This is a genomic window from Chitinophaga polysaccharea (assembly GCF_007829335.1).
Taxonomy (GTDB): Bacteria; Bacteroidota; Bacteroidia; order Chitinophagales; family Chitinophagaceae; genus Chitinophaga; species Chitinophaga polysaccharea_B.
In genome coordinates this window covers 173,015-226,099 of record NZ_VIWO01000009.1, presented here as the reverse complement: position 1 = coordinate 226,099, position 53,085 = coordinate 173,015, and the positions used below count along the sequence as shown (strand labels likewise).

Genomic DNA, 53,085 nt, shown 5'->3' with positions numbered 1-53,085 from the left:
ACACCCTTGCAGGCGCTGCGACCTGAACACAGTGCGTCTACCAATTTCGCCATCTGGGCAACTGATATTGTGTCAGGGGTTGCAAAGATAAGCAGCGATTTCTTTTTTTCAAAAATTTTCACTGAAATATTTTTTCAGTCACGCAGCACCATAAACAATCTATGCCAGGAGTTGTTAATCCAGGTAACAACTATGCTGATTATGATTTCCATCCTCATCATCGTCCTCCTCATTGCACTCAATTTTTATTTCTCTATTGCGGAGATCGGGCTGATATCGGTAGATAAAGCGATCTTGCAACAACAGGCCGATAGCGGCAATGCAAGAGCCGCCAGCGTATTAAAGCTGGTGAAAGACCCCGATGAATACCTCAGTGCGGTACAGGTAGGTATAACGTTGGTGGGTATACTGGAAGGACTCTATGGAGGCGACCTTATGGCCGCCTGGCTGGAGCCCGTTTTTAGGGACTGGGGTATGCATAAGGCGGTGGCCCACCTCACAGCGCTGGTCACAGGTGTGGGAACAATTACTTACCTCACTATTGTAATAGGTGAGCTCATCCCCAAAACCCTGGCGTTGGTTAACCCTACGAAAATATCCTATCTCATTACCCCCTCTATGATCTTCTTCTCCCGGATAACCTGGCCTTTTATCAAACTCCTCACCGCCGGTACCAAGTCTATACTGGGACTGTTTAATATCAATACTATCCAACAGGAAAAGCTGACGGAGAATGACCTGCGCAGTATGCTCACCACCGCCTATAAACAGGGACTGATCGACAAAGGCGAATTTACCCTGCATAAAAACCTCTTCTCCGCTTATGACCTGACAGCCGAAAACATCATGACACCCGCCAGTATGATTACGTATATCAATAACCATATGAACCGGGAAGAAATAACGGAAACCATTAAACGCAGTATCCACCGCACCTTTCCAGTAGCCAGCGAAAGAGAAGTGCTGGGCGCACTTGGCGCGAAAGAATTTTTCCTGTACCCGGAGAAACCACTGTCGGAGCTGATGACGCCTGTCTCCTTCCTGGCCATCAACCAGGCGGTGTATGATATTTTCCAGCAACTACGCCGCGAAAATACCAATATGGGCGTAGTGATCAACGCATATGGTGAATGTGAAGGCGTCATTTCCTATCACGATATTGTATCCGGCCTGCTGGGCGGTAGCCTCCCCGGTTATAACGCCCGGGAACGATATCTTGTACAACAACCTGATAAAAGCTGGCTCACATATGGCTATACGAGACTAAGCTACATCCGCGAAACCCTCAACTACGAATGGCTGCGGGAATATGAAAAAGAAGATATCACGATAGCGGGCCTCCTTATCGATAAACTGGCACATATTCCTGCCCCCGGCGAAAAAGTGCTGCTGAACCAGGTAAGCTTCGAAGTTAAAAAAATGGACCACCACCGGATCGATGAAGTCATCATCCGTACGCAAACACTTGCGCAATAAAATCGTAGTATTTTCGCCACCCGCAGCTTATCTTGACGCAAAAACACGTTATAATGAGAGCTGCTTTCTTATTTGTTGCTACGCTGTTGTATAACCTGGCAACGACAGCCCAATCGCGGCAACAGCCCAATATCATCTTCATTTATGCGGACGATCTGGGCTATGCGGAAACAGGCCCCTACGGGCAACAAAAAATAAAAACACCTCATCTCGATCGCTTATCAGCCGAAGGCATCCACTTCAACCAGTTTTATACCAGCACGCCAGTATGCGCACCCGCGCGGTGTATGCTGCTCACCGGCCGCCATGGCGGACATTCCTACATACGCGGCAACTACGAAATGGGTGGTTTTACCGACTCGCTCGAAGGCGGACAAATGCCGCTGCCGGAAGGTACCGTTACCATTGGCCATATGCTCCAACAAGCCGGCTACACCACCGCCGCTATCGGCAAATGGGGTCTGGGCATGCCCTTTACCACCGGCGATCCGAATAAACAGGGCTTTAACTATTTCTACGGCTACCTCGATCAAAAACAGGCGCACAACTACTACCCTACCCATCTCTGGGAAAATGGGAAAGCCGATAGCCTGCACAATACCTTTATCGACGTACACCGCCATGTAGATCCACAAACCGCTACCGACCAGGATTTCGACTACTTCAAAGGAAAAGATTATGCGGTAGATGAGCTGACAAAAAAAGCCACACAGTTTATCAGCGGTCATCGCAACGGGCCTTTTTTCCTGTACCTGCCCTATACCATCCCGCATGTGTCGCTACAGGTGCCCGATAGCGCCGTGCAACGCTATATCGGACAGTTCGACGAAAAACCCTACTATGGCCAGCAGGGATATGCGGCACATAAATACCCATTGTCGGCCTACGCCGCCATGATCACTTACCTCGACACGCAGGTGGGTATCATTATGCAGCTGGTAGCTAGATTGGGACTGGACAACAATACCATCATTCTGTTTTCGAGCGATAACGGCACCACGTTTAACGGTGGGGTAAATCCACAGTTCTTCAACAGCACCGGCGGTCTGAGGGGACTAAAAATGGACCTGTATGAAGGAGGTATCCGCGAACCACTCATTGCCCGTTGGCCAGGCAAAATACCCGCAGGCAAAACATCCGAGCTCCCAGGTGTGCAATATGACATGATGGCTACTTTGGCAGCAATTGCCGGCGTTACGGCACCCGCAAATGATGGCATCTCCCTGTTGCCGGAAATGACAGGAAAACATGCGCAACAAGCCAACAGGAAATATATCTACTTCGAATACCCGGAAAAAGGCGGGGCTATTGCCATTCGCATGGGTCAGTGGAAAGGCATTAAGAATGGATTGAAGAAAAATCCCGGCGCCGACTGGGAACTGTACGACCTCAGTAAAGATAAGGCAGAAGCACACGATGTAGCCGGCGCTCACGCCGACCTGCTAAAAGAATTTGACGCGATCGTGAAAAAAGAACACCGGAATACTCACCTCAATGAATGGGAATTTATCAACTCGAAAATGAAAGCAGCCAAATAATCATTGTATTTTACGGGGAGATGGATAACTGTCCATCTCCCCGTAAAATTTGATCCCCGTTACTTACTCTCCCACTTAAACCATTTCACACCCAATACAATAAATACGGCGGCATATCCCACCGATGCCAGCAACGCGTAGGTATTTTCCATGGTCCAGGTCGCCGGCGCCAGGCTGGAAGCCAATACCCTCCTCACTACACCGTAGGGCGACCAAACCACTATCTTTCCCAATATCTCCCCCAGCATACCAAACTCGCCAAACATGCCAATCATGATAAATACGAAATACACCAGGCGGGTGGTAGAATTAACGGTATCCGGATTTTTAATACGTCCTACAATAGCCTGTCCCATGCCTAGGTACACGGCTCCTCCCAACATGGCCAGTAACAATCCGGCTACATATCCGGCAGGTGATAATTGAATATGATCTACGAAATAACCACCAATAAATATCAATATCGTCATGAGCAGGATCATGGCCACCTGTACCAGTAAGCGGCTGGTCATAATGGTCCATGCCGATACAGGACCTACCCTTAACCGCTGGAAAATGCCCCGGTCGCGGTCCCGTGCAATGGAGTTGGTATAGCCCATCAGTCCTATACTGGTAAGACCAATCGTGATACAGGAAGAAAGTACAAATACGCCGCCCAGCTTATCTACCAGGCCTTTCCAGGAAAACAGGATAATCAGCGGTAGCAGTAATACCAGTCGTAAAGAACGGCGGTTGCGCCACAGGATGGTAAAATCAGCTCTCAGCAAAGCCGCCAGCACCGTACTATTTTTAGGTATGCTTGTTTCCAACATAACAGGTATATTTTTAAGAACGTACAGCCGTTCCCGTTAAGCCAATAAAAACATCTTCCAGGGTTACCTTCCCTTTCCTCACCGCTTTCTGCACTTCCGGATCGTGCCGGTGCTTGTCGATCAGCGCTTCTGGCGTATCGATGGCAATAATCCGTCCATGATCAATGATAGCGATCCGGTCGCAAACAGCTTCGGCTTCTTCCATGGAATGGGTAGTGAGTAATACGGCGTGCCCGTTGTTGCGGAAGTGTTCCATCCGCTCCCACAGCTGCCGCCGCGACTGTGGGTCGAGCCCTGTGGTGGGTTCGTCCAGCAGCACCAGCTGGGGATTATGTATGGTGGAAATGATCAGGGATACCCGTTGTTGTTGTCCGCCTGATAGTTCGGCTATTTTCTTGCCGGCGGCAGCCTCCAGGTTGATCGCGGCCAGCTTTTCCTTAACGGAAGCTTCGTCCAGGTTAACGCCATAGATGCTGGCAAAGAGGCGGATAATTTCTGCGATGGTCAGCTCCGGCTGGAAACTGGTAGCCTGTAATTGTACGCCCATGTTGGCGCGGGCATGCAGGGGCTTTTGCCGGGTGTCATAACCTGCTACCGTGATGGTGCCGGTATCGGGTTTTAACAGGCCTTCCACCGCGCTGAGGGTACTGGTTTTGCCGGCGCCGTTGGGCCCCAGTAAACCGAAAATTTCGCCGCCATATACGCTGAAAGACACCTCTCTTACCGCCTGGAATGCGCCATAGCTGACATTGAGGTGCTGCACATCCAGGATGGGTGATGCGTCCGCAGATAATTGTTCATTCATTGGAAGCGGGTTTTAAACGCAGGTCGAAAGTACAACAATCACCTGTTTGCCAGGAGCTAAAAAGGCGAAGACCGCCGAAATACCGGTAAACGGCGGCAGCACGGCGGTGAAAACTATAACGACACCAGCTGCCGGCGCAGCGCCTCCAGCACCATGCCGGTACGGCTTTGCACATTTAGTTTATTGAACAGTATTTCCCGGTATCCGTCTACCGTCCTTTCGGTAACATTCATTTTAGCGGCAATCGCTTTATAGGTAAGATCGCTGCAGGCCAGGGTGAGGAACTCATGTTCCCGCTCAGTGAGGGTTTGCTTTTGTTCGGATTGGAGTAACAGGCGACGGTAGTTCACGTTGGCCGCATCATTGTAATACGTGCCGGTGCTGTATATTTCCCGTAGTGCTTTTTCCAGTTCTGTGGGGTGGATATCTTTCAGGAGATAAGCACAGCAGCCTGCTTTCAGCATTTCAACAATGGTAGCGTCGTTATCTTTCATGGACAGGGCTATCACCTTTACGCCGGGGTAAAGTTTTAAAACGGCTTCTGTGGTTTTAGCTCCGTCCATTACCGGCATATTTACATCCAGTAACAACATATCAGGAGGGGTGGGCAACAATTGTAATTTGTCCAGCATTTCTTTTCCGTTCATTGCTTCCGCTACAATCTGGAAGCCGTCAAAACCACCAATCAGTAAGCTAAGTGATTTGAGGAAGAGTTGGTGGTCATCTGCAATGCCAATATGGATCTTCATAGATTAAATTATTCTAACGGTAATGTAATTAAAACAGCCGTACCTCCGGATGTAGTCACTTCCCAACGGATATCCCCGCCCAGCAGCCGGGTACGGTGCTGCATATTACGGATTCCCATGCCAATGGAAGCCATGCCGGCTTTATCAAACCCGGCGCCATCATCCGCAATAATGACGATCAGCTCACTGGCATCTTTCCGGATACTGATATCAATCACCTGTGGACGGGCATGCTTGATACAGTTTTGAATAGCTTCCTGGATAATACGAAACAGGATGATCTGTGGTTCCGCCTGCAGAGGTAAAACCATCAGTTCATGGGTAAACTTTACTGCAATGGCCCTGCTGGAGTTAATCCGGTCTACTTCTGCTTTCAGGTTATCTATCATACTGAACTGGTCGAGCCATTGGCGGCTGAATGATTTTGACAGCGCCCGAAGATGCTGAATGGCTAACACCAACGTATCTTCCGCTGCCTGCAAAGTATCTGGAATAGCCTCCATACTCCGTTGGGTTACATTAATCAGGAGTTTGGTGCTGCTCAGTAACTGGCCTATATCATCATGCAGTTCCTGCCCCAGGTGGGCAAAAGCTTCTTCCTGCATTTCAATCTGGGACCACATAAGCTGTTTGTCGTAATCTTCTTTCATAAGCTTCAGCTGGTGTAAATAAGCATCCTGCTTTTTCTTATAACTAATCACTGCAGATACTACCACCAGTCCCATGATGGTAACCAACAATGAAATAAAAACCACTGCTACAAAGAGATCCTGTTTGACCGGAAGCATACGATGCCTTTTATCAGCATAATATACAACAGGTAATTGGATAATGAGTTCAAAACCGCGAAAAAGTGCCGGGCCCTGTTGGTATCGTTCTCCAGCAAAAGGTTATAGAAAGCATTTACACTTACCGAAGCGGCGAAGTAAATAAAAAAAGCAAGGGTTAACCAAAAAATCGGGTGCTGAAATATAGACGCTTCACTATCCGGGGTTATTGAAAAAAAGGATAAAAGGCACCAGCAGATGACCAAAAAGCTTTCTATCGTGATGTTAATGCCGGGAAAGGCATGCCATCCTCCCAATACAAAGCTGTAAAACAGGGAAACTATACTGAATACAAAAATAGATACTCCCATTAATAGTCTCCAGCGATAGTCCCTGATCCCTGATCGAAGAATAATTGTTATCAGACTATATTCCAGCACCACAAAGAAATGGTATACTATAAAAAAGCCTAACCCCTTTGTACCAATCAACTCCACGATCACTTCTGTGATAATGGATACTGCCAGCAACACCGTCAATATCTTTACTTCCCGGTATTCCAGGTGAAACAAACTGATAATAAAACAGGCTACCAGCAGTACATAATAAGCATATACCCATCCGTTCATTGGCACAAAGGTTTAGATTCATGTTGATATTAAAGTATGGTACCCAGGTCAACTGTCGCAAGTGGGGACCCTTGCGCCCTGAGTAAATCGAACAAGGCTTTCAACGGTGGCGGATAAGGCGCGCCGTTGCCCCTTTCTTCAATCTTAGGATCAATGGCATCATGCACCATTGTATTAGTCGTAGCTTTTGCCAGCAACTGCGGATATCCCACCTGGTCCTGGCTAAGGGTAAGCCCCTCTGCTACAAGGCTGATCTTGTTGTTCGCTTCCGGAATAGCAAAATGGAAGCGGACAAACTCGCAGCCTTCCTGGCTCAGGATACGTAGCAACGATGCTTTACTGAAATCTACGAAGAAAGTACCGTTAAAAAATTGAAGTAATTCAGGATTCGCGATCAACTGCTTATAGAAGTTGTTCAGCATCCCAAAATAGGCCGCCACGGTTATCGGCATTCCAAAGGTTTGCACCGCATCGGTAAATGGCATCCGGTAATCCAGTTGCTCGGTGCTGGGATTCAGGTGGCCCTGGTCATCACAACCATAGCCTGCAAAGGACATTTGATCACTCATAGTAGGTCAGTTTAATGGAAACAAATATTTAACTTTTCAGTCATGCTTAATACCGGGAAAATACCCGGTAAGCAAAAAATCGATCGTTTCCACCGACCACCTATAATTTTAACAACCCTACCCGGTGCAATCCATTCACCGGCTTATTATCCCAGAACAGCTCAAAATCCTCCAGTCCTGCCGCTTCATAGCTGTCCTTCACTTCCTGGAGGGTATGCGTTTTAGGATTGGATACGGCCAGCTGTTGCAGCATACCCGCTAACCAGGTCCCTTGCTCCGGTTGCACGCTGATGTTTATCTTCTCTCTTTTACCCTGGAAGGTAAAGGAAGACATCTCCCAGGTACTACCCTTCTTTGATTTGGTAATGATTTCCATAGCCGGCGGCTTGCCCAGGTATACCACTTTCGAAGTAGGCTTGATTACCCCTGCTTCCTCCTCCAGTAAGGCTTTCACGATAAAATCGGGCGCCACGGAGGTTTTGGGCACTTTAAACTCAAACCATTTCGACAAAGGATAGTCCAGGCAGGCCCCATGCATATAATTCAATAGCGACTTCTTCAGGCCATAGCTAAAGCTTTCATGGTCTGCTCCCGTAGGATCGATATGCAGGATATCGTTGTTGGCAAAGGCGCCTATAGCGTTTGTTTCTTTTTCTACTTTGAATTTTGCGGGCTCCAGTCCCACCGGGCTGTGCGCCGTCATGGTAAACTGGTGCCAGAAGGCCGATTGCAGTATACCTGCGGCAAACATTTGCCGCACCATTTCCAGGGCATCAATGGTTTCCTGGGCGGTTTGCGTAGGAAAACCGTACATCAGGTAGGCATGCACCATGATACCTGCTTCTGTAAAATGGCGGTTTACACGGGCCACCTGGGCTACCGTAATGCCTTTCTGTATAAGTCCCAGCAAACGGTCGGATGCTACCTCCAATCCGCCGGAAACAGCAATACAACCGGATGCTTTCAATAGCAGGCACAGGTCGCGGGTAAAGCTTTTCTCAAAACGGATATTGGTCCACCAGCTTACGGTGAGCTTACGGCGGATGATTTCCAGTGCCAGCGCCCGCATCAGTGCCGGCGGCGCAGCCTCGTCAACAAAGTGGAAACCGTTTTGCCCCGTTTGCGCAATGATTTCTTCCATACGGTCGCACAACAGCGACGCCGTAATGGGCTCATAAATCTTTATATAGTCCAGCGAAATATCGCAGAACGTACACTTTCCCCAGTAGCAGCCATGCGCCATGGTAAGCTTATTCCAGCGGCCATCGCTCCAAAGGCTGTGCATGGGATTTACCACCTCGATAGCCGAAATATATTTATCCAGCAGCAGGTCGGTATAATCCGGGGTGCCCAGCTGCGATTGCTTGTAGTCATGCGTGGCCTTATCGTTTACATAGGTCACCTGGTCGTTGGCTAACAGGAAGGTACGTTTCAGCTCTGCAGCGGTTTTCCGTCCTTCGAGGAACTGCAACAGGTTTTCCAGTGGCGCCTCTCCATCATCCAGGGTGATGAAATCCACGAATTCAAATACCCGGGCATCGGCCAGTGAACGCAGCTCCGTATTAGGAAAACCGCCTCCCATGGCTACTTTCACGTCCGGATAATGTTGTTTGATCCATTGCCCGCAGCGCAACCCGGCATAGAGGTTTCCGGGAAAGGGCACAGAAATAGCCACTATGGCTGGTTGTACCCGCTCCATATGCGCAGCGAATATTTCGGTTAAAATCTGGTCGATATAGGTATACTCCGCCTGCAAGGCATCATAGAGTTCATCAAAGCTGTTGGCAGAGCGGCTCAGGCGTTCGGCATAGCGACTAAATCCAAAATGCGGGTCTACACATGCCATGATCAGGTCCGACAAATCTTCCAGGTACATGGTGGCCAGGTGCTTGGCCCGGTCTTGCGTACCCATGGAACCAAAAGCCCAGTTCAGGTCATCCAGCTGTGCAAAGCGGGCTGCCTCCGGCAAATAATCCCGTTTACAGATGAGATGCGCCAGCGTTGGATTCTTTCCCTGCAAGAACAAAATCACCGCATCTATCGTGTCTATATAATCTTCCCGTAATACCAGTATCCGGGCTATGTTCTCCGTCATTTCCTGCGGCGGATGCGCGGCAATATGCGCAAACAGCTGCTGCAATCCCGCTTTGGAAAATAAACGCAAGGTCACCTCAATACCCAGGTCGGCCTGGAAGGATGTAATATTTTTGGTATTCAAAAATCCTTTCAGGTAAGCAGTGGCCGGATATGGCGTGTTCAACTGGGTAAATGGCGGCGTTATTAAAAAAACAGTACTACTCAAGTCGGGAATTGTTTAAGGCGCAAAAATACCTTTTTTTGGGCAGAAAGCTTTATCCTTTCAGCTTTCCATAATAGTCTACTAAATTAATAGACTTTTATTTGGAAATAACAAAAGTCCCTTTTATCTTTGCTTTACCACCACTGATAAAAGCCACCACTCCATCAGTTTTATTTACATCAACATTTAATCACCTTATTCTTTTTACTGCTGGATCGCCCCACCAGGACCGGCATCGGCATGTATTACTCAACCAACAATTATACAACCATGAAAACGCATCGGCAATTATTTTTCACCGGCCTGATGGTGGCAGGATTATTCGGCGGTTCTTCCTCCGCCGCTCCCAAAAAACCATTTGTAAAAGAAGGTATCTGGAGAGGCGTATTTACCCTCAGCGAATCACAGGTACCCTTCAATTTTGAACTGAAAGGCAAAGATCCTGAACACGCCACCTTTTCATTGATCAACGGCAGCCGCCGCGATCATTTCCATGTAGAACGCCTGGGCAATGACTCCCTGTTCATCAAAATGAACACTTACGACGCTGCACTGGTAGCCCATATAGAATCCGACGGCAAAATCTCCGGCGAATACAGAAGCCTGGTGCCCAACTTCCGCGGCAACGCCCTCCCCTTCACCGCCGAATACGGCCAGGAATACCGTTTTGCCAAACCATGCACAGAAGCGGCTCCCAGCTTCGATATCAGCGGCAAATGGGACCTGAAAATATATAGCAAGGAACCTACCCCCAACCGTATTGGCCTGCTCAAACAAAATGGTAATAAACTCACCGGCGTAGTAATGTCGGTAGTAGGCGACAGCCGGGAACTGGAAGGCACCGTACACGGCAACGAATTTGAGCTATCGGGCTTTACAGGTCCAAGTCCCATATACATCAAAGGTACCATCAGCGACGACAAATCGCTGACCGGTGAAATCAGCCTGGGCATCTATAACAACATCAAATTTGATGGAGAAAAAAATGCGGCTGCAGCACTACCAGACCCCTACAAGCTGACTTACCTGAAGGAAGGATATAAAAAATTAGACTTCACCCTCCCCGATCTGCAGGGCCACAACGTATCCCTGAGCGATGAAAAGTATAAAGGTAAAGTGGTGATCGTGGAAATCATCGGCACCTGGTGCCCCAACTGTACCGACCAGACTTCTTTCTTATCTCCCTGGTTCAATAAAAATAAAGACCGCGGCGTAGAAGCCATCGCTATTGGCTTTGAACAGAAAGATGATCTGGAATATGCGAAGTACACCCTGGGTAAATTAAAAGAAAAATACAACATACAATATGATATTCTTTTTGGTGGCATTGCTGATAAGAAAGTGGCGTCAGAGAAGCTTCCGGCGCTCAACCGCATGATGGCATTCCCTACCACCATCATCATCGACCGTAAAGGCGAAGTAAGACAAATACATACCGGCTATACCTGCGAAGTTACCGGGCAGTATTACCAGGACTATGTGGCCAAATGGAATCGTGACCTGGATGAGCTGATCGCGGAAAAATAATTTTAACATTATTTTCCGGATCCCGTAACCGCTAATCCGTCTGTCCCGCTTAAATTGCACCAAATTAAACACACACTATATGCAACGATTAGCGTCTCTGTTCTTTATTGGAGGATCTGTTTTCCTCATGTCCTTCACTACACCTGCTGCTGTCAACAAAGGAGAAAAACCAACCAAAACTGCTACCGCCAGGAAGACCGTTGTTTTCCAGGTAGACAGTAAAGAGAGTAAACTGAACTGGACAGGTAAAAAAGTAACCGGCCAACACCAGGGCACTATCAACATCGCTGATGGTAAACTGGACGTTGAAAATAACGTGCTGAAAGGAGGAAGTTTTTCACTGGATACCCGCAGCATTGCCGTAACCGACATTAAAGATGAAGGCAGCAATGCCAAACTGCTGGGACACCTGAAAAGCGAAGATTTCTTCTCTGTAGAAAAATTCCCTTCCGCCAGCTTCACCACTACCAGCGTTACTGCTAAAGGTGGCGGTAGTTATGAAGTAAGCGGTAAGTTAACTATTAAAGGCATTACCAACCCGATCACCTTCCCCGCTACGGTGACTGTAGATGGCGGCAAGCTGACGGCCAAAGCAGCCATCAAAGTAGATCGTACCAAATACAACATTAAATATGGCTCTAAAAGCTTCTTTGAAGGCATCGGGGATAAAGCCATCTATGATGACTTCGACCTGGATGTAGTACTGGTAGCTAACGCCAAATAACGCATTCATTTTTTACTACCCCATTCAATAATTCCTGGGGAGCAGGAGCAATATCGCACCTGCTCCCGGGAATGCCAATCACCACCGCCCTTTTTACAGCCTCTTTACAGCCTGCAACATTCTTTTAATCAACCAGTTATTTCCGGCAACCTCCGTTGCTGACGGGCATTGCATGCCATTCTTAATTTTTACCACCATGAAGCTGAGAAAAATGATATTCATTTTAACGGGTATATCGTGCGCTGCCATCATCATGGCAGGATTTAATACCAGCACTCCCAGCGCCGACCCGCCGACCCGGGCGCAACTGGGTGAAAAATTATTCTTTGAAACACTGTTGTCGAAAGACCGCAGCATCAGCTGCGCGTCCTGCCATATCCCGCAATTTGGTTTTGCAGACACCATCGCTTTCAGCCGTGGTATTCATCATACACCCACCAAAAGGAATACGCCGGGCCTGACCAACCTCTCCGGCCGGCCCAATTTTTTCTGGGATGGCAGGGCCGCCACCCTGGAAGACCAGGCCCTGCAACCGATTATTAATCCCGATGAAATGGGATTGCCCATTGCAGAAGCCGTACAGCGGCTCAACGACAACGAAGCCTACCTGCACTATTTCCAGCAGGTATTTAACAGCGCACCCAACAACAAAAATATACTACAGGCATTAGCCGCCTTCGAACGTACGCTGGAAACGGCCAATAGTCCCTATGACCGCTACATTGCCGGGGATGACAACGCCCTAACGGCGCCGGCTATACGTGGTCGTCTGTTGTTTATTGGTAAAGCCAACTGCAATAATTGTCATTCGGGAGAAGATTTTACGGCCGACCGCTTTAAAAACATCGGTCTCTATAACGGGACTACCCTCACCGATGCCGGCCGCTATGAAGTAACGAAAGACAGCAGCCATATGGGTTTATTCAAGGTACCCAGTCTGCGCAACGTAGCCGTTACCGCTCCGTATATGCATAACGGTATGTTTAAAACCCTGCGGGAAGTGATTGCTTATTACAACACGCCCAACGCAGTAGTACCCGGCGGTATTCACCGCGACTTATCGCTCAACAAACCACTGAACCTGACACCTGAAGAAATGAACGACCTGGAAGCCTTCCTGGAAGCGTTGACAGACGATCGTTTCCGCATTGCCAGGCACTAACCATAAAAAATCAACCATCGGATGAAAAAAAATATACTCTCCCTCGTATCACCACTGCTGCTCTTAACGCAAGCCCTCAATGTTACCCTGCAACAAGGCAGCAACAGCAGTACACTTTATACCGCTATCCCCTATGGAAGCGCCGGTGGCAGCAACTTGCAGGGCGCTGCGTACGACAGTGCACCGTTTACTAACATAAACGCGGGTACGATTTCATTGGTATTGCGCACCGGGGAAGAGTCCGCGCCACTGGTAGTAAATCAACAGGCGCTGACCAATATTACACTGGAAGCAGGCGCTATCTATACACTGTTCATATGGAGCGATAACAAAGGAACGATCTATGGCACTACCATAAAAGCAACAGGCGTCTGAGTATCCAGACGCCTGTTGCTGTATGCTTTTATTTGATAGTTCGTCAGAATCTATATCCGCCTCCCAGTGTGATCCATCTGCCTGGCATCGGCACTGCGGCTGCTTCAATATAGGTAACGTCCAGCAGGTTGTTGGCATCTACATACACCTGGTAACGGGAACGCTTATACGCCACGCGGGTGTCGATCACCGTATAGTCCTTGTAGTTAATACGCATGTTGTAACGCGCGGCTGCAGAGATATTGAAATACTGGCACACGGTGGTTTGTACATTGGCGCTAAACTGATGACGCAGGCTTTCAATAACATACCGCGATATTTTGGTAGAGAGCGCGTCGCCTTTGAAGGATGGCGAAAGGTAGTTATAACCGGCGTTGATGCCCAGGCTATTGAATACGCCATGGGCTTGTAAGGTGGTATTATAACCCGCATTTAACCGGAATCCTTTCATATCCGCCCGCTGGAAGTTCTGCGGCTGCCAGTTGAGGGTAGCCGGATTGCTCACGCCGGCGGTATCTTTTACATAGTCGATGAAGTTATTCACCTGGCGGTAAAATGCAGAAGCGCCATAAGAGAATTGGCCGGTAAACTTACGCAGCCCAAGTTCTGCATATTTAGCTTTTTCCGGCCCCAGGTTTTCGTTACCGATAATACCTTTCCCTTTGTAATAAAGATCGGTATAGGTAGGCAGTCGCTGGGCCGTACCCGCGTTGGCATAGAGCTTCAGCGTTGGCGTCACATTAAATCCAACATCTGCGCCCGGGAAAAACTGCCAGCCATAGAAGGAGTTGTAGTTTAGGTATCCCCCGACGGTAAACGTAAAACGGCGGTCGGCAATGGATTTATATTCTCCAAACAGTCCCAGGTTGGTTCTGTCGTGGTTACCGAGACTTGTACTCTTTATATGTTCATAGCGACCTTCCACGCCGGCACCGAAGGTACCGATGTGGGTGTTAAAGGTATTATTCAGCTCTGCGTCTACCACATGGGTATTATGGAGATTGCGGTACTGGTCGGGCTTAATGTAAACGTAATCGTCTTTCGTATACCGATAGCTAACGCGGGGCGTCATCACCCAGTTGGGATTGATCCGGGAAGTGTTGCTAACGGCGGCCAGCACGGTTTTTACCGTTTCCTTGGAGTTGAGGTCGCCCGGAGCAGCATAGAAACCATTGGCGCCGTAATCGTTGCTCACAAATCCCGCCATGACGTTGTATTTGTGGAGGGAATCGTTTTCAAAGGCCGCCTGGTAAAAGGCCCGGTAGTTATCGAAATCGGTATTATAGCGGTATCCATTGCCCTGGTTACGGCTATAAGAAAGAGACTGGCTATTGCCTTTCTTTACCAGGGAGCCATTGGCGCCGAATCCCACAGCCCCATACAAGTTATTTTTCTCATTCTTTTTAAAGCTGCTGCCCAGGCTTGCATTTATGCCTATACCACTTTCCGTAGCTTTGCGTGTCACGATATTGATAGCGCCGTTCAATGCGTTGATGCCATAAATACGGGCAGCGGCGCCTTTCAGCACCTCTATATGGTCCACATCATTTAAAGATACCGGCAGGTTCATCACGTTGTGCCCGGTTTGCGGGTCGGTAATTTTCACCCCATTGATCAGTATCAGGGTCTGGTCAAAAGTACCGCCATCAATGCCTATATCGGCCTGGATACCGGCCGGCCCCCGCTGTCTTACATCTAGTCCCGGTACATAGCTCAGTACTTCCGTGATAGAAGTAACCGGCATGGCCTCAATTTGCTTACGGGTAATAATGGTAATATTCCGGTTGATCGCCTTTACCGGCGCTGCCAGCCTGTTTTCCTGAACAATCACCTCATCGAGGTGATAAACAGGCAGGGAAGAATCTGTCCGCTGCTGTGCCGTGGCGCTGCCACAGAGGCCCAGGAATAAAGACAATAGTAGTTTGTTATTCGGTATTGCTACGCGCATTTGTTGAAATCGTTGCTAAAAGTGCGCAAAAGTACGCATTTAATCATTGTTTCCAAGGCGGGTATTTTCGGGATGCTATCGTCTATCAAGATACATTTTCTCTATTCAAAAAAACTGTAATTTTGATATACTATGAACACCGATAACACCAGGAAAGCAAAAATCATTAAATGGATAAAAAGAGTGGGCTTCTGGGGCTTTCTTTTTTTCCTGCTGAAAGGGCTGCTATGGCTTGCTTTGGGCTACTGGGTATTAAAATAGATCCAGCTGCTTATATATTGGCGAATGACCCCTGTTCTACGATTTTCCCGATCACATTTTTCAAGCAGTTATTGGCTGCGCGGTAAGCGCTGCCGCCCATACTGATTCTTTTGACGCCCGCTTCCTGTAACGCATCGAAAGACGGTAACCCAGACATAGATAATACATTTACCGGCAACGTAGTGGCAGCAGTTACCTCGCATATTTCGGCCAGATCGTGTATAAACGGAACAAAGATACCGTCGGCGCCCGCATTTTCAATGGCTTTCATCCGCAACAACGTTTCCTGCAATCGGTTGGGTACATTCAGTAAATAAGTGTCTGTCCGGGCATTGATAAACAGGTCGATATTTTTCCGGGAAAGCTCATTCCGGATAAATTCCAATCTGCGGCAAAATACGTCCAGTGGCTCTAATATGCGGCTATCGCCCACTACAGAGTCTTCCAGGTTAATACCCACTACGCCGATATCATGCAGCCGTTCGAGATGCTTTACCACCTGCACCTGGTCGGCGCTGTAGCCCCGTTCTATATCAGCCGACAATGGCACACGCACGTGGCGGGCTATTCTTTCTATGACAAAAAATAACTCATCAAAGGATATCTGTTCCCCATCTTCATATCCCAGCGTATCCGCAATCGCGGAGCTGGAGGTACCAATGGCCGTAATACCGCTGTCCTGTAAAATACGGGCGCTGGATACGTTCCAGGCATTGCCGAGTAATAGCGGGGTGTCTTGCCCGTGCAGCGACTTAAATAATGCATACTGATTCATGATATGGAAATTATAGATTATCAAATACTGAACTGGCCGTTCATCACGGTAACGGCTTCTCCTTTCAACAGCACCCGGTCGCCCTTGAGGGTTACTTTCAGCTCGCCGCCCCGCTTTGAAGCCTGCCAGGCCAGGAATTCATTTTTATGCAGCCGTTCCGCCCAGTAAGGCGCCAGACTGCAATGGGCCGACCCGGTGACCGGGTCTTCATCCACCCCAATGGGTCCGGCAAAATAGCGGGAAATAAAATCGTAGGGACTGTCCGCATCTGCCTTACCCGTAATGATACAGCGGTAAGCCCGCAATATGGCAGCATCCGGCACAAAGGCAGCTACTGCCTCTCCGGAAGGCAATTCTACGATATAACGGTCAAAGCTATACGTTACCTGCACCACGTCTTTAAATAAAGGCTGCAAGGCATCCGGCAGGGTAACCGGTTCGTGGCCCCTGGCAGGGAAATCAAGTACTATCCATCCATTTTCCTGGTATGCCGTAAGCGTGCCGCTCAACGTATAAAAGGAAATGGGCGCTCCCTCCGGCGCCAGCCCATTTTCCCAGAGCATATGCGCGCTGGCCAGCGTAGCATGCCCGCAAAGCGGAATTTCCAACAGCGGCGAAAACCAGCGCAGCCGGTAACCGGCGCCTTCCGGCAACAGGAAGGCGGTTTCCGATAGATTATTTTCTGCGGCGATGGCCGTTAGCAACGTATCATCCGGCATGTTTTCCAGCAGACAGATACCAGCAGGATTACCTTTGAAAGGCACACGGGTAAAAGCATCCACCTGGAAATAAGGTATATTCATGGCACTTGTAAAATTGAGGTACAAAAGTGCAATTAATTATGGTACAAAAACAGGTACAATTCTGTCAATTTAGACCATATCAGATGGAGCGGCGGGAAATAAAAAGGCACCATATCTGTTGTGATATGATGCCCCTGAAAATGAGTTGATATTATTGTTTTTTAGGAGGAAGCGCGAAAGCCACCGCTTCGTGCTCAAAGTGTCCTTTATGCGAACCATCGCAGAAAGGCTTGTTGGCAGAACGTCCACAGCGGCAGATACTCACTACCTCGCGACCTCCCAGGTCATACGCATTGCCGTCTTTATCTACAATCTGAAAATCTCCCTCTACTTTCAGGGAGCCGTTGTTGTTAACCGTAATCTTGGTAGCCATAAATATTTTCCTTATTTAGCCGGCAAAAATAGGAAAAACTATACAAGGTAGTACTGCCGCTTTCAAAAGATAAAAAATGGCTTAGTTGAGCGGCTGTATCTGGTAAATACTGTTTTCTCCCTTGGTAATGGTTTTAGCGAGATCTTCATACGTTTTATTATTCTCCTGATCACCACCCCATGCCTTGCGGCCTTCCAGCCAGTCGGCGAAATAATCGTCCCAGGTTTTGAAATCTTTACGCGCCAGCGGCAAAGTAGCCGCGATATATTTTTCCGCTTCTCCCTGGGTAATATAACCGGCGGCGTAGCCCATGCAGGCGTTGTTTACCAGGCGGGCATAGTCCCAGGCGCGGTGGGTATTTTTAGGATCGCCCTTGGTTAACTCATCCAGCGTTTTTACCAGGCTTTCTTTATCGCTGATATTCCATGCATTCCTGAGCATGCCCTGTGCGCCGGTGGCATCATCAGGTTTGAAGGGAAACTCCAGTATCTGTTTATAGCTGTCTACAATTTCTGCCTTATCTGTACTGTTAATCATTTTATTTACTGCATCTACGCCACCATAGCCATTGATGAAATAGATACCTCCCAGCATAAATCCACTCAGTTTCTCATCTTTAACGGATGCGGATACAGGTGCGGCCGACTGGGCTGTGGTGCTATCGCTACCTGTTTTTTTACCTTCCGAACCACAAGCGGTAAATGCCAGCGCAGCTGCAATGGTGGCAGCAAACAAAACGGTCTTTTTCATTTTTTGTCTTTTGTTGTTTTTTTAAAAATGGATTATAAAAGCAAAAGATAGGTGACGGATAACAATCTGGCGGCATGTTGCCTCCATTAACAGTCAGGTTTCAACAAGTATGGTAATGGTCATGCTACAAACAGTATACATTCACTTTATCTGCGCCCAAAATATAAAATATTATTAAACAACGATGCCGATGCATAAATTATGCATCGGCATCGTTAGCAGTACCATCGATTATTTTCCCTCTACCACGGAAAGTATATTACCCGCAGGATCGGTAAACCAGGCCACTGTAGGCCCTTCCCCGTTAGCGCGATGAATGCCTTTGGCATCAGTGGCGATGGGACCGGTATACTGTAAAAATTTTACCCCCTTGGCCGACAACTTATCTACGATCTCTTCTACATTGCTTACCTGGAAATTGAGGATCGTAAAAGTAGCCGGCACATGATTAGGTTTAGCATACACCAGGATGGGCGTACCTCCTGCCAATTTGAGCGTGAACATATGTTCATTCAACCCTTCTGTATCTAGTCCCAGCTGCTGCTGATAAAACTCCCTGGCTTTTTCCAGGTCATTCACAGAAAAACCGCTGAATGCTTTTGTGTTACCGAACATAATACAAGTTTTTACTGGTGAAGTAATAACCCGAATTTACGGCTATTCTTTTATTAGTCAGGCATGCTAACAACATTCACCAATGGCTAACGCCGCTACGGCAGGAACGTTTTCACCGCTTCCCCCAGGTCGTATACAGTGACTTTATTCTGCAGGGCAGCAGCTATAATACTGCTTGCCGCCGCACTGCGGTAGCCGCCGGCGCAGTGTACCACAATCGGTTTATCTACTGGGATATCTGCGATATGTTCCCGTAGCTGATCCAGTGGCAGCACCAGGGCGTTACTGAAAACGGGGGAAGTAGCTGCCTCACCAGCCATTCGTACATCCACGACAGTATATTGATCGGGATGTGCGGTAAAATCGGCCAGGGGCGCCTGTTCCAGGGTTACCGTTCCCTCGTCATATACCATGGCTGCTTTGATATTTACCTCGTAACCGATCTTAGCCGCCTTGCGGATCACCTGCTGTAACTGTGTTGTGCCGGCTGCCAGCAGGTAGTAAGATTCTCCTGGCGCTACGATGCTGCCCAGCCAGGTTTCAAACTTGCCACCGTCCTGCAGGTTGACGGCCAGCGGGACATGCCCCTGTTTAAATACCGCCTCGGGACGGGTATCGATGATCACTACGCCGGGTTCGAAAACCGGTTCCCCGGATGTGATCACCGGGACCTTATTTAATTGCGACTCCAATGCCAGCGCCCCGCTCCTGTTCAGCGTTACGTCATACGGAAAATATTTGGGGATGAAAGGCTGTTGCGACAACAGCTCTTTTACAAACTCTGCTTCGGTATAATCTCCCAGGCTCCAGTTGCTCACCTTTTCGGCCGCGATGGTGCTGCTGTCGGCATCGCTGAGCGATTTACCGCAGAGCGTACCTGCCCCGTGTGCGGGATATACCAGTACATCGTCGGCCAGCACCATTAATTTTTCCCTGAGAGAATGATACATCTGTTTCGCCAGTTGTTCCCTGCCAGCCGTGATGTTGCCGGCATTTTCGCGCAGATCGGGGCGACCACAGTCGCCGATAAATAAGGTATCTCCCGTAAAAACAGCACTATCCTGCCCCTTATAGGCCAATACGATGCTGATGCTATCTGGTGAATGACCGGGCGTATTCAGCGCCCGGAGGGTGATATCTCCCAACGATATTTCATCTCCTTCATCAAAACCGGTATACGGGTATCCCGCACCTACCAGGCGGGAACAATAAATGGCCGCGCCGGTAGCTTCCTGCAACTCCAGGTGACTGCTTACAAAATCAGCATGAGGATGCGTTTCAATCACCCCTACAATCTTCGCCTGTTGCTGAGCTGCGTAATCCAGGTAGGGTGTCATATCCCGGGCCGGATCTATCAATACGATTTCATTTGCCTGATCACTGTAAATGGCATAAGAGTAATGTGCCAGTCCTTTATCTTCAAATTGTTGAATATCCATGTCTTTAGTATTTAATGAGGTAATTTTTCCCGAAACTTTCCATATACCCAGGTGCCTGCGATAGCGCTCAGCAAGGTAATAACGATCACCGTAGCACCGGTACCTATCTGTGCAAACAAGGGGCCCGGGCAAGCACCCGTAACAGCCCAGCCTAAGCCAAATATAAGTCCCCCGTAGATCTGTCCCCGGTTGAATTGCCTGGCCTGAAAGGTAACGGTTTCTCCCTGGATGGTTTTGATATTAAACTTCTTTATCAGCCATACCGACAGCATGCCTACCAGCACGGCGCTACCGATTACGCCGTACATATGGAACGACTGCAGCCGGAACATTTCCTGGATGCGAAACCAGCTGATCACTTCCGCTTTTACGAATATGACGCCAAATACCAGGCCGGCCAATAAATATTTTAACTGACTTAACGATTTATACATAAAACGGTTCATTCGAAATTAAAGTGCAAGTATCCAGGGCAGAAAAACGTTGGCCATCACAAACCCACCTATCATAAAGCAAATAGTGGCGACCAGGGGAGGCCATTGCAGGGTAGACAATCCCATGATAGCGTGTCCGCTGGTACAGCCGCCGGCATAACGGGTACCAAAACCTACCAGGAATCCGCCGCCCACCATCATCAGGAGTCCTCTTACGGTGAATAGCACCTGCCAGTTAAACCGCCACATACCAGGGCCAGGGCTGTTTTACTAAGTTGAGTATATCCATTACTATCGTGTATTTGCTGCTACAAAGTTGCGGAGTTCCCTTTAGTTGGTTGGTGACTTTGGTTACGGAGTGTCTTTATTTCAGCACTGTTTCCAACAAGATCACATAAACACCCATGGCCAGAACAAACCATCCAAAGGCCGTTTTCAGTTGATGACTCCCTATCCGGGTGGCCAGCTTCCCACCTATTATGATACCTGCCACCGCTATAGCGGTGATGCCCAGCAGCAAAGGCCAATGAATGTCTGGTAATGCGGTATCGCCCATAAAACCGATACCGGTGCTTAGGGTCATAATCAGTAAAGAGGTGCCTACGGCCTTTTTCATAGGCAGGCCGGCGAGCCATATCAGCGCGGGGATGATGAGGAATCCGCCACCGGCGCCCAGTAGTCCCGTTACCAGGCCGATACCAGCACCATACCCGGCTAATGTGGCCTGCTGACTGCTATTCATTGGCACAGCGGGTATTTCAGCCTTGGGCTGACGCCCACGGATCATGAACAGGGAAGCTGCCAGCATGAGTATAGCAAAAAGCAGCATGGTAGCCAGTTCTCTCGTAACAGGAACATCATTAATATAAAATAAATTTAAAGGGAGTGCGGGAATGAGCAGGCGACGGGTAATGAAAACGGTGGCAATGGCCGGAATTCCCAATAACAGGGCCACCCGTACATCTACCTGTTTACGTTTGAAACTGCCTGCTGCGCCAATCAGGCTGGTGGCGCCTACAATAAAAAGTGAATAGCTGGTGGCCAGACCCGGTGGGATACCAAAGAGATATACCAGCACCGGTAATGTAAGAATAGATCCCCCTCCCCCTATTAAACCGAGCGAAATACCAATGAAGGCCGCCGCTATATAACCTATCATTTCCATACCGCAATATTATGGTAGGTATCTGCCAAAGTTGGTAACTTTGGTTACACAGTCAACACGGCAATATAATTCCGGTATAGTTTCACCATACCTTTCTGCTCCATCTTCTTCAGCAGGCGGGAAATCACTTCCCGGGAAGAATTGAGGTCGGTGGCAATTTCCTGGTGGGTTAACTTCAGCTCGCGGGTTTGCAGCTGCCTGGATTGCTCGCGGATATAGTTGAGCAGCCGCTCATCCATGCTTTTAAAAACAGTGCTGTCCAATACCATCAGCAACTCTTCAAAGCGCCGGCGGTAAGATTCTATCACAAACTGGTACCAGCTTTTATAATCTTTCATCAAGGCTTCCATATGTTGTACCGGTATCATCAGCACAACTGCATCTTCTATTGCTTTGGCCATTACCTCGCTGGATTTACCGGAGGCAATACAAACCATGGAAATAGCGCAGGCATCTCCCGGCTCCAGGTAATACATAAAAAATTCGCCCGCATCCTCTCCCTCCCGGTATAACTTGATACGGCCTTCCAGCACCAGCATAGTGTATTTGATGTACTGCCCCTGTTTCATGAGCACCGTACCGGCGGCTACTTCTTTCAACAGGCCTACGGCTGACAAGTGCTCCTGCAAATGACTGTCCAGCGTAGGAAAGTGCCGGGTAAGATAATTAAGAATGTCTGCTTTCTGATTCATATGGCCCGTAAGTTACAAAATAAACGGCTGCCGGGTGGCAGATCAGATTCGTTTAGGCTTCACCGGTATACCGCTTTTCATTTCCGGGAGAATTGAGTACTCTATGACGCACGAAAAACATTGACGTAATCTCCCCTCAAATTGGCGTTTTTGCCCCGCCCCCGGGCTGCTTTTTGGCGTAAGTTTACATTCGAAAACAACGCTGTATGATTTACCGTTCTTTATTCATATTAATCCTGTTAACATCGATCTCTACCCGTATGAATGCGCAACATGCTACCGGTCAATATGCTACAGTCAACGGCTTAAAAATGTATTACGAACTACATGGCGACGGCTACCCGCTGGTGTTAATACATGGCGGTGGTTCCACCATTCAGAGCACCTATGGCCGGATCCTGCCGCTGCTGGCTAAAAGTCACCGGGTCATTGCGGTGGAACTCCAGGCACATGGCCATACACCAGATAGAAACCAACCTTTGAGCTTCGAGCAGGACGCCGATGATGTAGCCGCCCTGTTACAACAGTTGCAGATCACCCAGGCCGATATCATGGGCTTTAGCAATGGCGCCACCACTTCGCTGCAGATCGGCATCCGTCACCCGCAGCTGGTGCATAAGCTGGTGCTGGCCTCCACTGCCTACCGGCGCGATGGTATGATAGCCGGCTTCTTCGATGGGTTTGACCATGCTTCTCTCGACCATATGCCAGCGCCCCTGAAAGAAGCCTACCTGGCGGCCAACCCCGATACCAAAGGACTACAAACCATGTTTGATCGGGATGTAGCCCGCATGAAAACATTTAAAGATATCAGCGACGCTGATATTAAAAAGATCCAGGCGCCCGCGCTGGTGATCAACAGCGATGCCGATGTAACACGTCCCGAGCATGCGGTGCAGCTATACCATACCTTGCCGCATGCCCGGCTGGCGATATTCCCCGGAGGACATGGCGACTATATCGGCGAAGCGTGCGCACCAGACAAACAAAGCCACCTGCCTGATGCCGTGGCGGATATCATCCTGACCTTCCTGCGACAACCATAAATAATCATGTCAACATCTATATATCGTACCACCTGGTTACGCTTTATGCTGCGTTTATTGTTCCGGTTTGCCCGTATGGTGATGCACACAAGGCAGTTATATTAAGTCATTGAACTTTTGTGCAGGCAACTTGTTTGAAAGAATATTTAACCCTCAAACAGGTCTTATGAAACGTTACAAGCAACTTTCTCTACTCTTTTTTTTGCTGTTAACACCCTTGACTGTAAGAATGGCCATGGCTTGTACCCGCGTGGTATATAAGGGCCAGGATGGTATCGTGATGACGGCCCGGTCGATGGACTGGTCAGACGATATCCTGAGCAATATGTGGATCTTCCCCAGGGGCATGGAGCGTAACGGCGAAGTGGGCCCGGCTTCCGTGAAGTGGACCTCGAAGTATGGCAGCGTAATTGTTTCCGGTTATGATATTTCCACCACCGACGGCATGAATGAAAAGGGCCTGGTAGCCAATATCCTCTGGCTGGCGGAATCGGAGTATCCCCAATGGGACCACAAGCGCCCGGCAATGTCGGTAGCCATCTGGATGCAATACGTATTGGATAACTTCACCACGGTAAAAGAGGTGGTGGCTGCCCTGAAAGCCGACAAGTTCGATGTGGTTACCGACAATGTGCCCGGGCAGCCGCGACTGGCTACGCTGCATTTGTCTATTTCTGATCCTACGGGAGATAATGCCATTTTTGAATACATCCATGGGAAGCTCGTAATCCACGAAGACCCTGCTTACGTTGTAATGACCAACTCCCCTGTCTTTGATCAGCAGCTGGCGCTGAATGAATACTGGAAACAGATAGGCGGCACTGTTATGCTGCCAGGCACAAACCGCGCGGCGGACCGGTTTGTAAGGGCCTGGTTTTATATCAACGCTATACCCCAAACTGACGACGCGCACCTGGCAGTAGCCAGTGTATTCAGCGTTATCCGCAACTGTTCAGTGCCTTTCGGTATCACTACGCCCAACCAGCCCAATATTTCTTCTACCCGCTGGAGAACCGTAGCAGATCAGAAAAACCTGGTCTATTATTTTGAATCCGCGCTTACTCCCAACACCTTCTGGGTGAATTTCAAAGATGTGGATTTTTCCCCCAATGCGCCAGTAAAAAAATTACCACTTACCAAAAATGAAGTATATGCCGGTAACGCTATCGCCTCATTTACGGCCAGTAAACCCTTTAAATTCCTTGGATTAAATAACTAGCGCTAAGTCCCGTTATCAGGCCTCCACCTATCCGGCGGAGGCCTTTTTTTACCATTCAGATTTATCCCTATCTTTGGCGCCCAATACCAGCTTTATTGTCATAAAAACTCAATTTCTGCATGAAACCAATGGTTAACCGGTTTGTCATAGCCCTGGCGCTCAGCAGCGGTATGTCAACAGTATTTGGTCAAAGTAACGATGCCGCAGATAAGGCGTTAACCCAGCTGACCGAAGGAAATTTTAAACAGGCGAAAACGCTGGCTACAGCGGCCATGAGTGCAAATCCTTACGGCAGCCTGGCATATGCCATCCACGGCCGGGCCCTGGCCGCCGAAAATGACCTGGCTGGTGCGCAAACCTACCTGGAAAAGGCTATCAAAATGAGTCCCAATAATGGCGTATACTATGCCTTTGAAGGCGCTAACCTGAAGAATCAGCACCAGGATGCAGCAGCCGGCAAAGCGTATGACAAAGCGCTAAAGTTACTGGCCGCTCCGGCATCAGCCCTGGAATATTATGCCCGTGGCTCCGTATATGAAGCGCAAAAGAAAGAGGAAGCTGCCCTGGTCGACTATACGAAAGCCCTGGAACTCAATCCCCGCTTCGCGCTGTGCTATATAAAACGAGGCCGTATCTACGAAAATCGCAAACAGGCAGATGCCGCACTCACCGAATATAGCAAGGCGATTGGCATCAACCCGGCTTACGCTAGCCCTTATTTTTTGCGCGGTAATATTTACTACGAGCAACAACAATACGACGCCGCTATCACCGACTTCTCCAAGGCGGTGGAACTGGATCCGAAAGACGTAGATGCCCTGTTTAACCGCGGGGTGATGTATAAGAAAAAAGGCAACTACGACCAGGCGCTGGCAGATTATGCTAAGGTACTTACGATAACACCCAACGACGCCTCAGTGTATGGCAACCGCGGAAATGTATACCTGATGCAGGACAAAGCCAGTCTCGCTTTCAGCGATTATACCCAGGCCATTAAGCTCGATCCCAACAAAGCATCGTACCGGGTGAGCCGGGGAAATATCTACCAGCGCTGGGAGCAGGTGGATTCTGCCTTCAACGAATATAACCGGGCTATCGCACTGGACCCACAATATGCCGATGCCTACCTGGAACGGGGAAATATCTACCTGAATAAACAACAATACGAGCCTGCCCTGGCAGATTTTAATAAAGTAATAGCCATCGACCCTCACTCTTCCAACGGTTATTTGAACCGGGGCGTGGTACATCACGATAAACAACAGTATGCGGAGGCCATCGACGACTATACCAAAGCTATTGAAGCCGATCCAAAAAACATGCTGGCCTACCTGAACCGTGCCGATGCCTATGAAGCAACCGGCAATAACAAGCTGGCCAATGCAGATCGGAAAAAATACGCCGACCTTGGAGGTAAGTTATCTGCTACCGCAGCCAATACACGAAAGGAAATATATCCCAAAGGCACCTTCGACCCCAAACTGGCCGAAGCGGCGCTGGGAAGGGGTTTATCAAAGATCGTAGGACGCGCCTGTACGAAAAAAGACGGGCTGATATTCAGCGCGGCCGGGGTAAAAGTAGTATTGCTTCCCGTAACACCCTACCTGGAAGAATGGTATGAATTACGGGAAAAGAAAGAAGGTAAAAATACCAGTGTATTCATGTCGAAAGAAGCCAACCAATACGCCATTACCGCTATCAGCGGCAGCGATGGCCGCTTTGCCTTTGAAGGCCTGAAACCCGGTAAATATTTTATACAGCTGATTCACAGCTTTAACCAGCGGAAAACAGCCAGGATATACACCGGTTCCGATTCCTGGCAGAACGGCCCTGTGCGGGAAATCACCAATTACTACTACGACCAGGACTACCTCGTAGCCCGCTCCCAGCGATTAGAGAAATTTGTAGAGATAAAAGAAGATGGAGAAACGAAAAAGATTACGCTGGCGAATGGGTTGATTAAAACATGCGATTTTTAGAAAACAGGAAGTTATACTTCCTGTTTTCTAAATAAAAGTCATAATGACTATTCATCAAAGAATATGTAATACCCCATCTGTCAGCTGGTACCTGACATCTGTTGTTTTAGAGAGGTTATCCATAAATTCCATCAGCCCGTCCTTCTTCACCAGTACACCGGTAATGATAACATTTTCCGTGCCGGGCGTATTAAACACCACGTTGGTATCAAAGAGGCGTTTGATTACGGCCGCAATTTCTTTCAGGGAACTGTTTTTGAAATAATATTTCCCTTCCATCCAGGAAAGGGTGTTCCGGGGATTGAATTCGCCTACCTGGAACCCTTTACCGGAGGGGATATTAGTCCGGCCGTTTACTTAACAAAACAAAGCTGTCCCGAAAGCAATTTTGAGGCAGCTTTGTTCATTGTATGCTGTTAAAAGCAACTGTACAAAAGCGGACAGTTTTTGTATCGAAAACGGACAAATACCGGTCCCTTATCCCATTATTCCCCCGCCCATCCCCACTGTTTTTATCTGGCACTATCTTGGCGCACCCCTTCCGCGATAATTACCCGTTACCATTCAACGCATTCTATGATCAGGAATTTCTTCAAGGTGGCTTATCGCAGCCTGCTCCGCAACAAGGGCTTCTCCTTCATCAATATCACAGGGCTAGCTATCGGCATGGCAGCCGCGATACTCATCCTGCTCTGGATACAACACGAGCTTAGCTACGACCAGTTTCACACCCAAAAAGACCGGATATACGAAGTGTGGAACCGGGTACCCCTCGATGGTAAAGTACAATGCTGGAACAGCACTTCAACCTTGCTGGGGCCTATCCTGGAAAAAGACCTGCCTGAAGTAGAACGGGTAGCCAGAGCCAATTATGATAACGACTACCTCTTTACTATCGGCGATAAGAAAATGATGAAGACGGGCAACGTAGTGGATTCGGGCTTCCTGCAAATATTCAGCTTCCCCATGCTGGAAGGGAATCCTGTTACCGCCCTTACCGATCCGCATTCAGTGGTGCTCACTGCAACAGCCGCTAAAAGCTTATTTGGTAACGAACCCGCCATGGGCAAAGTGGTGAAAATCGGTAATAAGGACAACTTTACGGTAACGGGCATCCTGAAAGACTTACCCAGTAATTCAAGATTCGATTTCGAATGCCTGCTCCCCTGGGAATATCTGAAAGCCAACAGTGACCGGCAGGACTTTGGCTGGGGCGACAATAGTACCCCTACCTATGTACTCCTCAAACCCCATACAAACTTCGCTGCAGTAGCCAATAAAATAAAAGACCTGAAGCAACATTACCACGACGAATCCAAAACACTCCACTGGGAACTCTTTATGTACCCGCTGGATCGCTGGCGTTTATATTCCAGCTTCACCAACGGCCAGGAAGACAGTGGCGGTCGCAGTACCTTTGTAAAGCTCTTCAGCATTATCGCTGGGTTTATCTTGCTGATTGCCTGTATCAATTTCATGAACCTGAGCACCGCCCGCAGTGAAAAACGTGCCCGGGAGGTGGGTATCCGGAAAGTAGTAGGCGCCCAGAAGATGTCGCTCATTGGCCAGTTTATCGGTGAATCTGTATTCCTCGCATTCCTTGCGGGAATAGTAGCACTGTTCATTGTGCAGTTAAGTTTGCCAGCCTATAACCAATTCACTGCAAAGAAATTATTCATAGATGCCGGCAACGCCTATACGTGGATCGCCTTTTTCGGTTTTACCTTGTTCACCGGCTTACTGGCAGGAAGTTACCCCGCTTTCTTCCTTTCCTCTTTCCAACCGGTAAAAGTGTTAAAGGGCACGTTTAAAAGAACACATGCGCTGGTAACGCCCCGGAAAGTATTGGTGGTACTGCAATTTTCTTTTGCTATCGTGCTGATCATCTGCACCATTGTAGTAAAGCAACAAATTGACTATGCCCGCGAGCGGGAAACCGGTTATAACCGTGATCGCCTGGTATATCATACCCTGAATGGCGACCTTGCAAAAAATTATGCGTCTATCAAGGAAGAGCTGCTGAGTGCTGGCATTGCCACCTCGGTCACTAAAACCAGCTCTCCGCTCACAGAAAGATGGAGCAATGGCTGGGGTCAGAACTGGGAAGGAAAAGATCCCAACGATCGCACTGCCTTCGACCGGTTCATGGCCGACGAAGGTCTTGGTGCCACCGCCGGGTTGCAGTTCATACAAGGGCGCGACTTCGACCTCAAAAGGTTTCCCACCGACTCCACGGGATTAATCATCAATGAGTCGTCGCTGAAGGCAATGAAGTTCAAAGACCCTATCGGCAAAATAGTAGCTGATCTGGGTACAGACTATCATATTGTAGGCGTGATCAGGGATTTTATTTTTACCAGTCCCTATGAACCTACCCGGCCCATATTAATCTGTGGCGGCAAAAGTAACTTCCTGTCGTTTAATATCATGCAGATAAAACTGAATGCCCAGCATAGCACCACTGCCAACCTCGAAAAAGCAGCCGGTATTTTCAAAAAATATAACCCGGATTTTGTTTTTGAGCCGAAATTTGTGGATGCTGAATATGCCAGGAAGTTTGAGAGTGAACAGCAACAAGGTACACTTGCCGGTTTGTTTGCGGGCCTGACCGTATTTATTTCGTGCCTGGGTTTATTTGGCCTCACTACCTATATGGCGGAAACCAGGGTGAAAGAAATTGGGGTGCGGAAAATCATGGGAGCTTCGGTAGCCAATATCACGGCCTTGTTATCGAAAGATTTCGTAAAACTGGTCATCATTTCTTTCTTTATAGCAGCGCCTTTGGCCTGGTGGGGAATGCATCAATGGCTGGAGAGTTATGCCTACCGCGTAAGCATAGCCTGGTGGGTATTTGCGGCAGCCGGCATCTTGTCCGTGTTTATCACGTTACTCACGGTCAGCTACCAGTCGATCAGGGCGGCCATCGCTAATCCTGTAAAAAGCCTGAGAACAGAATAACTAAATACCAGGTACAAGTGGCTGACCTCTCCGTCAGCCACTTTACTTTTGTGAGAAAGGGTGTTACCACGCTACTTTTCCACGTCCATGCAATAGGTAACGCAATGCCATATACGCTCATAGGGTTTGCCTGCCTGCTCGCCCTTTTCATTTTCCGTATACGTGCCCTCCAATAGGTAGCGTCCCGCCCAAACCGGTGTAAAGGCCACTGTTCCCTGTTTGCCGGCTTCATATTTTTTTGTCCAGCCAGCAGGTGATTGTATTGCTAATTGTAACCCTGTTGGCAACGGCTGCTGTTTATAGTGCAACTGTATATTTTCCGGCTGATTGGTTTTATGCTTTTGAGCGTGATTTGCTACAAGACCAAGATCTGTAGCCGTTTTCAGGTGATCAACGCCTTGCAGGGAGCCATTTACTTTTACCAGGCCCAATGCGTAATAGTGTATTTTACTGCCGCTGTACAGGTCTGCTACGGTATGATCTATCAACAAGGTGTGGGCGCCTGCTGCTGCAGGTGTAAACACTGCCTTAAAGTGATTGCCTTCGGGCACGCAGGGTAACTTTTCTTTTTTGCCGTCTGGTGTTACGAGGTACAGGGTAAATTCCTTCATGTTGCTAAACCAGTGCTGCACGGAATCTCTTTCATTGTCGGCGTACTCGCCAAAGAACACGTTTACTTCCTGTGATTGCCCGGTTTTACCCGTGGTGGAGGTTTCTATCCAGATGGCATGTGCCCGTACCGACAGCACACAAAAGAACAGGATAACAGATAATAATAATTGTTTCATTATGCTACAGTTTTATCACCTCAAAACTAGGTAGCTCCTGATGGTTTCGTTTACGCGAATGGGAAATAGATTTACGCGAAACGGAAAAAGCAGGTATTATAACAGTTGTTGCTCTGCAGCCATCCGGATAAGTGCCGCGGTGTTGCCCGCTTCAAATTTCTGCATCAGGTTGCGCCGGTGCGTTTCCACGGTAAACTGGCTAACACATAGCTCTTCCGCAATACTGGCGGAGGTTCTGCCGGCAGCGATCATACTCAGTACCTGCCTTTCCCGTTTGGTGAGGTGTGGCGTGGCTTTCCGTTCATTTTGCAGGGGGCGGGTCATAATCGTCATCACTTCTGCACTGAAGGCTACTTTTCCCTCCAGCACATCATGCACGCAACGTACCAGTTCTTCAGAGGAAGCATTCTTCAGCAGGTATCCGCTGGCGCCCTGTTGCAGCATTTGCAGGATAATACTGCGTTCACTGTGGTTGCTGATAATGAGTACTTTTGTTTCCGGAGATATTTTCTTGATTTGTTTACACACCTCTACGCCACTGATATCCGGGAGTGTAATATCCAGCAGGACGATATCTATAAAATCGGCGCCGGCCAAAAAAGATAAAAAAGCCTGGCCGGCAGTAAAAGTAGCCATCACCTGCAGGGCTTTGTCAGCCTGTAATAAAGCCAACAGTCCTCCTATTACAATAGGATGATCATCTACAATAACGATGTTATTCATTGACATTAAGTTCTATATTGATAGTGGTTCCCTCGCCTGCCACTGAATCGATTTCAATTTTTCCCTTGAGGAAGTCGATGCGGTTACGGATATTGTCCAATCCCATTCCTTTCTTCGTAGTAGCGGGATTAAAGCCTTTACCGTTATCTTCGACAGAGAGGTAAAAGACATGCTGGTTCTGGCTGCATTGCAACGTGATCTTGTCGGCCCCGGCATGTTTGATAGCGTTGGCTAATAGTTCTTGTGCAATGCGATAGATCAGGATCTGTGTTTTCTCCGGGAGGTCAGCTTGCACGCCGAGCGACTGGAAATTGATCGACAGGCCCGGCGCCATATTCAGCTCACACATATCTTTCAGTGCGGTTTCCAGCCCGAAGTTCAATAGCGATTCCGGCATCATATTACGCGCTATCCTTCTTAGTTCGCTCACCGAATTATCGAGTTGCCCGATGATCTGGAACAACTTTTCATCTTGGAGCTCACTGGCAGTGCCGGAGAGGTTCATTTTTACCCCGGCCAGCATACCTCCCAGCCCATCGTGCAGATCGCGGGCCAGTCGCCTGCGCTCGCCCTCTTCTCCTTCCAGCATGGCTTTGGTGACGTCCAGCTCTTTCTGTTGCACGATCTCCTGCATTTTCCGGGCGGCCAGTTTTTTCTGACTCCTGTAGTAAGACAGTGTCCATATCCCCAGCACCAGCAACAACAGGAATGCGGATGCCACTAACCCGGTAATCAGCCAGGCATTTTTCGTAGATAAGGCAGCCTTTTCATTCTTTGCTTTCAGGGCGATGATTTCCTTTTGGTTTTCTGCATTCCTGAATTTGATTTCCAGGGCATTGATATCCCGTTGTGTCCGGGTCTTATACAGGCTATCACTCAAGCGGCTATACGATTCCAGGTAATGGTAGGCCTGGGGGAAATTCCCCAGCCCCACGTACGCGGAAGTCAGTCCCTTCAACACCTTCACGCGGTTATAATCGAGGCTTGTGAGGCTTTCATCTTCTACCAACCGTAACAGAAGCTCCCTGGCGGCGGTATAGTTTTTCATCTCCAGCAGGGATTCGGCCTTCATCATTTCCAGTTCATCCACCCTGCTGGCTGCATTTATCCCGCTGGAAGCTGCAATGCCTTTATCAAAGCTGGCCAGTGCAGCAGCATATGCTTTCATCTTATGATTGTAAAGGCCCTCCACCATGTAATAGCCGGTATATAAACCCGTTTCAGGATAAGGCGCCAGCAATACTTTCATGGTATCCAGTATATCCTTGGCTGCCGCATACTTCCCCAGGTTGATATAATTTTCTCCCGCCCGGTAAAGGGCCACCAGCAACCTGCTGGGCTCTTTGGCCGCAGGCTTCAGGATAGCGATGGCATGACTGAAATATTGTGCTGCTTTTTCATATTGCTCGGTATTGGTAAATGCCAGGGCTACATTGGTATACTCAGAACCCAGCAGGGAGCTGTCGCCCGACAACACCGCCAGCGGAATGGCCCTATTCAGTATCAGGTCAATAAAAGTAGCATCATCATCTTTTCCCTGTTGCTGTACCGCATAATTCTGCCAGGCGTTGGAGCGAAGCAGGTAGGCATTTTTAGAAGTATCGTTGCGCAGCAGGGAATCTACTTTCATATAGCAGGCTTCACTCCGGGGCACGTCTTCATTGAAATACAGGTATCCTTCATGCGCAAAGGTCTGCGCCCACATCAAAGGATAATTTTTGGCCAGGCGCCGCGCTTCCATCAGGTATTGAGCGGCCCTGGCCTTATCGGTATTCATCCAGCAAAATACCAATAAGGAATTGAGTTTGGACTTTACGCTATCGTTGGTCGCTTGCTGCAACAGCAACGCTACACTGTCGGCGTATCCTTTCTGATGTAAAGGCAGTTGGGCTACAGATGCTACAGACAGGTATATAAAAAAACAAAAAACTAGTAGAACCCGGGTCATGTAAACAAAGTAATTAACAATTACCGATATAAACGAAATAAATCAAAATATACTGGAAAACCAGTAGAAAAGAAATACAGGTTATCAGGATTGACTGGTAGTGCGCCCTGGCGCTACCTTTACATCCGCAGAAAAACCGAACTGCAAGGATGCATAAACATTAAATTTTCAATTATGAAACTATCACAGAAACTACTGCTATTATCTACATTGTTATTGGCCCTGTTTTTTACCGCCTGTAAAGGAAAGAAAGACGACCCAGCTCCATCAGGACACAAAGTTAAATTTAAAGCGATAGCCACTGCCGGCTCCAAAATTACGAATACACAATTCGGTGCATCCGGTGGCGAAGTGACCAGCGCGTCCAACCTGAATGTTACCACCTGGGAAAGTCCGGAAGTAACCTATCCCGGCAACGTAGTAAGCGTGTACCTGGGTGTAGGCGGTGACGGTAAAGACGCTAATGCTGTACTGAAAGCGCAGATCTATGTAGACGGTGTGTTGAAAAAAGAAAGTGTAACTACCGGTACTGTATTTATTGCGAACGTTATTTATACCTTTTAACCCTCATCACCCATCGGCTCCCCTGGCCATGACCGGGGAGCCTGGTTGGGGTTGTGCGGTATCTTCTCTCCCCAAAAAAAATTATACTTTCTTTACATCCCGCATATGCTCACTGGCCCATTCAGCCAGGCGGTACAAATGCGGCAACAGGCTTTCTCCCCGGGCCGTTAACGCATACTCCACCCGCGGCGGAATTTCAGGATACAGCTGGCGGGATATCAACCCATCTTCCTGCAAACGCTTCAAGGTAGCCGTCAGCATCTTCTGTGAAACATCTCCGATCCTTTCCTGCAACTCATGATAACGCAGGGGACTTTCTCCCTGGTCCAGTGTGATCATCACTAATACCGTCCATTTATCACCAATACGGTCAAATACATCCCTTACCGGGCAGAAGTCGACGCTACTATCATTTTTTAAAAATACTTTCATGTTAATGGCTTGATTTTCATCATTACATACCTCCAGGTGCGTAAGATACTTATGCGTACCTTATTTGTTGATATACAACTAGTTAATAGCTTCGCACCAACAAAAGCCCTGCGTGGGCCACAATAATCACCAAATATAAACCATCAACGCACATCATGAAACTAACGTATCGCATTTCCACTATTCTCTTTTTATTATTAATGTTCGTTACCGCCATCACCGATATGATGCGGATGGACGCTGTACTGAAAACCGTGCTGCACCTGGGATACCCGGCCTACCTTCCGGTGATGATTGGCATCGGGAAGTTAGCAGGCATCCTGTTATTATCGCTGCCCCGTTATACCCGCTGGAAAGAATGGGGGTATGCCGGTTTTACGGTATTATTTCTCAGCGCTGCCATTTCTCATGGGGTATCAGGAGATGGTGTGGGAAAAGTGCTGTTTCCATTGGCCATGGAGGCACTGTTACTGGTATCCTATATCAGTATGTGGCGAGAGATAAACAAATGAAATGATATATAATTCATCGATATTTAGCAGGGAATCAAACATTAGTTTATTTTATGTGTTATTATGGTAAAATGAAAAAGCAACGCCATATATGCTATCGATGAAAAGTAAGCTACCATTCCTGTTCCTGCCATTTATCAGCTGTTGTTACTACGCTAAAGCCCAGACTGCACCCGGCTTTAAGGAGTTGCTCGACAGTGCGATGGTTCGGGATGCGGATCTCAAAACCCAACTTACCAAAAATAAATTAACCGGTCTTGACCAGCATAAACTGAAAGATGCGTACCTGCCAACGCTGGAGCTGAGTGGCATGGCAGGCTATCTCAATGCCACCGCACATGTGATTTCCCCGGAGCTCAACCTGCAACCTTTTCTCAACATCCCCGAAGGGAAGTACAACAATAATATCAACGTATCCGGCTTTTCGGGCCTGGCAAAGGCCGACGCCAAAATGTTGCTCTATGCCGGCGGAAAGATAAAAGCGCTTGGTAAGGCTTTGGAAGAAAAGAAGCTGTCGGAAAATATTTTAGTAGAGAAAACAACCGACGACGTAGTAGCTGTTATTTCCCGGGCTTACGACCAGCTGGCACTGGTACACCAGTCGGGCAAAGTACTCGATGAAGGCAGGAAGCGGCTGGCTGCCAACCGCAAAACGGCCGATAAAGCCCTGGGCTATGGATTGATCACCCCTTATGATCATAAAAAAATAGAGCTGGCACAAGCCACCTTAGATGCCAAGGTTGCAGCATATGAAGGGAAGAAAGCCCTGTTGCTCACGCAGCTGGAAGTATTGACCGGCATCAGCCAGGATAGGTTACGCCTCATAGAACCCGCACTGGTAGCAGTAGTACCGGCCGCCCCACAAAAAACGATTCACGAACGCGCCGAGATCCGTGCCCTCGACCACGGCATCAACGCATCGGCATTTAAAATCAAAGCCGAGCAAACCTGGTGGATCCCTAAAGTCCAGGCCATGGCATCGACCTTTTACCTGGGCCTGTATGGCAGCAGGGTTAAGTCGTCCGACAATATTATACCGCCCATTCCCGCCATTGGCTACCCCGGCCGCAAGCTCGACTGGCGCCCCACTAACCTGAATATTTTCCCGATCGTAATGGCCGGCGTGGGCTTTAAATGGGAAATTTTTGATGGCAGGGAAGGTAAACACGCCATCGAAGTAGCCCGCATTGACAGGGAGCTGCTGCAGCACCAGAAGTACGATGCCCTGCGCAAGCTTACCTTAAACCAGGCCAACAACCAGTCCGAATATAACATTGCCAATGCACAGATAGCGCTGAAGAAAAAACAGAAAGAAGTAGCCGCCGACGCATTGGTACAGGCAGAAAAAGAATTCCGGTATGGTATGAGTAAATCCACCCAGCTGATAGATGCGGAAAATGACCTGGAGATGGCGGAGCTGGAATACCAGAATGCCATTTTCAATCAACGCCGCGCGGCCATTGAACTGATGCGCTCCACCCAGGAGCTGGACGTCAGCAAATTATACTAACTTATATTTCACCGGTCATTACTTACTAATATTAATTGTTATACAATGAGAATCTATACGGGCCTGTTATTAATCAGTTTACTGCCACTCTCTGCCTGTGGCCCCAAAAAGCGCGGTGCTGACGACTTTGAAGGGAAAGCCAAAAAAGATGTGATCTCCTTTGCCCCAAAGGTGACTGGCAGAATACTGAAAATTTATGCGTCGGAAGGACAAACCGTAAAAAAAGGCGATACCCTTGCCCTGCTGGATGTACCAGAAGTATCGGCAAAAATTGCCCAGGCCGAAGGCGCTGTCAACGCCGCCACCGCACAGGAACAGATGGCCCGCAACGGTGCTACCGCCGACCAGATGAAGCAACTCCAGGCCAAGTACAAAGGACTGAAAGAACAATATGATTTCGCGCAGAAATCGTACAACCGGGCCACCAACATGTACAACGACAGCCTGATGTCGCCCCAGGCCTACGATGAAATATACGCGAAGATGCAAGGCGCCAAAGCCCAATTCGATGCGGTAGTAGCAGAACTCGACGATGTAAAAAAAGGTACCCGCATTGAAAAAGTGAAAATGGCCGCCGGCCAGGCCTCCCAGGCCAAAGGCGCCCTACAGGAAGCCAACGTGGCTTACTCCGAAAGATATATTATTGCCACCAACGACATGGAAATTGAAACCATCAGCCTCAACCCCGGGGAATTGGCTACCGCCGGATTCGCCCTGTTCAACGGCTATATCCCGGGCAGCACCTACTTCCGCTTTACCGTACCGGAGAGCAAGATCAGCAGGTATAAAAAAGGCCAGGACGTAAACCTGCAAGTAGTATATAACAAAGAGGAACTGGCCGGCACCATTGCCTATATCAAACAGCTCACCCGCTATGCAGACATCACCACGGCCTATCCCGACTACCAGATACAGGATGCCGTATACGAGATTAAAGTATTGCCGAAAGATACAGGCAAGACGAAAGAGATCCTGGTAAACGCAAATGTTATTCTGAAATAAGCAGGCATGAAAGAATTTATCCGATTGTTGAAACGTGAGTTTAAGCTGTTCCTCAGCAACTCCACCCTGCGCTCCGTATTCTTCCTGGCGCCAGTGCTGTATGCCACCCTGCTGGGATTTGTATACAAAAGCGGGAAGGTGGAAAATACCCCCGTCATCGTTGTCGACAAAGACAATACCCCATTGTCGAACCAACTACTCGAAATGCTGGGCGATAATAAAAGCATCAAAGTGTTTAAATATCTCCGGGAGCCTGCTAATCTCAATGATGAAGTGATCAGAAGAGGCGCCGCCGCCCTGGTGATGATCCCTTCCAGGTTTGAGGCCGACCTCCTCCAGAAGAAATACCCGGAAGTAAATGTATACGTTAATACCGGCAATGTATTAACCGCCAACTTTGCCTCCAAAGCATTGCAATTGACTATCGGCACTTTCTCTGCCGGCGTATCTATCAAAGGGTTGCAGAAGATGGGCATGCCCGCCCCCAGGGCCATTACCCAATACGAACCATTTAAAACCAACTACATCACCTTATTCAATACCACCAGCAACTACCTCATATTCATGTGGCCTGCCATGCTGGCCGTGGTATTGCAACAGGTGATCCTGCTGGCCATGGCTGTGAGCTTTGCGGCAGAGTTTCAGCGTGGGTCATTTGTAAATGAATACCGTCACCTGCGCCGCTGGGCCTTCCCTATCATGCTGATAAAAGTAATTCCTGTATGGGTATTTTCTATCCTGATTGTATCCATCTATTACCTGATGCATATTCTTTTTTATGTACCGCTGCCTCATGGCATTGTCAATTTCATGTGGCTCACCGCTTTCTTCGTTGGATCGGCTTCCTTCATGGGCGTGTTTGTCAGTATCCTGATTCCCGATGCACTGAAAGCCACCCAAGTACTGATGGTGATCGCCTCCCCGGCGTTCATTATCAGCGGCTTTACCTGGCCACTCAATGCCATGCCCGTGTTCGTGCAGGCGCTGGCCAACATCATCCCGCTAACACCTTTCCTGCAGGCTTTTAAAATACTACTGATACAAAAAGGCTCGGTAACACTCACCTATCCATATATCCAGCACCTCGGTATTTTATTGCTGGCCTATGCCTTCCTGGGCTGGCTGGCCCTGAAAATAAAGCTACGGGGCCTGTTTAAGGTGGCCACCACGCAGTCATAAACAGCGTAACAAAATAGTGATAAATACCCGGGGAGATATTTGCAAAAATAGTGTTGAAGAAAGTCAACCTGGTTCTTGTTTGTTTCGGCAGGCTGACAGACATTTGACACATGTGTAACAAGTACTTTTTTCTCCTCCTGGCAGCCTGTCTGAGCATGACTGCCTTGCAGGCCCAGGACCGGCAGCAGCTGGCCCGCAAGATACTCGCCGACAAACAGCTGGATACCGTTCAGGCCATGGCAGCACGGCTGCTGGCCAAAGGTTTCAATGCCGGCGATGGATACCCCCAGGTGTGGATTCGTGATATGAACACCTTTATCGAAACCTCTTGTAAGGTATATAACATAGATACCATCCGTAAAAACCTGCTGACCTTCTATGCCCTGCAGCAACCCAACGGCGAAATCGTAGACGGGTACGTACTCAAAGGGCATGTGACCTGGAATGATCCAAATATCTATACGTCGGACATGGAACCCCCACAGGTAGGCTTTAAAAACACCGTGGAAACAGACCAGGAAACCTCCCTGATACAAGCCTTCGCCAAATACATCCGGCTGACCGGCGACAGCGCCATCCTCCGGGAAGTAATTGGCGGCAAAACTGTTTTACAACGAATGGCCCTATCGGTGCAATATCTCCTGGAAAACCGCTATAGCCATAAATATAAATTGCTGACCGGCGCTACTACGCAAGACTGGGGCGATGTACAGGTAGAAGGCGGCGCCACCGTAGATGTAGACGAGCTCACACACTGGGCAATAGATGTATACGACAATGCCATGTTTGTGATCGCCCTCAAAAACCTGGGCAGCTTCTCTACCACGGATGCCGATAAGCAACGCTGGGCAACATTGGAAAAACTAACGGCCACCCACATACGCAAATACCTGTGGGATGAACAACACCAAAAGTTCATTCCGCATCTGTATGTTAAAGACTCTCCCTTTCCGCCGAATTTTGATGAAAACAAGATTCACTTTTACGGCGGCACAGCGGTAGCAATTGAAGCAGGGTTGCTTTCTAAAAAAGAAATTGCACATGTCAACCAGCAAATGCTGGAAAATGTAAAACTATCAGGGGCCCCCTCCATTGGCCTCACGCTTTATCCGCCCTACCCGGAAGGCATCTGCAAAAATTCCAATGCCTCCAAACCTTATATCTACCAGGATGGCGGCGACTGGAGCTGGTTTGGTGGCCGCATGATACAACAACTTGTTGCCAACGGTTTTGTTGGGGAAGCCTATAACGAAGTACAGCCCATGATTAACCGGGTGATAAAAAACGGGAAGTTCTATGAGTGGTATGGTATTGATGGGAAACCAGCCGGCAGCGCCGATTTCAAAGGAAGCGCCGGCGTATTGTCCAAAGCGATAGAGATGCTGAAGAGCTGGGCAGCAGCAAACAAATAACTTTTGTTATTAAACGCGAAGAAGTGGGCAATCACCCACTTCTTCGCGTTTTTTCAATGATTATAACGACCAAACGGCCAGTTCATAGCCATCCGGGTCCGTGAAATGAAACCGCCGGCCACCGGGAAAACTGAAAATATCTTTTACAATAGTGCCTCCCGCCGCTATCACCTTCTCCTGCGTAGCTTCCAGGTTATCTGAATAAAGAATGATTAAAACCGTTCCCCCCACCGGTTTCCCGATGGTAAAACCACCATCTACATAATCGCCTTCAAATGCAGTATACTCAGGTCCGTAGTCCGTAAATTTCCAGCCAAAACTTTTGCTATAAAATTTTTTCGCTTTAGAAAGGTCTTTCGACAAGAACTCAATATACTGTACCTGCTCGTGTTTCAATTTGCGTTTAGATTGCGTATCTGCCATATTGCGGGTCTTTTTGTAAAGATATAGTATCGTGCATTCTACCCGTTTGTAGAAAAACGACAATATAAAATGGATTCGGCGGCAATGCCGTGTGAAATTAGCAGGATAAACATAAAATAAATATCTCTTAAATCAGGCGCTTTACCCTGAATACACCATCAATCTGGTGTTCTCTATATACAATATGATCACCTTCCGGTTTCTGTGAACTGGCACGGTCCATACGGAACTTACCGGTAATATACCCGCCCACCGGACCCACGCTGTAAACATTCAAATACCCGGGACTGGGAAGCGATGTTTGTCCTACTACATAATAACTCAGGAAAACCTGGCTGCCTGGCAGCTGCATCTGGTAATAAGTTTCTACAGACCAGCCGCGACTGCCCACCGGTGTGCCCAACCAGGTAATGCTACATTCAGGATAAGAACCTTCCCAGGGTAAGCCACCCACACGGTTTACACCGTTGTTGCTGGTGCCGGTAGCAGCTCCCATCAGTTGCCAGTCGCCTCCATCAATTTTTACTGCAATTCCTTCCGGCATCACATATATCCGGGCCCATATCAATCCCAGCGCACCGTCTTTTAATTTGAGCCGTATACTCACCGTGGCGGGATTAGTAGCGGGGATGTTTGCCGGCGCTTCATAGGTGGCATGGCTGCCATCGGATGTTAACCTACCGGCTCCTGACAACTCCCATTTGTCGATGTATTTCAACGGCAGATCATTCGTAGGACTGTTGATATAAGTCTCTACACCTTCTTTCGTTAGCGGCGCCAGTAAGTCCTCCATACTGGCATTGAAATAACTTTTCACCGACAATTTCGTGGTGCTGCCTGGATCTACAAACGCTTCTTCCGGCGTTATAAATATAGCTTCAAAGAAGCTCCAGTCGCTGAAATGCGTAGTTTTCACGCTGACAGATTTCATTTCCTTATTCAGCGTTACGCCGCCGACCGCCTTCCATTTTCCGTAATCATCCTGATAAGCAATGCCCAATGCTTCCGGAAAGGTTCTGAGCAACTCCTCCTCCCGATAACGAAAGGTGATGGTGGCCGGTTTGCTGAGCGCCTGGTGGGGTGTAATACGAAAAGCTTTACCCAGTCCGGCAATATTGGTATTGGTAATAGGCTGTATCGTAAACACGGTGGCGCTGTTGACCGCGCCAGCCGGGATATCTATGGATATATGGGTATCTGTCGTGGCAATAGTACCTCCTGCAGGACCAATAGTTTTAGTGACAGGGGTACCATCTACCACGCCTACCGGCACTTTTAGGCCACCACTGGTATCTGTAACGGGATCAGGAGTCGGCTCGGGTACTACGTCATTATTTTTCTGGCAGGAGGCCAGGAGTATGGCCAGCAAAGTGGCTTTCCAAAAATGCTTTATCTGTTGCATATAATGTCGGGGGGATTTATCCTGGCACAAAATTACCCCGCGGTGGTGTAGCCCAACTCGGTAGTACTACGGAGAAATAAAATTACGTTGTGACCATTGGCCCAAAGCATCGCTAAACACCATCAGATATTTTATACCTTTACGGCATGGATGCCCTGCTTAAAAAGACCTCTCATCTGCCGCCACCTGTTCTCCGTCCGTATATCGACCGTTTCTGGACCTGCGAAGGTACTGCTGCTATCTATTCGTTCCCTACCCTGGCTGCCGGCACCGGTGCAGAGATGATCTTCCAGCTCAAAGCGCCCATGATACTCACTGCAAATGAACATACTGTTTATACACCACCCCCACAGGCCCTTTATTGTATTCGTCGCCATTATTACAAGGCCATGATCAACCAGGATCATTACTTTATCGCAGTGCGGTTTAAAGCAGGCGCCATCAGGCATTTCTGCCCGGTACCAGTAGCGGATGTGATAGAAAGCTTCCCGGATATACAGTTGCTGTATGGAGGCGAGGGTAAAAAATTGGCCGACAGCCTATTGGGCAGCATCAACCTATCGCAGCAGTTAGCATGCATCGCAGATTTCCTGGTTGGCTTATTACACAAATATCATCGCCCACAAACCTTGATAGATGCTGCGGTACAACAGCTGTATTACAACCGGGAAATCCCGGACCTGGTATCTTTCAGCGCCAGCCTGGGAAGCAGTTACCGGCAGTTCGAGCGACTATTTATCAATAATTTGGGGATCACTTCTAAATCGTTCCAGCAAACCGCACGGCTGAACAATGCGCTAAAATATCTTATATCCAATCAGGTACGGGATTACCTCCCGGTTGCATTTGATTTCGGGTATTATGACCAGTCACATTTCATCCGGGCCTGCAGGAAATATTTCGGTAATAAGCCGCGTGCTATCCTGTCTCAAGCCAACCCGGACACACATTTTTACTTATCCTCCTTCAATGCATCCGGCTCACTGGATAAAAAATAAACATTCCAGTCTTTCGACTTCCATCCCTCCATCTTCCTTACAAATTCCGCCAGGTAGGGCTGCTGGAAATGATACCGGAGGCTGGCCTGATCGCGATAATGTTCTATCAGTGTAAAGGCGCCTGCTTCTCCCGGCTCAGGATACCAGGTATAGTCTATACAGCCCGGCTCTTTCCTCGTTTGCACAGCCAGTGCTTCCAGCATCTGCCGGAATTCATCCATTGATGCCGGCCGGATATACAATTTTGCAATAACGAATTTCTCTGTTGTCGTGGTAGTGCTCATAGTTTGATTTTTTTTTGCTGGTTGTGGCAACATACAGCTGTCCTTCTTTACCAACGGGCTGCCCAAAGCCGGCATAGCCAGTACTATAACGACCAGCTGCCATAGAATCCTCTTTTTTGTACAGTTCATAAATAATGTTGTTGATTTGAAATGATGGGGCAAAACTAGACCTTGAGCAGGTCCTAAAATTGTATAATTCTGCCAATATAAAAAGTTGTGGGAAAACAAAAAGCGCCTTACTAATGCAAGGCGCTTGAAAATTTGGAGCGGAAGACGGGACTCGAACCCGCTACCTACAGCTTGGGAAGCTGTCGCTCTACCAGGTGAGCTACTTCCGCAGGATGACTAAAGATAAAAAATTTAATCATTCAAATGGCTGATTTCTCTTCAAAATAAAGATGAATGTAAAAATGTAAATAAACATTATAGGCGAGCTAAAATTTGCAACATGGTTATGATAATAATTGTTTATCACGCTGTAAAATGTCCTATTTTTGTTACGTGAGATATTTTGCTATCATATTAAGCATGGTCCTTCTGGCGCTAAGCACTGTAACGTGCAGCGATGAACTGCCATTGTCTGTAGCAAAAAGCAGCAGTTACGGGGTGAACAATGCCGATACACATCAGCATGCTCATAAAGATTTCTGCTCCCCTTTCTGTGCATGCAGTTGCTGCGCAGCACCGGTCATTCTTTCCATGACCCATTTCACAACAATTCCTGCTACGCTCACTACTTTTATTTATAGCGAAACACCTGCTGGTGTTATTTCCGACCTTCCGCAAGCAGTTTGGCAGCCTCCCCGGGCCTGATCCACGCCTTATTTTTCTCCTGGTTGCTGATGCAGCCAACAGCCTTATCGTAAACTTCCGTATCATTTTCTGCTACCGCGAAAAGGGAATCTTATGCCTGCTGACATAAGGACCACACTTTCGTTACCGGGGAGTGATTACTGGCGCACTTCTGTCATTACCGGCATTTGTTGCGCTGTGGAGTACAACTTATTATTAGCTATGCTTAACAAAATCATTCATTTTAGTATAAAGAACAAGTTGATCATCGGCCTGTTCACGCTGGCGCTGATTGTGTGGGGCGTCTGGAGCGCCCTTCGCCTGCCCGTGGATGCGGTTCCGGATATCACGAACAACCAGGTACAGATTATTACCCAAACGCCTACCCTGGCAGCCCAGGAAACAGAGCAACTCGTCACCTATCCCATCGAACAGAGCCTGGCCAACCTGCCAGACCTCGTTGAAATGCGCTCTATCTCCAGGTTTGGCCTTTCTGTGATTACAGTGGTGTTTGAAGATGAAGTAGATATTTATTTTGCCCGTCAGCTGATCGGTGAAAAGCTCAAAGAAGCGGAGCAAAAAATCCCCAAAGGTATCGGTACACCCGAGCTGGCGCCAGTGAGTACCGGCCTCGGCGAGGTGTATCAGTATATTCTCCATCCTAAGAAAGGGTCGGAGAACAAATACACCGCCATGGACTTGCGCACCATGCAGGACTGGATTGTAGCCCGTCAGCTGTATGGCACCAAAGGTATTGCGGAGGTAAACAGCTTCGGTGGATTGCTGAAACAATACGAGGTGGCCGTTAACCCGGCCAAACTCAAAGGCATGAATATTACCATGACCGAAATTTTCAATGCACTTTCCAAAAACAATGAAAACACCGGTGGCGCCTATATCGATAAAAAACCGAATGCTTACTTTATCCGCGGCATTGGCCTGGTGGGTAATATGGAAGATATCCGCAACATTGCCGTCAAATCAGTGAATGGTATTCCAGTACTGGTGCGGGATGTGGCAGATGTACAACTGGGCAGCGCTATCCGTTATGGCTCGGTAACGTACAACGGAGAAAAAGAAGTGGTGGGCGGAATCGTGATGATGTTAAAAGGCGCCAACAGCGCCGCTGTAGTAACGCGGGTAAAAGAAAAGCTTAACACTATCCAGAAATCTCTTCCGGAAGATGTGGTCATTGAAGCTTACCTCGACAGAACAGACCTGGTGAACAGGGCTATCAACACCGTAAAAACCAATCTCGTTGAAGGCGCCCTGATCGTGATTTTCGTGCTGGTATTGTTCCTCGGTAATTTCCGTGCGGGGCTCATCGTTGCATCCGCCATCCCACTGTCCCTGCTTTTTGCGCTGGGCATGATGAATGCCTTCGGGGTGAGTGCCAACTTGATGAGTTTGGGCGCCATCGACTTCGGATTGATTGTAGACGGCGCCGTGATCATCGTGGAAGCTACCTTGCATCATTTATCGCTGCGCAGCTCTACGCAAAAACTTACCCAGGCTGAAATGGATGAAGAGGTATATGTTTCCGCCTCCAAGATCCGCAACAGCGCCGCTTTCGGGGAAATCATCATCATGATTGTGTATATACCTATTCTCACATTGGTAGGCATAGAAGGAAAAATGTTCAAGCCCATGGCACAGACCGTGGCTTTCGCTATTCTGGGTGCTCTCTTGCTCTCCCTTACCTATATCCCCATGGTGAGCGCACTGATACTACCGAAAAAAGTATCGCATAAAAAGAATGTATCCGACAAGATCATGGATTTCTTCCACCGGTTGTATGCGCCTGTTCTCAGCTGGGCCATCCGCTTTAAAGTGGCTGTGGTGGGTGCTACGGTGGCCATCTTTGGCATCGCCGTATTGCTGTTTAGCCGTATGGGCGGTGAGTTCATTCCTCAGCTGGAAGAAGGTGATTTTGCTTTTCACTGTATCCTCCCGCAGGGAACGTCTTTGTCGCAGAGCATTGAAACCTCCATGCAGGCGAGCCGGATTATACGCGCCTTCCCGGAAGTGAAGATGGTGGTAGGCAAAACCGGTAGCGCGGAAGTGCCCACGGATCCTATGCCGCCGGAGGCTACCGACGTGATGGTACTGCTGAAACCAAAATCGGAATGGACTACCACCAGGACTTACAACGAGCTGGCAGACGCTATCATGGAAAAACTGGAAGTGATACCCGGCGTTTTCTTCGAGGCCAACCAGCCAATACAGATGCGCTTTAATGAGCTGATGACCGGCGTGCGACAGGACGTAGCTATCAAGATCTTCGGTGAAAATATAGATACGCTGGCATCGCTGGCGCCCAGGGTAGCGGCGGTAGTGCAGTCGGTAAAAGGAGCCACCGAACCACAGATCGAAAGAACAACCGGGCTTCCACAAATCACTGTACAATACGATCGCGCCAAGATTGCTGCTTATGGTATGAACATAGAGGACATCAACCGCACCGTACGGACAGCATTCGCCGGCGAGGCGGCAGGCGTTGTGTTTGAAAACGAACGCAAATTTGATATGGTGGTCAGGCTCGACAGCGCCAGCCGCTCCTCTATCGACGATGTACGCGACCTGTTTGTGGCCTTACCAGATGGTAACCAGATCCCGCTTTCCCAGCTGGCCGATATCTCCTTCCGGGAGGGGCCTGCACAGATAAGCCGTGAAGATGGCCGTCGCCGCATTGTAGTCGGCTTTAACGTTAAAAACAAGGATGTTCAAAGCGTGGTGAAAGACATACAGCAAAAGCTCACCGCCGCCAGGCTGTTGCCATCCGGCTACTACTACACCTATGGCGGTACTTTTGAAAATTTGCAAAAGGCCTCCGCACGATTAATGATCGCGGTACCAGTAGCACTGGCATTGATATTCCTGCTGTTGTACTTTACCTTCCGCTCCATTAAAGAGTCGGTGCTCATCTTTACCGCTATTCCTATGAGTGCCATTGGCGGCGTTTTTGCCTTGCTGCTGAGAGGCATGCCTTTCAGTATATCTGCAGGCGTAGGCTTCATTGCTTTATTTGGCGTAGCAGTATTAAACGGGATTGTGCTGATCAGCACCTTCAATCAGCTGGAAAAAGATGGCATCAGCGATCTCATAAAACGGGTAGTCGAAGGTACGAAGATCAGGCTGCGCCCCGTGCTGATGACTGCCACCGTAGCGTCTTTCGGCTTCCTACCCATGGCCCTGTCGAGAGGCGCCGGCGCAGAAGTGCAACGGCCGCTGGCCACCGTGGTAATTGGTGGGCTGATCACCGCCACCTTCCTGACGCTGGTGGTGTTGCCGCTGTTATATATCCTCTTCAATACCGGTTTTAAGCGGAAATTCCCACCAGGAGCCGTTGCGGTAGCATTGCTTGGATGCCTCTTATTCCCCCGGGCGGTTGCAGCACAGGATGTTCCGGAAAAACGCCAGGGCATTAACGATGTATTATCGATGGCGCAACAGAACCTGCAATACAACATCAACAAGGCGCAGGAAAAAAGAACCAATATACAGCTCCATTCGGCCGGTATGTTACCGAAGACCGGCGTATTTGCAGAAAATGAAGACCTGCGTCCCAGCGATCACACCGGCATCTTAAAGGTGGGTCTTTCCCAAGCAGTAGCCTGGCCAGGGCTCTACAAGGCGCAGAAGAAACTTTATACAGAACAGGCCAGGTATTACCAGGTGAACAGCGCCATGCTGAATGTATCCATTAAGAAAGACATCCGGCAGGTTTACTATCAGCTCTGGTACCTCGATGATAAAGCCAGTCTCTATCAGCAGCTCGATAGCATCTACCAGTCTTTAACGGCAGCTGCGGTGCTGCGGGTAAAGGCAGGCGAAAATCCCGGGCTCGACAGCATCTCTGCCCAGGCCAGGCAAAGGGAGCTGCGGGCACAACTGGAACAGCTGAAAGATGATATCACCATCCAGCAGCAATCATTGAAACAGTTATTGAATACAACAGATGCCATCCTGCCATTGGATGCACCGCTGGAAAAACTCGGGTTTACCTTTACCGGCCCGGCTACCGACAGTCTGCATCCCGCACTGGCCCTACAACAACAGAACGTGCACATTGCTTCGGCAAACGTGTCGGTGATCAAAAATGAGAACCGACCTGAATTTTCCGGCAGGTTCTTTAGCCAGCGGCTATACGGCGCTACAAACCCTTACAGCGGTTTTTCGGTAACCGCGTCTGTTCCGTTGCTGGGTCTCGGCGCATACCGTAATAAGGTAAAAGCCGCCCGGGCGGAAGCGGATGTGCAACAGCAACAACTGGAATATAATAAACAGGTATTTAGTACGCAGCAATCGCAGGTAACGAAAGAGGTGGAAAAGAATAACCGCATGCTCCTTTTTTATGAAAGCTCCGGCCTCAAACAGGCACAGGAGATCATCAAAGCAGCTACACTGGCCTATCGCTCCGGCGAGATCAGTTTTGCCGAGCTATCGCAATTCCTGACGCAGGCCATCACCATCCGGCAAAACTACCTGGACGTGCTGAATGCATATAACCAGGCCGTTATTCAATACAACTATTTTAACAATCTATAAATTATTTAAGCCTTGTATAAAATGAGCAGGAAAATTATCATCACTACCTTATGTGCAGGCGCCCTCTGGCTAACCGCATGCTCCGGATCCGGCCCCGGCAAAGGCGCTGCCGGAAAGGAAGCCGCGGCCAATGGTGAAGGCAGCCATAAAGAGGAACATGAAAATCCCAATACGGTGACGTTTTCTCCCGAGCAAATCAAAAGTATTGGAATCAGTACCGGCATCATAGAAACAAAACAGCTTAGCTTCTCTCTAAAAACCAATGGTACATTACGTGTGCCCAATCAGAATAAAGCAACCATCAATTCGCTTTACAACGGCGTAATCAAGACGCTGCTGATCCAACCGGGCAACACTGTAAAAAAAGGACAGGTGATTGCTACCCTCAGCAACCCTTCTTTTGTACAATCGCAAAGTGAATACCTGGCCGTAATGACCCGGCTAAAGCTCGCTGAACAGGAAGTAACACGACAGCAGGAACTGACCGCAGGCAATGCCGGCGCGCTGAAAAACCTCCAGGCCGCAGAAACAGCATATAAAACGCTGCAAACACAACGGTCTACCCTCAGCCAGCAAATCAGGATGATGGGGATCAACCCCGATCAACTATCTAATGGCAGGCTCATCGCAGATCTTTCTGTTCGCAGTCCTATCAACGGTGTAGTGAGTAATGTAGCTGTGCAGATAGGTAGTTATGTAGACCTAACCTCTCCTATTGCAGATATCGTGGACAACAGCCAGCTGCACCTGGATTTGTTTGTGTATGAAAAAGATCTTTCTAAATTGAAAGAGGGACAGACCATCCACTTTACGCTGACCAATAATCCCGGCAAAGAGTATGATGCGCAGATCTTTTCACTGGGTTCCACCTTCGAAGGCGAATCCAAAGCAGTTACCGTTCATGCAAAAGTAAAAGGCGATAAAACAGGTCTGATAGATGGCATGAATATCACGGCTATCATTAGCCTGCAGAAAGCAACGGTACAGGCTATTCCAACAGAAGCCATCGTGAATCATCAGGGCCAGGATTATGTTTTCATGGTGACCGATGAGCATGCCGAAGCAGAACATCACCAGGAAAGCGAAGCTGGCCACGATCATAACGCCGGGGAACCGCATGATCATAAAGAAAAAGATACGCCAGCCGCAGGTCATGGCATTACCTTTGAAAAAGTGCCCGTAGTGAAAGGCACTACCGATGTCGGGTATACGGAGATTACTTTACTGAAGGAAATACCTGCCGCTTCAAAGATTGTGGTAAAAGGTGCCTTTTTTGTACTAGCGAAAATGACAAATGCCGGGGAAAGCCATGAACACTAAGTTCATGGCTCTCCGGATGCTCTAACTATAAATAAACTTTCTATGAATACTACTTCAGCAACAGCGCCGGTGCAGCTGCCGGAAGCCACTAATCATAATGCCCATGATGATCAAGATGATCATACGGAGAAGGAAACCACCCATGCTCATGGAGGACTATTGGGCAAACACTCGGAGCTCATCTTCAGTTTACTCTGTGGTGCATTGCTGGGTACGGGGTTTGGCTTGTCTTACCTGGAACTGGTTCCTTCCACCGTTTCACTGGTGCTTTATATAGGTGCTTATTTCTTTGGCGGATTTTATACCGCCAAAGAAGCAGTACAAACCATTGCGAAGGGAAAATTTGAGATCGATTTTCTTATGCTGGTAGCTGCCGCCGGCGCCGGTATTCTTGGTAGCTGGGCAGAAGGCGCCTTGCTATTATTCCTGTTCAGTCTTGGTCATGCGCTGGAACATTTTGCCATGGAACGGGCTAAGAAATCTATCGCGGCCCTGTCAGAACTGGCGCCCCGTACCGCTTTCCGGAAAGAGAACGGCAGCACGCGGGAAGTATCTATCACAGATCTCACTCCCGGAGATGTGATCATAGTGAAGCCCAACACTAAAATTTCGGCAGATGGTATTGTGGTAAAGGGCAACAGTAGCGTAAACCAGGCGCCTATTACCGGCGAAAGTATGCCGGTAGACAAGAAAGCAGTAGATGACCCGAAAATAGCGGTAGACAAGGCTGCATCCCTCGATGCCACCTACAAAGTATTTGCTGGCACTATCAATGGAAATGAGTTGCTGGAAGTAAAGGTAACGAAGGCAGCGAACGACTCTACCTTATCCAGGCTGATTAAGCTGGTGAATGAAACACAGTCGCAGCAATCGCCTACCCAACGCTTTACTGGCCGGTTTGAAAAATACTTTGTGCCGACAGTCATTCTCATCGTAACATTATTATGCTTTGCCTTCCTGGTAATAGACGAACCATTCAGCAAAAGTTTTTACCGTGCGATGTCGGTACTCGTTGCCGCCAGCCCTTGCGCACTGGCTATTTCCACTCCCAGCGCCGTACTGAGCGGCGTGGCACGTGCCGCCAGGGCCGGTGTACTAATCAAAGGCGGTGGGCCGCTGGAAGACCTGGGAGCACTGGAAGTATTAGCATTCGACAAAACCGGCACACTCACAGAAGGCAGGCCTAAACTCACCAAAATCATCCCCCTCGCGGGGATGACAGAGAATGAGCTGTTGAAGATCGTAGTAGCGGTAGAATCGCTGAGCGACCACCCGCTGGCCAAAGCTATTTCAAAAGGTGGCCGGGAGCGATTGAAAAATGAACCCATTCCCTCCGCGCATGGTATGGAAGCCGTGTTGGGCAAAGGCATCAAAGCAGCCCTGGGAGCCGATACTATCTATATGGGTAACATGACCCTTTTCAAATCGCTCGATCAGGCGCAGCCCAATGATGACATTGCAGCACAGGTAACCGCCTCTGAGAAAGAAGGGAATACCACCATGCTCGTGCGCAGCAACCAGGAGTACATTGGCATTATTGCCTTGATGGATACACCGCGGGCGGAAGCCCAACAGGCATTAGCTGAACTGAAGGCGGCAGGTATCCGGCGCATGGCCATGCTCACCGGCGATAATGAAGAAGTAGCCAAAGCGGTAGCCGCCGAAGTGGGCGTAACCGATGTATATGCCGGTCTCCTTCCCGAGCAAAAAGTAGCTGTTATCCAGCAGCTCACCAAAGATGAAAGCAGGATTGCTATGGTAGGCGACGGCGTAAACGATGCCCCTGCCATGGCGAAAAGCACCGTAGGCATAGCTATGGGCGCCGCCGGAAGCGATGTAGCATTGGAAACCGCCGATATTGCCCTGATGGGCGATAAGCTGTCACTGCTGCCATTTGCCATAGGATTGAGCCGCAAAGCACGGAAGATCATTCGTCAGAACCTTGTGATTAGCCTGGGCGTAGTAGCCATTTTGATACCGCTCACCATTTTGGGTATTGCTTCTATCGGTCCTGCTGTGGTAGCGCATGAAGGGTCTACGCTGGTGGTAGTATTTAATGCTTTACGTTTGCTGGCCTATAAATGGGGACAAAAATAGACGTCTATCACTATAACAAATAAGGCTTATAAGTAAACATTACCCGCCTTGTTTACTTTTAGTGCCGAGGTAACTCCTCCCCGCTGCCAGGTGATTAATAGCGTCTGCCATGCGTTGTATCCTCGCCTCTGGTACGGTTACTTCCATGATCCATTGCAGGCATTTTCCCTGCTCCGCCGGCGAGGAAGCCTGGAAATTGCGCAGGGCTTCAGGCTCGTCCTGCAGGCACTCGAGAAAATCGGTGGGTATAATTTCTTTTGTTTGCTGGCCAACGGGATATAATATCAATCGCACTTGTTCGCCCGCCTCTTTCCTGATCTGCTTGCGGATGGCAGCCTTTACAGGCAACATCATCACACCTTTTTTGAGAGGCATCAGGTTGCTGACCGGCAATTCATATTGATCAATGAACCCGCTGACTTTACGCATGCCGAAATAGCCCTGACCTTTGGGCAGGTCCGGCAGGCGTATGAATGTCCAACCGCCTTTACCGTCGAAACGTTCGAGTGGTAATACCTTATCAATGAGTGGTGTATCCATGACTGATGGTAAAGTTATCATAATTGTGATGAATAAAAAAGACGGCGCCTGTCGCCCTATCCCATTATATTTTCTTGTAGTACAAATGCGACAATCTTTTTAAATAGCCGGCGCACTTGATAAATACCGCTGTTTTTAATCACTGAAATAGGCAGCGATTATTTAAATTACTGTATTCGTTAACCAATAATTTTACAATTATGAAAAAACTATTTATCGGCGCTTCGGCGCTCATGCTAGCTTTTGCCGTTAACCAAACTATCGCCGCCAATAATCACAAAACTCCCAAAAAAGCCAAACGCGATTGTACCAACTGCAATGCAGAAAATAAGAAATGTATCGATAATGTGTGCGTTACCGGCACTAAGTATTATACTTCATCTGTACTGATAGGCACAAATCCTGTCCGCTACAAATGTACCTACCACTACGAATGGCGCGACGGATCTGTAAGCCCCGATTACACGCTGATTAGTGGCTTTCAATGCCCGCTTTAATTTTTTTATTACAACCAATTTCTGAAACCAGGGGTTTCCATAATTAGGTAACTCAGGAGGGGACGTCTCGTTTGTTTCGAGATGTCCTCTTATATTTTAGGTAGTAGATTGAGGCACTCCTTTCTTTTTTTGGGGAAATGGGAATTATCTGGGGCCCCTCTTGTCCGCTAAATTCAGGATGAAATCCACCAAATCCAGGAAATAACATCAGGCAATCAATCGCTT

The 53,085-nt window shown here is 48.5% G+C and carries 50 protein-coding genes and 1 tRNA gene; 23 read left to right on the top strand and 28 right to left on the bottom strand.

The features are described from left to right. Nucleotides 1–192: 192 nt before the first annotated feature. Complete coding sequence (locus FHW36_RS25750; RefSeq protein WP_145673450.1) at nucleotides 193–1,476, top strand: hemolysin family protein; 1,284 nt, start codon at nucleotides 193–195, stop codon at nucleotides 1,474–1,476. A 53-nt stretch (nucleotides 1,477–1,529) separates the two neighbouring features. Then, nucleotides 1,530–3,014: an arylsulfatase gene (locus FHW36_RS25745; RefSeq protein WP_145673449.1), complete on the top strand. Its 1,485-nt coding sequence runs from the start codon at nucleotides 1,530–1,532 to the stop codon at nucleotides 3,012–3,014. A gap of 59 nt (nucleotides 3,015–3,073) precedes the next feature. On the opposite strand, the gene FHW36_RS25740 is transcribed toward FHW36_RS25745, so the two are convergent. The 7 genes from FHW36_RS25740 to FHW36_RS25710 form a co-directional block, all read right to left on the bottom strand. Beyond that, complete coding sequence (locus tag FHW36_RS25740) at nucleotides 3,074–3,826, bottom strand: ABC transporter permease (RefSeq protein ID WP_145673448.1); 753 nt, start codon at nucleotides 3,824–3,826, stop codon at nucleotides 3,074–3,076. A 13-nt stretch (nucleotides 3,827–3,839) separates the two neighbouring features. Beyond that, nucleotides 3,840–4,631 (bottom strand): ABC transporter ATP-binding protein, encoded by a 792-nt coding sequence (locus FHW36_RS25735; protein WP_145673447.1) that lies wholly within the window; start codon nucleotides 4,629–4,631, stop codon nucleotides 3,840–3,842. Between the two features lie 113 nt (nucleotides 4,632–4,744). Beyond that, on the bottom strand, nucleotides 4,745–5,380 hold the full coding sequence (locus FHW36_RS25730; RefSeq protein WP_145673446.1) for a response regulator transcription factor: 636 nt from the start codon (nucleotides 5,378–5,380) through the stop codon (nucleotides 4,745–4,747). A gap of 8 nt (nucleotides 5,381–5,388) precedes the next feature. Next, nucleotides 5,389–6,168 carry a sensor histidine kinase gene (locus FHW36_RS25725; RefSeq protein ID WP_145673444.1) on the bottom strand — a complete coding sequence of 260 codons (780 nt, stop codon included), beginning with the start codon at nucleotides 6,166–6,168 and terminating at the stop codon, nucleotides 5,389–5,391. Further along, a complete protein-coding gene (locus FHW36_RS25720; RefSeq protein ID WP_145673443.1) occupies nucleotides 6,138–6,776 on the bottom strand; it encodes a hypothetical protein in 639 nt (212 codons plus the stop codon). The genes FHW36_RS25725 and FHW36_RS25720 overlap by 31 nt, the downstream gene beginning before the upstream one ends. 29 nt (nucleotides 6,777–6,805) lie before the next feature. Beyond that, nucleotides 6,806–7,345 carry a hypothetical protein gene (locus tag FHW36_RS25715; protein WP_145673442.1) on the bottom strand — a complete coding sequence of 180 codons (540 nt, stop codon included), beginning with the start codon at nucleotides 7,343–7,345 and terminating at the stop codon, nucleotides 6,806–6,808. A 100-nt stretch (nucleotides 7,346–7,445) separates the two neighbouring features. Continuing rightward, the gene (locus FHW36_RS25710; RefSeq protein ID WP_145673441.1) at nucleotides 7,446–9,647 is read right to left on the bottom strand and encodes a B12-binding domain-containing radical SAM protein; all 2,202 of its coding nucleotides are present in this window, start codon (nucleotides 9,645–9,647) and stop codon (nucleotides 7,446–7,448) included. A gap of 267 nt (nucleotides 9,648–9,914) precedes the next feature. Between FHW36_RS25710 and FHW36_RS25705 the strand changes: the two genes are divergently transcribed. The 4 genes from FHW36_RS25705 to FHW36_RS25690 all read left to right on the top strand — a co-directional run bounded on the left by FHW36_RS25705 (nucleotide 9,915) and on the right by FHW36_RS25690 (nucleotide 13,432). Further along, nucleotides 9,915–11,171 carry a peroxiredoxin family protein gene (locus FHW36_RS25705; protein ID WP_145673440.1) on the top strand — a complete coding sequence of 419 codons (1,257 nt, stop codon included), beginning with the start codon at nucleotides 9,915–9,917 and terminating at the stop codon, nucleotides 11,169–11,171. Nucleotides 11,172–11,250: 79 nt separating this feature from the next. Continuing rightward, nucleotides 11,251–11,895 (top strand): YceI family protein, encoded by a 645-nt coding sequence (locus FHW36_RS25700; RefSeq protein ID WP_222429186.1) that lies wholly within the window; start codon nucleotides 11,251–11,253, stop codon nucleotides 11,893–11,895. Between the two features lie 196 nt (nucleotides 11,896–12,091). Beyond that, nucleotides 12,092–13,057 (top strand): cytochrome-c peroxidase, encoded by a 966-nt coding sequence (locus FHW36_RS25695; RefSeq protein ID WP_246121231.1) that lies wholly within the window; start codon nucleotides 12,092–12,094, stop codon nucleotides 13,055–13,057. Between the two features lie 21 nt (nucleotides 13,058–13,078). Continuing rightward, nucleotides 13,079–13,432, top strand: a complete 354-nt coding sequence (locus FHW36_RS25690; RefSeq protein ID WP_145673439.1) for a hypothetical protein — start codon at nucleotides 13,079–13,081, stop codon at nucleotides 13,430–13,432. A gap of 43 nt (nucleotides 13,433–13,475) precedes the next feature. On the opposite strand, the gene FHW36_RS25685 is transcribed toward FHW36_RS25690, so the two are convergent. Continuing rightward, the gene (locus FHW36_RS25685; protein ID WP_145673437.1) at nucleotides 13,476–15,380 is read right to left on the bottom strand and encodes a TonB-dependent receptor plug domain-containing protein; all 1,905 of its coding nucleotides are present in this window, start codon (nucleotides 15,378–15,380) and stop codon (nucleotides 13,476–13,478) included. A 132-nt stretch (nucleotides 15,381–15,512) separates the two neighbouring features. Here FHW36_RS25685 and FHW36_RS25680 point away from each other — a divergent pair, with 132 nt between their 5' ends. Next, on the top strand, nucleotides 15,513–15,641 hold the full coding sequence (locus FHW36_RS25680; RefSeq protein ID WP_145673435.1) for an alanyl-tRNA synthetase: 129 nt from the start codon (nucleotides 15,513–15,515) through the stop codon (nucleotides 15,639–15,641). A gap of 10 nt (nucleotides 15,642–15,651) precedes the next feature. Here FHW36_RS25680 and FHW36_RS25675 read toward each other — a convergent pair whose 3' ends face one another. The 10 genes from FHW36_RS25675 to FHW36_RS25630 form a co-directional block, all read right to left on the bottom strand. Further along, complete coding sequence (locus tag FHW36_RS25675) at nucleotides 15,652–16,416, bottom strand: isocitrate lyase/PEP mutase family protein (RefSeq protein ID WP_145673434.1); 765 nt, start codon at nucleotides 16,414–16,416, stop codon at nucleotides 15,652–15,654. A 20-nt stretch (nucleotides 16,417–16,436) separates the two neighbouring features. Continuing rightward, a complete protein-coding gene (locus tag FHW36_RS25670) occupies nucleotides 16,437–17,219 on the bottom strand; it encodes a PhzF family phenazine biosynthesis protein (protein ID WP_145673432.1) in 783 nt (260 codons plus the stop codon). A 151-nt stretch (nucleotides 17,220–17,370) separates the two neighbouring features. Continuing rightward, a complete protein-coding gene (locus FHW36_RS25665; protein ID WP_145673430.1) occupies nucleotides 17,371–17,592 on the bottom strand; it encodes a CDGSH iron-sulfur domain-containing protein in 222 nt (73 codons plus the stop codon). Nucleotides 17,593–17,673: 81 nt separating this feature from the next. After that, nucleotides 17,674–18,342: a DUF1266 domain-containing protein gene (locus tag FHW36_RS25660; protein ID WP_145673428.1), complete on the bottom strand. Its 669-nt coding sequence runs from the start codon at nucleotides 18,340–18,342 to the stop codon at nucleotides 17,674–17,676. Nucleotides 18,343–18,573: 231 nt separating this feature from the next. Continuing rightward, entirely contained in the window at nucleotides 18,574–18,957 is a 384-nt protein-coding gene (locus FHW36_RS25655; protein ID WP_145673426.1) for a VOC family protein, read from the bottom strand. 95 nt (nucleotides 18,958–19,052) lie between these two features. Beyond that, the gene (locus FHW36_RS25650) at nucleotides 19,053–20,396 is read right to left on the bottom strand and encodes an MBL fold metallo-hydrolase (protein WP_145673424.1); all 1,344 of its coding nucleotides are present in this window, start codon (nucleotides 20,394–20,396) and stop codon (nucleotides 19,053–19,055) included. A gap of 11 nt (nucleotides 20,397–20,407) precedes the next feature. Continuing rightward, a complete protein-coding gene (locus FHW36_RS25645; RefSeq protein ID WP_246121230.1) occupies nucleotides 20,408–20,830 on the bottom strand; it encodes a DUF6691 family protein in 423 nt (140 codons plus the stop codon). A gap of 18 nt (nucleotides 20,831–20,848) precedes the next feature. Further along, a complete protein-coding gene (locus FHW36_RS25640) occupies nucleotides 20,849–21,079 on the bottom strand; it encodes a YeeE/YedE family protein (protein ID WP_222429185.1) in 231 nt (76 codons plus the stop codon). Between the two features lie 115 nt (nucleotides 21,080–21,194). Next, entirely contained in the window at nucleotides 21,195–21,995 is an 801-nt protein-coding gene (locus FHW36_RS25635) for a sulfite exporter TauE/SafE family protein (protein WP_145673420.1), read from the bottom strand. 44 nt (nucleotides 21,996–22,039) lie between these two features. Continuing rightward, nucleotides 22,040–22,687, bottom strand: coding sequence for a Crp/Fnr family transcriptional regulator (locus tag FHW36_RS25630; RefSeq protein WP_186452595.1), 648 nt, complete (start codon nucleotides 22,685–22,687; stop codon nucleotides 22,040–22,042). A 206-nt stretch (nucleotides 22,688–22,893) separates the two neighbouring features. Between FHW36_RS25630 and FHW36_RS25625 the strand changes: the two genes are divergently transcribed. From FHW36_RS25625 to FHW36_RS25615, 3 genes are all read left to right on the top strand, one after another. Further along, complete coding sequence (locus FHW36_RS25625) at nucleotides 22,894–23,733, top strand: alpha/beta fold hydrolase (RefSeq protein ID WP_145673418.1); 840 nt, start codon at nucleotides 22,894–22,896, stop codon at nucleotides 23,731–23,733. Nucleotides 23,734–23,899: 166 nt separating this feature from the next. Continuing rightward, nucleotides 23,900–24,952 carry a linear amide C-N hydrolase gene (locus tag FHW36_RS25620; RefSeq protein ID WP_145673416.1) on the top strand — a complete coding sequence of 351 codons (1,053 nt, stop codon included), beginning with the start codon at nucleotides 23,900–23,902 and terminating at the stop codon, nucleotides 24,950–24,952. Nucleotides 24,953–25,071: 119 nt separating this feature from the next. Next, a complete protein-coding gene (locus FHW36_RS25615; protein ID WP_145673415.1) occupies nucleotides 25,072–26,931 on the top strand; it encodes a tetratricopeptide repeat protein in 1,860 nt (619 codons plus the stop codon). A gap of 54 nt (nucleotides 26,932–26,985) precedes the next feature. Here FHW36_RS25615 and FHW36_RS25610 read toward each other — a convergent pair whose 3' ends face one another. Beyond that, entirely contained in the window at nucleotides 26,986–27,210 is a 225-nt protein-coding gene (locus tag FHW36_RS25610) for a DUF4974 domain-containing protein (RefSeq protein WP_145673412.1), read from the bottom strand. Between the two features lie 297 nt (nucleotides 27,211–27,507). Between FHW36_RS25610 and FHW36_RS25605 the strand changes: the two genes are divergently transcribed. Then, on the top strand, nucleotides 27,508–29,889 hold the full coding sequence (locus tag FHW36_RS25605) for an ABC transporter permease (protein ID WP_145673410.1): 2,382 nt from the start codon (nucleotides 27,508–27,510) through the stop codon (nucleotides 29,887–29,889). A gap of 71 nt (nucleotides 29,890–29,960) precedes the next feature. Here the strand turns inward: FHW36_RS25605 and FHW36_RS25600 are convergent, their stop codons facing one another. The 3 genes from FHW36_RS25600 to FHW36_RS25590 form a co-directional block, all read right to left on the bottom strand. Beyond that, a complete protein-coding gene (locus FHW36_RS25600; RefSeq protein WP_145673409.1) occupies nucleotides 29,961–30,677 on the bottom strand; it encodes a hypothetical protein in 717 nt (238 codons plus the stop codon). 96 nt (nucleotides 30,678–30,773) lie between these two features. After that, nucleotides 30,774–31,400, bottom strand: coding sequence for a response regulator (locus FHW36_RS25595; RefSeq protein ID WP_246121229.1), 627 nt, complete (start codon nucleotides 31,398–31,400; stop codon nucleotides 30,774–30,776). Next, nucleotides 31,393–33,348 carry a tetratricopeptide repeat-containing sensor histidine kinase gene (locus FHW36_RS25590; RefSeq protein ID WP_145673405.1) on the bottom strand — a complete coding sequence of 652 codons (1,956 nt, stop codon included), beginning with the start codon at nucleotides 33,346–33,348 and terminating at the stop codon, nucleotides 31,393–31,395. Before FHW36_RS25590 ends, FHW36_RS25595 begins: the two co-directional genes overlap by 8 nt. A gap of 174 nt (nucleotides 33,349–33,522) precedes the next feature. On the opposite strand from FHW36_RS25590, the gene FHW36_RS25585 reads away from it, so the two are divergent. Further along, the gene (locus FHW36_RS25585) at nucleotides 33,523–33,912 is read left to right on the top strand and encodes a hypothetical protein (protein WP_145673404.1); all 390 of its coding nucleotides are present in this window, start codon (nucleotides 33,523–33,525) and stop codon (nucleotides 33,910–33,912) included. A gap of 81 nt (nucleotides 33,913–33,993) precedes the next feature. On the opposite strand, the gene FHW36_RS25580 is transcribed toward FHW36_RS25585, so the two are convergent. Continuing rightward, a complete protein-coding gene (locus FHW36_RS25580; RefSeq protein WP_145673402.1) occupies nucleotides 33,994–34,344 on the bottom strand; it encodes a winged helix-turn-helix transcriptional regulator in 351 nt (116 codons plus the stop codon). A 155-nt stretch (nucleotides 34,345–34,499) separates the two neighbouring features. Here FHW36_RS25580 and FHW36_RS25575 point away from each other — a divergent pair, with 155 nt between their 5' ends. The 5 genes from FHW36_RS25575 to FHW36_RS25555 all read left to right on the top strand — a co-directional run bounded on the left by FHW36_RS25575 (nucleotide 34,500) and on the right by FHW36_RS25555 (nucleotide 39,959). After that, a complete protein-coding gene (locus FHW36_RS25575) occupies nucleotides 34,500–34,856 on the top strand; it encodes a DoxX family protein (protein WP_145673400.1) in 357 nt (118 codons plus the stop codon). 100 nt (nucleotides 34,857–34,956) lie between these two features. Continuing rightward, nucleotides 34,957–36,366, top strand: coding sequence for a TolC family protein (locus FHW36_RS25570; protein ID WP_145673398.1), 1,410 nt, complete (start codon nucleotides 34,957–34,959; stop codon nucleotides 36,364–36,366). 45 nt (nucleotides 36,367–36,411) lie between these two features. After that, entirely contained in the window at nucleotides 36,412–37,368 is a 957-nt protein-coding gene (locus FHW36_RS25565; protein ID WP_145673396.1) for an HlyD family secretion protein, read from the top strand. A gap of 6 nt (nucleotides 37,369–37,374) precedes the next feature. Then, nucleotides 37,375–38,547: an ABC transporter permease gene (locus FHW36_RS25560; protein WP_145673394.1), complete on the top strand. Its 1,173-nt coding sequence runs from the start codon at nucleotides 37,375–37,377 to the stop codon at nucleotides 38,545–38,547. A 110-nt stretch (nucleotides 38,548–38,657) separates the two neighbouring features. Continuing rightward, nucleotides 38,658–39,959, top strand: a complete 1,302-nt coding sequence (locus FHW36_RS25555) for a glucosidase family protein (RefSeq protein WP_145673392.1) — start codon at nucleotides 38,658–38,660, stop codon at nucleotides 39,957–39,959. Between the two features lie 60 nt (nucleotides 39,960–40,019). Here the strand turns inward: FHW36_RS25555 and FHW36_RS25550 are convergent, their stop codons facing one another. Next, complete coding sequence (locus tag FHW36_RS25550) at nucleotides 40,020–40,382, bottom strand: VOC family protein (RefSeq protein ID WP_145673390.1); 363 nt, start codon at nucleotides 40,380–40,382, stop codon at nucleotides 40,020–40,022. A gap of 127 nt (nucleotides 40,383–40,509) precedes the next feature. Beyond that, nucleotides 40,510–41,784 carry a hypothetical protein gene (locus tag FHW36_RS25545; protein ID WP_145673388.1) on the bottom strand — a complete coding sequence of 425 codons (1,275 nt, stop codon included), beginning with the start codon at nucleotides 41,782–41,784 and terminating at the stop codon, nucleotides 40,510–40,512. 146 nt (nucleotides 41,785–41,930) lie between these two features. On the opposite strand from FHW36_RS25545, the gene FHW36_RS25540 reads away from it, so the two are divergent. Continuing rightward, nucleotides 41,931–42,782: a helix-turn-helix domain-containing protein gene (locus tag FHW36_RS25540; protein WP_145673387.1), complete on the top strand. Its 852-nt coding sequence runs from the start codon at nucleotides 41,931–41,933 to the stop codon at nucleotides 42,780–42,782. Here FHW36_RS25540 and FHW36_RS25535 read toward each other — a convergent pair. Beyond that, nucleotides 42,737–43,195, bottom strand: a complete 459-nt coding sequence (locus FHW36_RS25535) for a putative quinol monooxygenase (protein ID WP_145673385.1) — start codon at nucleotides 43,193–43,195, stop codon at nucleotides 42,737–42,739. The two genes, FHW36_RS25540 and FHW36_RS25535, sit on opposite strands and share 46 nt — an antisense overlap. A 133-nt stretch (nucleotides 43,196–43,328) precedes the next feature. After that, a tRNA-Gly gene (locus tag FHW36_RS25530) sits at nucleotides 43,329–43,404 on the bottom strand. Nucleotides 43,405–43,549: 145 nt separating this feature from the next. Here FHW36_RS25530 and FHW36_RS31095 point away from each other — a divergent pair. The 4 genes from FHW36_RS31095 (at nucleotide 43,550) to FHW36_RS25515 (ending at nucleotide 51,823) form a co-directional block, all read left to right on the top strand. After that, the gene (locus tag FHW36_RS31095; RefSeq protein ID WP_394349245.1) at nucleotides 43,550–43,879 is read left to right on the top strand and encodes a DUF6660 family protein; all 330 of its coding nucleotides are present in this window, start codon (nucleotides 43,550–43,552) and stop codon (nucleotides 43,877–43,879) included. 93 nt (nucleotides 43,880–43,972) lie between these two features. After that, entirely contained in the window at nucleotides 43,973–48,406 is a 4,434-nt protein-coding gene (locus FHW36_RS25525; protein WP_246121228.1) for a CusA/CzcA family heavy metal efflux RND transporter, read from the top strand. 21 nt (nucleotides 48,407–48,427) lie between these two features. After that, nucleotides 48,428–49,726, top strand: coding sequence for an efflux RND transporter periplasmic adaptor subunit (locus FHW36_RS25520; RefSeq protein WP_145673383.1), 1,299 nt, complete (start codon nucleotides 48,428–48,430; stop codon nucleotides 49,724–49,726). 42 nt (nucleotides 49,727–49,768) lie between these two features. Continuing rightward, complete coding sequence (locus FHW36_RS25515; RefSeq protein ID WP_145673381.1) at nucleotides 49,769–51,823, top strand: heavy metal translocating P-type ATPase; 2,055 nt, start codon at nucleotides 49,769–49,771, stop codon at nucleotides 51,821–51,823. A 39-nt stretch (nucleotides 51,824–51,862) separates the two neighbouring features. On the opposite strand, the gene FHW36_RS25510 is transcribed toward FHW36_RS25515, so the two are convergent. After that, entirely contained in the window at nucleotides 51,863–52,363 is a 501-nt protein-coding gene (locus tag FHW36_RS25510) for a YdeI/OmpD-associated family protein (RefSeq protein WP_186452594.1), read from the bottom strand. Nucleotides 52,364–52,563: 200 nt separating this feature from the next. Here FHW36_RS25510 and FHW36_RS25505 point away from each other — a divergent pair, with 200 nt between their 5' ends. Next, the gene (locus FHW36_RS25505) at nucleotides 52,564–52,860 is read left to right on the top strand and encodes a hypothetical protein (protein ID WP_145673374.1); all 297 of its coding nucleotides are present in this window, start codon (nucleotides 52,564–52,566) and stop codon (nucleotides 52,858–52,860) included. The last annotated feature ends 225 nt before the right edge of the window (nucleotides 52,861–53,085 follow it).

Excerpts from the sequence above, each read along its gene's own strand:
- FHW36_RS25750 (WP_145673450.1), top strand. The coding sequence starts at position 193 with ATGCTGATTATGATTTCCATCCTCATCATCGTCCTCCTCATTGCACTC.
- FHW36_RS25745 (WP_145673449.1), top strand. The coding sequence starts at position 1,530 with ATGAGAGCTGCTTTCTTATTTGTTGCTACGCTGTTGTATAACCTGGCA.
- FHW36_RS25740 (WP_145673448.1), bottom strand. The coding sequence starts at position 3,826 with ATGTTGGAAACAAGCATACCTAAAAATAGTACGGTGCTGGCGGCTTTG.
- FHW36_RS25735 (WP_145673447.1), bottom strand. The coding sequence starts at position 4,631 with ATGAATGAACAATTATCTGCGGACGCATCACCCATCCTGGATGTGCAG.
- FHW36_RS25730 (WP_145673446.1), bottom strand. The coding sequence starts at position 5,380 with ATGAAGATCCATATTGGCATTGCAGATGACCACCAACTCTTCCTCAAA.
- FHW36_RS25725 (WP_145673444.1), bottom strand. The coding sequence starts at position 6,168 with ATGCTTCCGGTCAAACAGGATCTCTTTGTAGCAGTGGTTTTTATTTCA.
- FHW36_RS25720 (WP_145673443.1), bottom strand. The coding sequence starts at position 6,776 with ATGAACGGATGGGTATATGCTTATTATGTACTGCTGGTAGCCTGTTTT.
- FHW36_RS25715 (WP_145673442.1), bottom strand. The coding sequence starts at position 7,345 with ATGAGTGATCAAATGTCCTTTGCAGGCTATGGTTGTGATGACCAGGGC.
- FHW36_RS25705 (WP_145673440.1), top strand. The coding sequence starts at position 9,915 with ATGAAAACGCATCGGCAATTATTTTTCACCGGCCTGATGGTGGCAGGA.
- FHW36_RS25700 (WP_222429186.1), top strand. The coding sequence starts at position 11,251 with ATGCAACGATTAGCGTCTCTGTTCTTTATTGGAGGATCTGTTTTCCTC.
- FHW36_RS25695 (WP_246121231.1), top strand. The coding sequence starts at position 12,092 with ATGAAGCTGAGAAAAATGATATTCATTTTAACGGGTATATCGTGCGCT.
- FHW36_RS25690 (WP_145673439.1), top strand. The coding sequence starts at position 13,079 with ATGAAAAAAAATATACTCTCCCTCGTATCACCACTGCTGCTCTTAACG.
- FHW36_RS25685 (WP_145673437.1), bottom strand. The coding sequence starts at position 15,380 with ATGCGCGTAGCAATACCGAATAACAAACTACTATTGTCTTTATTCCTG.
- FHW36_RS25680 (WP_145673435.1), top strand. The coding sequence starts at position 15,513 with ATGAACACCGATAACACCAGGAAAGCAAAAATCATTAAATGGATAAAA.
- FHW36_RS25675 (WP_145673434.1), bottom strand. The coding sequence starts at position 16,416 with ATGAATCAGTATGCATTATTTAAGTCGCTGCACGGGCAAGACACCCCG.
- FHW36_RS25670 (WP_145673432.1), bottom strand. The coding sequence starts at position 17,219 with ATGAATATACCTTATTTCCAGGTGGATGCTTTTACCCGTGTGCCTTTC.
- FHW36_RS25665 (WP_145673430.1), bottom strand. The coding sequence starts at position 17,592 with ATGGCTACCAAGATTACGGTTAACAACAACGGCTCCCTGAAAGTAGAG.
- FHW36_RS25660 (WP_145673428.1), bottom strand. The coding sequence starts at position 18,342 with ATGAAAAAGACCGTTTTGTTTGCTGCCACCATTGCAGCTGCGCTGGCA.
- FHW36_RS25655 (WP_145673426.1), bottom strand. The coding sequence starts at position 18,957 with ATGTTCGGTAACACAAAAGCATTCAGCGGTTTTTCTGTGAATGACCTG.
- FHW36_RS25650 (WP_145673424.1), bottom strand. The coding sequence starts at position 20,396 with ATGGATATTCAACAATTTGAAGATAAAGGACTGGCACATTACTCTTAT.
- FHW36_RS25645 (WP_246121230.1), bottom strand. The coding sequence starts at position 20,830 with ATGTATAAATCGTTAAGTCAGTTAAAATATTTATTGGCCGGCCTGGTA.
- FHW36_RS25640 (WP_222429185.1), bottom strand. The coding sequence starts at position 21,079 with ATGTGGCGGTTTAACTGGCAGGTGCTATTCACCGTAAGAGGACTCCTG.
- FHW36_RS25635 (WP_145673420.1), bottom strand. The coding sequence starts at position 21,995 with ATGGAAATGATAGGTTATATAGCGGCGGCCTTCATTGGTATTTCGCTC.
- FHW36_RS25630 (WP_186452595.1), bottom strand. The coding sequence starts at position 22,687 with ATGAATCAGAAAGCAGACATTCTTAATTATCTTACCCGGCACTTTCCT.
- FHW36_RS25625 (WP_145673418.1), top strand. The coding sequence starts at position 22,894 with ATGATTTACCGTTCTTTATTCATATTAATCCTGTTAACATCGATCTCT.
- FHW36_RS25620 (WP_145673416.1), top strand. The coding sequence starts at position 23,900 with ATGAAACGTTACAAGCAACTTTCTCTACTCTTTTTTTTGCTGTTAACA.
- FHW36_RS25615 (WP_145673415.1), top strand. The coding sequence starts at position 25,072 with ATGAAACCAATGGTTAACCGGTTTGTCATAGCCCTGGCGCTCAGCAGC.
- FHW36_RS25610 (WP_145673412.1), bottom strand. The coding sequence starts at position 27,210 with ATGGAAGGGAAATATTATTTCAAAAACAGTTCCCTGAAAGAAATTGCG.
- FHW36_RS25605 (WP_145673410.1), top strand. The coding sequence starts at position 27,508 with ATGATCAGGAATTTCTTCAAGGTGGCTTATCGCAGCCTGCTCCGCAAC.
- FHW36_RS25600 (WP_145673409.1), bottom strand. The coding sequence starts at position 30,677 with ATGAAACAATTATTATTATCTGTTATCCTGTTCTTTTGTGTGCTGTCG.
- FHW36_RS25595 (WP_246121229.1), bottom strand. The coding sequence starts at position 31,400 with ATGAATAACATCGTTATTGTAGATGATCATCCTATTGTAATAGGAGGA.
- FHW36_RS25590 (WP_145673405.1), bottom strand. The coding sequence starts at position 33,348 with ATGACCCGGGTTCTACTAGTTTTTTGTTTTTTTATATACCTGTCTGTA.
- FHW36_RS25585 (WP_145673404.1), top strand. The coding sequence starts at position 33,523 with ATGAAACTATCACAGAAACTACTGCTATTATCTACATTGTTATTGGCC.
- FHW36_RS25580 (WP_145673402.1), bottom strand. The coding sequence starts at position 34,344 with ATGAAAGTATTTTTAAAAAATGATAGTAGCGTCGACTTCTGCCCGGTA.
- FHW36_RS25575 (WP_145673400.1), top strand. The coding sequence starts at position 34,500 with ATGAAACTAACGTATCGCATTTCCACTATTCTCTTTTTATTATTAATG.
- FHW36_RS25570 (WP_145673398.1), top strand. The coding sequence starts at position 34,957 with ATGAAAAGTAAGCTACCATTCCTGTTCCTGCCATTTATCAGCTGTTGT.
- FHW36_RS25565 (WP_145673396.1), top strand. The coding sequence starts at position 36,412 with ATGAGAATCTATACGGGCCTGTTATTAATCAGTTTACTGCCACTCTCT.
- FHW36_RS25560 (WP_145673394.1), top strand. The coding sequence starts at position 37,375 with ATGAAAGAATTTATCCGATTGTTGAAACGTGAGTTTAAGCTGTTCCTC.
- FHW36_RS25555 (WP_145673392.1), top strand. The coding sequence starts at position 38,658 with ATGTGTAACAAGTACTTTTTTCTCCTCCTGGCAGCCTGTCTGAGCATG.
- FHW36_RS25550 (WP_145673390.1), bottom strand. The coding sequence starts at position 40,382 with ATGGCAGATACGCAATCTAAACGCAAATTGAAACACGAGCAGGTACAG.
- FHW36_RS25545 (WP_145673388.1), bottom strand. The coding sequence starts at position 41,784 with ATGCAACAGATAAAGCATTTTTGGAAAGCCACTTTGCTGGCCATACTC.
- FHW36_RS25540 (WP_145673387.1), top strand. The coding sequence starts at position 41,931 with ATGGATGCCCTGCTTAAAAAGACCTCTCATCTGCCGCCACCTGTTCTC.
- FHW36_RS25535 (WP_145673385.1), bottom strand. The coding sequence starts at position 43,195 with ATGAACTGTACAAAAAAGAGGATTCTATGGCAGCTGGTCGTTATAGTA.
- FHW36_RS31095 (WP_394349245.1), top strand. The coding sequence starts at position 43,550 with ATGTCCTATTTTTGTTACGTGAGATATTTTGCTATCATATTAAGCATG.
- FHW36_RS25525 (WP_246121228.1), top strand. The coding sequence starts at position 43,973 with ATGCCTGCTGACATAAGGACCACACTTTCGTTACCGGGGAGTGATTAC.
- FHW36_RS25520 (WP_145673383.1), top strand. The coding sequence starts at position 48,428 with ATGAGCAGGAAAATTATCATCACTACCTTATGTGCAGGCGCCCTCTGG.
- FHW36_RS25515 (WP_145673381.1), top strand. The coding sequence starts at position 49,769 with ATGAATACTACTTCAGCAACAGCGCCGGTGCAGCTGCCGGAAGCCACT.
- FHW36_RS25510 (WP_186452594.1), bottom strand. The coding sequence starts at position 52,363 with ATGGATACACCACTCATTGATAAGGTATTACCACTCGAACGTTTCGAC.
- FHW36_RS25505 (WP_145673374.1), top strand. The coding sequence starts at position 52,564 with ATGAAAAAACTATTTATCGGCGCTTCGGCGCTCATGCTAGCTTTTGCC.